The 56,486-nt window shown below is 50.6% G+C and carries 62 protein-coding genes (2 of these 62 running past the window's edge); 21 read left to right on the top strand and 41 right to left on the bottom strand.

The features are described from left to right. From L4174_RS23000 to L4174_RS22980, 5 genes are all read right to left on the bottom strand, one after another. Positions 1–210, bottom strand: the start of a protein-coding gene (locus L4174_RS23000) for a dienelactone hydrolase family protein (RefSeq protein WP_248142927.1). It extends 654 nt beyond the left edge of the window; the window shows 210 of its 864 coding nt (coding positions 1–210); it begins with the start codon at positions 208–210; the stop codon falls past the left edge of the window. Further along, entirely contained in the window at positions 207–1,421 is a 1,215-nt protein-coding gene (locus tag L4174_RS22995) for a PLP-dependent aspartate aminotransferase family protein (protein ID WP_248142928.1), read from the bottom strand. The genes L4174_RS23000 and L4174_RS22995 overlap by 4 nt, the downstream gene beginning before the upstream one ends. A gap of 32 nt (positions 1,422–1,453) precedes the next feature. After that, positions 1,454–2,698 carry an MFS transporter gene (locus L4174_RS22990; RefSeq protein ID WP_248142929.1) on the bottom strand — a complete coding sequence of 415 codons (1,245 nt, stop codon included), beginning with the start codon at positions 2,696–2,698 and terminating at the stop codon, positions 1,454–1,456. Next, positions 2,698–4,035: an iron-containing redox enzyme family protein gene (locus tag L4174_RS22985; RefSeq protein ID WP_248142930.1), complete on the bottom strand. Its 1,338-nt coding sequence runs from the start codon at positions 4,033–4,035 to the stop codon at positions 2,698–2,700. Before L4174_RS22985 ends, L4174_RS22990 begins: the two co-directional genes overlap by 1 nt. A gap of 227 nt (positions 4,036–4,262) precedes the next feature. Further along, a complete protein-coding gene (locus L4174_RS22980) occupies positions 4,263–4,712 on the bottom strand; it encodes an HPP family protein (protein ID WP_248142931.1) in 450 nt (149 codons plus the stop codon). A 107-nt stretch (positions 4,713–4,819) separates the two neighbouring features. Between L4174_RS22980 and L4174_RS22975 the strand changes: the two genes are divergently transcribed. Beyond that, positions 4,820–5,455, top strand: a complete 636-nt coding sequence (locus L4174_RS22975) for a TetR/AcrR family transcriptional regulator (RefSeq protein ID WP_248142932.1) — start codon at positions 4,820–4,822, stop codon at positions 5,453–5,455. Positions 5,456–5,546: 91 nt separating this feature from the next. On the opposite strand, the gene L4174_RS22970 is transcribed toward L4174_RS22975, so the two are convergent. Together L4174_RS22970 and L4174_RS22965 are read right to left on the bottom strand one after the other, a co-directional pair. Next, positions 5,547–5,951 (bottom strand): tautomerase family protein, encoded by a 405-nt coding sequence (locus L4174_RS22970; protein ID WP_248142933.1) that lies wholly within the window; start codon positions 5,949–5,951, stop codon positions 5,547–5,549. Beyond that, a complete protein-coding gene (locus L4174_RS22965) occupies positions 5,951–6,259 on the bottom strand; it encodes a carboxymuconolactone decarboxylase family protein (RefSeq protein WP_248142934.1) in 309 nt (102 codons plus the stop codon). The genes L4174_RS22970 and L4174_RS22965 overlap by 1 nt, the downstream gene beginning before the upstream one ends. 125 nt (positions 6,260–6,384) lie before the next feature. Between L4174_RS22965 and L4174_RS22960 the strand changes: the two genes are divergently transcribed. The 6 genes from L4174_RS22960 (at position 6,385) to L4174_RS22935 (ending at position 12,707) form a co-directional block, all read left to right on the top strand. Continuing rightward, a complete protein-coding gene (locus L4174_RS22960) occupies positions 6,385–7,278 on the top strand; it encodes a LysR family transcriptional regulator (protein WP_248142935.1) in 894 nt (297 codons plus the stop codon). A 567-nt stretch (positions 7,279–7,845) separates the two neighbouring features. Continuing rightward, the gene (locus tag L4174_RS22955) at positions 7,846–8,181 is read left to right on the top strand and encodes a hypothetical protein (RefSeq protein ID WP_248142936.1); all 336 of its coding nucleotides are present in this window, start codon (positions 7,846–7,848) and stop codon (positions 8,179–8,181) included. 596 nt (positions 8,182–8,777) lie between these two features. Beyond that, positions 8,778–9,221 (top strand): hypothetical protein, encoded by a 444-nt coding sequence (locus L4174_RS22950; protein ID WP_248142937.1) that lies wholly within the window; start codon positions 8,778–8,780, stop codon positions 9,219–9,221. 1,348 nt (positions 9,222–10,569) lie between these two features. Next, on the top strand, positions 10,570–11,433 hold the full coding sequence (locus L4174_RS22945) for a PhzF family phenazine biosynthesis protein (RefSeq protein WP_248142938.1): 864 nt from the start codon (positions 10,570–10,572) through the stop codon (positions 11,431–11,433). Positions 11,434–11,547: 114 nt separating this feature from the next. Continuing rightward, positions 11,548–12,105, top strand: coding sequence for a GNAT family N-acetyltransferase (locus L4174_RS22940; protein WP_248142939.1), 558 nt, complete (start codon positions 11,548–11,550; stop codon positions 12,103–12,105). 206 nt (positions 12,106–12,311) lie between these two features. Then, positions 12,312–12,707: a lipocalin-like domain-containing protein gene (locus tag L4174_RS22935; RefSeq protein ID WP_248142940.1), complete on the top strand. Its 396-nt coding sequence runs from the start codon at positions 12,312–12,314 to the stop codon at positions 12,705–12,707. Positions 12,708–12,832: 125 nt separating this feature from the next. Here the strand turns inward: L4174_RS22935 and L4174_RS22930 are convergent, their stop codons facing one another. The 4 genes from L4174_RS22930 to L4174_RS22915 all read right to left on the bottom strand — a co-directional run bounded on the left by L4174_RS22930 (position 12,833) and on the right by L4174_RS22915 (position 15,624). Next, complete coding sequence (locus L4174_RS22930; RefSeq protein WP_248142941.1) at positions 12,833–13,219, bottom strand: hypothetical protein; 387 nt, start codon at positions 13,217–13,219, stop codon at positions 12,833–12,835. Between the two features lie 108 nt (positions 13,220–13,327). Continuing rightward, positions 13,328–14,065, bottom strand: a complete 738-nt coding sequence (locus L4174_RS22925; RefSeq protein ID WP_248142942.1) for an SDR family NAD(P)-dependent oxidoreductase — start codon at positions 14,063–14,065, stop codon at positions 13,328–13,330. 39 nt (positions 14,066–14,104) lie between these two features. After that, positions 14,105–14,827, bottom strand: coding sequence for an SIMPL domain-containing protein (locus tag L4174_RS22920; RefSeq protein WP_248142943.1), 723 nt, complete (start codon positions 14,825–14,827; stop codon positions 14,105–14,107). A 155-nt stretch (positions 14,828–14,982) separates the two neighbouring features. Next, positions 14,983–15,624 (bottom strand): NAD(P)-dependent oxidoreductase, encoded by a 642-nt coding sequence (locus L4174_RS22915; RefSeq protein ID WP_248142944.1) that lies wholly within the window; start codon positions 15,622–15,624, stop codon positions 14,983–14,985. A gap of 131 nt (positions 15,625–15,755) precedes the next feature. Between L4174_RS22915 and L4174_RS22910 the strand changes: the two genes are divergently transcribed. Further along, positions 15,756–16,667, top strand: coding sequence for a LysR family transcriptional regulator (locus tag L4174_RS22910; RefSeq protein ID WP_248142945.1), 912 nt, complete (start codon positions 15,756–15,758; stop codon positions 16,665–16,667). A 74-nt stretch (positions 16,668–16,741) separates the two neighbouring features. Here L4174_RS22910 and L4174_RS22905 read toward each other — a convergent pair whose 3' ends face one another. Genes L4174_RS22905 through L4174_RS22895 form a run of 3 tightly spaced genes read right to left on the bottom strand, consistent with a single transcriptional unit; the run spans position 16,742 to position 19,655 of the window. Beyond that, complete coding sequence (locus L4174_RS22905; RefSeq protein ID WP_248142946.1) at positions 16,742–17,317, bottom strand: NAD(P)H-dependent oxidoreductase; 576 nt, start codon at positions 17,315–17,317, stop codon at positions 16,742–16,744. A 60-nt stretch (positions 17,318–17,377) separates the two neighbouring features. Further along, complete coding sequence (locus L4174_RS22900; protein WP_248142947.1) at positions 17,378–17,743, bottom strand: MerR family transcriptional regulator; 366 nt, start codon at positions 17,741–17,743, stop codon at positions 17,378–17,380. A 49-nt stretch (positions 17,744–17,792) separates the two neighbouring features. After that, complete coding sequence (locus L4174_RS22895) at positions 17,793–19,655, bottom strand: sigma-54-dependent Fis family transcriptional regulator (protein ID WP_248142948.1); 1,863 nt, start codon at positions 19,653–19,655, stop codon at positions 17,793–17,795. Positions 19,656–19,889: 234 nt separating this feature from the next. On the opposite strand from L4174_RS22895, the gene L4174_RS22890 reads away from it, so the two are divergent. The 6 genes from L4174_RS22890 to L4174_RS22865 are packed head-to-tail and all read left to right on the top strand — an operon-like array spanning position 19,890 to position 25,862. Next, positions 19,890–20,981, top strand: a complete 1,092-nt coding sequence (locus L4174_RS22890) for an ABC transporter ATP-binding protein (protein WP_248142949.1) — start codon at positions 19,890–19,892, stop codon at positions 20,979–20,981. Then, positions 20,981–22,117 carry an ABC transporter ATP-binding protein gene (locus L4174_RS22885; protein WP_248142950.1) on the top strand — a complete coding sequence of 379 codons (1,137 nt, stop codon included), beginning with the start codon at positions 20,981–20,983 and terminating at the stop codon, positions 22,115–22,117. The genes L4174_RS22890 and L4174_RS22885 overlap by 1 nt, the downstream gene beginning before the upstream one ends. Further along, positions 22,107–22,976: a carbohydrate ABC transporter permease gene (locus L4174_RS22880; protein WP_248142951.1), complete on the top strand. Its 870-nt coding sequence runs from the start codon at positions 22,107–22,109 to the stop codon at positions 22,974–22,976. The genes L4174_RS22885 and L4174_RS22880 overlap by 11 nt, the downstream gene beginning before the upstream one ends. 39 nt (positions 22,977–23,015) lie before the next feature. After that, a complete protein-coding gene (locus tag L4174_RS22875) occupies positions 23,016–23,816 on the top strand; it encodes a carbohydrate ABC transporter permease (protein ID WP_248142952.1) in 801 nt (266 codons plus the stop codon). A 23-nt stretch (positions 23,817–23,839) separates the two neighbouring features. Continuing rightward, entirely contained in the window at positions 23,840–24,112 is a 273-nt protein-coding gene (locus tag L4174_RS22870; protein WP_248142953.1) for a DUF2160 domain-containing protein, read from the top strand. A 22-nt stretch (positions 24,113–24,134) separates the two neighbouring features. Beyond that, positions 24,135–25,862, top strand: coding sequence for an ABC transporter substrate-binding protein (locus L4174_RS22865; protein WP_248142954.1), 1,728 nt, complete (start codon positions 24,135–24,137; stop codon positions 25,860–25,862). Between the two features lie 77 nt (positions 25,863–25,939). Here L4174_RS22865 and L4174_RS22860 read toward each other — a convergent pair whose 3' ends face one another. The 5 genes from L4174_RS22860 to rimJ all read right to left on the bottom strand — a co-directional run bounded on the left by L4174_RS22860 (position 25,940) and on the right by rimJ (position 29,397). Beyond that, the gene (locus L4174_RS22860; RefSeq protein ID WP_248142955.1) at positions 25,940–26,710 is read right to left on the bottom strand and encodes a hypothetical protein; all 771 of its coding nucleotides are present in this window, start codon (positions 26,708–26,710) and stop codon (positions 25,940–25,942) included. Positions 26,711–26,848: 138 nt separating this feature from the next. Next, positions 26,849–27,481: a hypothetical protein gene (locus L4174_RS22855; RefSeq protein ID WP_248142956.1), complete on the bottom strand. Its 633-nt coding sequence runs from the start codon at positions 27,479–27,481 to the stop codon at positions 26,849–26,851. Positions 27,482–27,844: 363 nt separating this feature from the next. Beyond that, positions 27,845–28,300, bottom strand: coding sequence for a GNAT family N-acetyltransferase (locus tag L4174_RS22850; protein ID WP_248142957.1), 456 nt, complete (start codon positions 28,298–28,300; stop codon positions 27,845–27,847). A gap of 57 nt (positions 28,301–28,357) precedes the next feature. Further along, positions 28,358–28,801, bottom strand: coding sequence for a GNAT family N-acetyltransferase (locus L4174_RS22845; protein WP_248142958.1), 444 nt, complete (start codon positions 28,799–28,801; stop codon positions 28,358–28,360). Positions 28,802–28,857: 56 nt separating this feature from the next. Next, positions 28,858–29,397, bottom strand: a complete 540-nt coding sequence (rimJ, locus tag L4174_RS22840) for a ribosomal protein S5-alanine N-acetyltransferase (protein WP_248142959.1) — start codon at positions 29,395–29,397, stop codon at positions 28,858–28,860. 192 nt (positions 29,398–29,589) lie between these two features. Between rimJ and L4174_RS22835 the strand changes: the two genes are divergently transcribed. Then, a complete protein-coding gene (locus tag L4174_RS22835) occupies positions 29,590–30,063 on the top strand; it encodes a peroxiredoxin (protein WP_248142960.1) in 474 nt (157 codons plus the stop codon). Positions 30,064–30,142: 79 nt separating this feature from the next. On the opposite strand, the gene L4174_RS22830 is transcribed toward L4174_RS22835, so the two are convergent. The 8 genes from L4174_RS22830 to L4174_RS22795 all read right to left on the bottom strand — a co-directional run bounded on the left by L4174_RS22830 (position 30,143) and on the right by L4174_RS22795 (position 34,541). Further along, a complete protein-coding gene (locus L4174_RS22830) occupies positions 30,143–30,589 on the bottom strand; it encodes a GNAT family N-acetyltransferase (RefSeq protein ID WP_248142961.1) in 447 nt (148 codons plus the stop codon). A gap of 10 nt (positions 30,590–30,599) precedes the next feature. Next, positions 30,600–31,109, bottom strand: a complete 510-nt coding sequence (locus L4174_RS22825) for a DUF2867 domain-containing protein (protein WP_248142962.1) — start codon at positions 31,107–31,109, stop codon at positions 30,600–30,602. Between the two features lie 63 nt (positions 31,110–31,172). Then, positions 31,173–31,628 (bottom strand): GNAT family N-acetyltransferase, encoded by a 456-nt coding sequence (locus L4174_RS22820; RefSeq protein ID WP_248142963.1) that lies wholly within the window; start codon positions 31,626–31,628, stop codon positions 31,173–31,175. Positions 31,629–31,649: 21 nt separating this feature from the next. Then, positions 31,650–32,567, bottom strand: coding sequence for a S9 family peptidase (locus L4174_RS22815; protein WP_248142964.1), 918 nt, complete (start codon positions 32,565–32,567; stop codon positions 31,650–31,652). A gap of 11 nt (positions 32,568–32,578) precedes the next feature. Beyond that, the gene (locus L4174_RS22810) at positions 32,579–32,953 is read right to left on the bottom strand and encodes a nuclear transport factor 2 family protein (protein ID WP_248142965.1); all 375 of its coding nucleotides are present in this window, start codon (positions 32,951–32,953) and stop codon (positions 32,579–32,581) included. 54 nt (positions 32,954–33,007) lie between these two features. Beyond that, on the bottom strand, positions 33,008–33,463 hold the full coding sequence (locus L4174_RS22805) for a GNAT family N-acetyltransferase (protein ID WP_248142966.1): 456 nt from the start codon (positions 33,461–33,463) through the stop codon (positions 33,008–33,010). A 9-nt stretch (positions 33,464–33,472) separates the two neighbouring features. Beyond that, positions 33,473–34,087, bottom strand: coding sequence for an HD domain-containing protein (locus tag L4174_RS22800; protein WP_371929451.1), 615 nt, complete (start codon positions 34,085–34,087; stop codon positions 33,473–33,475). Between the two features lie 67 nt (positions 34,088–34,154). Beyond that, positions 34,155–34,541 (bottom strand): GFA family protein, encoded by a 387-nt coding sequence (locus L4174_RS22795; protein WP_248143356.1) that lies wholly within the window; start codon positions 34,539–34,541, stop codon positions 34,155–34,157. Between the two features lie 461 nt (positions 34,542–35,002). Between L4174_RS22795 and L4174_RS22790 the strand changes: the two genes are divergently transcribed. After that, the gene (locus tag L4174_RS22790) at positions 35,003–35,908 is read left to right on the top strand and encodes a LysR substrate-binding domain-containing protein (protein ID WP_248142968.1); all 906 of its coding nucleotides are present in this window, start codon (positions 35,003–35,005) and stop codon (positions 35,906–35,908) included. Positions 35,909–36,040: 132 nt separating this feature from the next. On the opposite strand, the gene aspA is transcribed toward L4174_RS22790, so the two are convergent. From aspA to L4174_RS22765, 5 genes are all read right to left on the bottom strand, one after another. Beyond that, positions 36,041–37,471: an aspartate ammonia-lyase gene (gene aspA / locus L4174_RS22785; RefSeq protein WP_248142969.1), complete on the bottom strand. Its 1,431-nt coding sequence runs from the start codon at positions 37,469–37,471 to the stop codon at positions 36,041–36,043. Between the two features lie 440 nt (positions 37,472–37,911). Beyond that, positions 37,912–39,201, bottom strand: a complete 1,290-nt coding sequence (locus L4174_RS22780) for a dicarboxylate/amino acid:cation symporter (protein WP_248142970.1) — start codon at positions 39,199–39,201, stop codon at positions 37,912–37,914. Between the two features lie 316 nt (positions 39,202–39,517). Continuing rightward, on the bottom strand, positions 39,518–40,936 hold the full coding sequence (locus L4174_RS22775; protein ID WP_248142971.1) for a sigma-54 dependent transcriptional regulator: 1,419 nt from the start codon (positions 40,934–40,936) through the stop codon (positions 39,518–39,520). Then, the gene (locus L4174_RS22770) at positions 40,933–42,645 is read right to left on the bottom strand and encodes a transporter substrate-binding domain-containing protein (RefSeq protein ID WP_248142972.1); all 1,713 of its coding nucleotides are present in this window, start codon (positions 42,643–42,645) and stop codon (positions 40,933–40,935) included. The genes L4174_RS22775 and L4174_RS22770 overlap by 4 nt, the downstream gene beginning before the upstream one ends. A gap of 206 nt (positions 42,646–42,851) precedes the next feature. Further along, positions 42,852–43,289 (bottom strand): DUF2000 domain-containing protein, encoded by a 438-nt coding sequence (locus L4174_RS22765; protein WP_248142973.1) that lies wholly within the window; start codon positions 43,287–43,289, stop codon positions 42,852–42,854. A 287-nt stretch (positions 43,290–43,576) separates the two neighbouring features. Here L4174_RS22765 and L4174_RS22760 point away from each other — a divergent pair, with 287 nt between their 5' ends. Both L4174_RS22760 and L4174_RS22755 read left to right on the top strand, forming a co-directional pair. Beyond that, entirely contained in the window at positions 43,577–44,851 is a 1,275-nt protein-coding gene (locus L4174_RS22760; RefSeq protein WP_248142974.1) for a sulfite oxidase, read from the top strand. 124 nt (positions 44,852–44,975) lie between these two features. Beyond that, complete coding sequence (locus L4174_RS22755) at positions 44,976–45,650, top strand: cytochrome c (RefSeq protein ID WP_248142975.1); 675 nt, start codon at positions 44,976–44,978, stop codon at positions 45,648–45,650. 49 nt (positions 45,651–45,699) lie between these two features. Here the strand turns inward: L4174_RS22755 and L4174_RS22750 are convergent, their stop codons facing one another. From L4174_RS22750 to L4174_RS22740, 3 genes are all read right to left on the bottom strand, one after another. After that, positions 45,700–46,164 carry an N-acetyltransferase gene (locus L4174_RS22750; RefSeq protein ID WP_248142976.1) on the bottom strand — a complete coding sequence of 155 codons (465 nt, stop codon included), beginning with the start codon at positions 46,162–46,164 and terminating at the stop codon, positions 45,700–45,702. After that, entirely contained in the window at positions 46,161–46,631 is a 471-nt protein-coding gene (locus L4174_RS22745; RefSeq protein ID WP_248142977.1) for a GNAT family N-acetyltransferase, read from the bottom strand. Before L4174_RS22745 ends, L4174_RS22750 begins: the two co-directional genes overlap by 4 nt. A gap of 127 nt (positions 46,632–46,758) precedes the next feature. After that, complete coding sequence (locus L4174_RS22740) at positions 46,759–46,944, bottom strand: hypothetical protein (RefSeq protein WP_248142978.1); 186 nt, start codon at positions 46,942–46,944, stop codon at positions 46,759–46,761. 96 nt (positions 46,945–47,040) lie between these two features. Between L4174_RS22740 and L4174_RS22735 the strand changes: the two genes are divergently transcribed. The 3 genes from L4174_RS22735 to L4174_RS22725 all read left to right on the top strand — a co-directional run bounded on the left by L4174_RS22735 (position 47,041) and on the right by L4174_RS22725 (position 49,694). Then, entirely contained in the window at positions 47,041–47,961 is a 921-nt protein-coding gene (locus L4174_RS22735; protein WP_248142979.1) for a LysR substrate-binding domain-containing protein, read from the top strand. 269 nt (positions 47,962–48,230) lie between these two features. Continuing rightward, positions 48,231–48,866, top strand: a complete 636-nt coding sequence (locus L4174_RS22730; protein ID WP_248142980.1) for a recombinase family protein — start codon at positions 48,231–48,233, stop codon at positions 48,864–48,866. Positions 48,867–48,893: 27 nt separating this feature from the next. Further along, the gene (locus L4174_RS22725) at positions 48,894–49,694 is read left to right on the top strand and encodes a siderophore-interacting protein (RefSeq protein ID WP_248142981.1); all 801 of its coding nucleotides are present in this window, start codon (positions 48,894–48,896) and stop codon (positions 49,692–49,694) included. Positions 49,695–49,818: 124 nt separating this feature from the next. Here the strand turns inward: L4174_RS22725 and L4174_RS22720 are convergent, their stop codons facing one another. The 6 genes from L4174_RS22720 to L4174_RS22695 form a co-directional block, all read right to left on the bottom strand. Next, the gene (locus L4174_RS22720; RefSeq protein WP_248142982.1) at positions 49,819–50,538 is read right to left on the bottom strand and encodes a GMP synthase; all 720 of its coding nucleotides are present in this window, start codon (positions 50,536–50,538) and stop codon (positions 49,819–49,821) included. A 21-nt stretch (positions 50,539–50,559) separates the two neighbouring features. Continuing rightward, positions 50,560–51,723 (bottom strand): iron-containing alcohol dehydrogenase, encoded by a 1,164-nt coding sequence (locus L4174_RS22715; RefSeq protein WP_248142983.1) that lies wholly within the window; start codon positions 51,721–51,723, stop codon positions 50,560–50,562. Between the two features lie 65 nt (positions 51,724–51,788). Beyond that, the gene (locus tag L4174_RS22710) at positions 51,789–53,180 is read right to left on the bottom strand and encodes an aldehyde dehydrogenase family protein (protein ID WP_248142984.1); all 1,392 of its coding nucleotides are present in this window, start codon (positions 53,178–53,180) and stop codon (positions 51,789–51,791) included. Between the two features lie 26 nt (positions 53,181–53,206). Further along, positions 53,207–54,574 (bottom strand): glutamine synthetase family protein, encoded by a 1,368-nt coding sequence (locus tag L4174_RS22705; RefSeq protein ID WP_248142985.1) that lies wholly within the window; start codon positions 54,572–54,574, stop codon positions 53,207–53,209. Positions 54,575–54,682: 108 nt separating this feature from the next. Continuing rightward, positions 54,683–56,116 (bottom strand): ethanolamine permease, encoded by a 1,434-nt coding sequence (gene eat / locus L4174_RS22700; protein WP_248142986.1) that lies wholly within the window; start codon positions 56,114–56,116, stop codon positions 54,683–54,685. 283 nt (positions 56,117–56,399) lie between these two features. After that, a protein-coding gene (locus tag L4174_RS22695; protein ID WP_248142988.1) for a LysR family transcriptional regulator crosses the window boundary here: on the bottom strand, positions 56,400–56,486 show its end. 933 nt of this gene lie beyond the right edge of the window; only the last 87 of its 1,020 coding nucleotides appear in the window; its start codon lies beyond the right edge, outside the window; its stop codon occupies positions 56,400–56,402.

The raw sequence follows: 56,486 nt of genomic DNA, 5'->3' as shown, positions 1-56,486 counted from the left end.
AATCACCGCCGGCACCGGCGCCTGAATCCCTGCCGGTCTGGTAAACCGGGCGGCGATGGTCAGCGGTGCCGTGGTCCCGGAGACTGACGGGAACGCGACATAGTTCTGTTTTAGTACAGTTTGCGGATCCAGTTTCGGTCCGGCATTGGCAAGATTCGCAACCAGCAGACCGGCGATCCAAAACGAGGTGTATAAAATACGGTTCATCATGACTGCAATACCACTTCCTTGGGTGACGGGTCTTTTGAGGATTGCTGATTCTGAGAGGCGGCCAGTGCCTGTTGCAGATCGGCGATGATATCTTCACTGGCTTCCAGCCCGACACATATCCTGACGAGGCCGCCACAGATCCCGTATTGTGCTTTCTCTTCAGACGAATAGCGGCAGTGCGTTGTCGATGCAGGATGCGTGACCATCGACTTGGTATCGCCGATGTTGGTACAGCGCGACACCAGCTGCAAAGCATCGATACATCGCCAGGCCGCTTCCTGTCCGCCATCGACCACAAAACTCAGGACCGGACTGTGTCCGCTTTGCTGTCTGGCGATCACCGCGGCCTGCGGATGATCGTCACTGAATGTGGCGAAAACCTGCCGCACACAAGACTGCTCGCGCAACCATGCCGCCACCGTTCTGGCATTTTGCTCATGCAGCGTCATTCTGGCTTTCAGAGTATCCAGCCCATGACTGAGGACCCAGGCGGTAAATGCATTCATGCAGGTGCCTGAGCTGCGCAGATAGCCTTTCAGCGGCTGAATCATCGCTTTGCGGCCCGCAATGACTCCGCCGACGGTCCGGCCCTGCCCGTCAATGAATTTCCCGGTTGAATGCAGTACCAGATCCGCGCCATGGGCCAGTGGACGCTGGTTCACCGGAGACAGCAACGTATTGTCCACCACCAACAGGGCATCATGATGCTTCGCCAGGGTGGACAGCCAGGATAAATCCGCCACCTTCAGCAAGGGATTGGTGGGCGATTCCACCAAAATCATCCGGGTATTCAGCTGCATCGCATCCTGCCAGGCATGCGGGTCATCCAAATCCACACAGGTAGCCGTAATACCGAACTGTCCGAAATACTGTCGGAACAGATGCGTCGTGGTGCCGAAAATACCGCTCGCCAGCAGGACATGATCGCCCTGTTTGAGAAACGTGATTGCCAGTGCCAGATAGGCAGCCATACCCGAGGCAAAGGCAACCGCAGCTTCTGCATTTTCCAGGGATGCTAGCTTCTGTTCAAAATATTCCACGGATGGATTCGTAAACCGGCTGTAAATGTTGCCTTCTGTGACCCCATTGAACCGGTCACTGGCTTCCTGCGCGGAGTTAAAATCATATGCCGACGTCATGGCAATGGCAGCGGCATGCGAATCTTCCAGCGACGGAAACCCCATGTGAATTGCTCGGGTGGTTTGTTCCATGCGTAATAGTCCTTTCATCCTTGAAAAGGTGATTAAGATGGCGAAGCCATCTGAGATTGCGGCTTCTCTTTCAACACATCAGAGAAGTAGAAAACCAGCCCGGTTGCCACAGACACAAAACACAGCCCGGTTACCGCCAGCGTGATCAATGAATAACTTTGTGTCGCATCAAAAGACAACCCGCCCAGCCAGACCGTGCCGAACACAAAGACCTGGTGGACTGTGAACAGGCAACCGAAAATCTTACCTTTCACTTTCTCTCCGTAAGCTTTGAGACACATCAGCGAGGTGACAATCACGGTGCCCATGTACGTCAGCCCGAACAGAACAGCGAAGATCATGCACATGATGAAGTTATCGGCGGCCAGCACAATCAGGAGTGATGCACCGCGTACCGCATACAGCAGGGCAAGCATCAGCGCGGGCGCGGAAAACCGCAGCAAATAGCCCACCACAAAAGCACCAATCAGTTCCGCAGCACCCAGCACACTCAGCGATGATGCAACCAGAGCGGCTCCGCCCTCACCCTCGGTAAATCGCTCTTGCAGCATGGGCACCAGATGCACATCAATGTAAGCCATGGATGCGCCACAGCCGCCAAATGACAAAGCGAGTAACAGAAAAAGCGGTTTTCTCAGGTGCTGGTGCCACTTCAGATCATCGTCAGCTACGTCCGCCGCCTCAGTCACGAATTCCCGCCGCGGAAAAACACTGCACAGCCAGATACAGGCAGGCAGAATGACCAGTGTAAAGACCCCGAAAATAATCAGACTGACGTCCTGCCAGATCAAAAACGTATTCAGCCAGACCCAGAATGGCGACAGCACCATAAACCCAATCGCCGTGCCGTTCGTGATGGCCGCATAAGCCATCCCTTTCTGCTGGTGATCAAAAATCCGGTCAACCAGCAAGGCCAGCGGTACAAAGGTCATTGCGGTTAAAGCGTATGCAGCCAGCACACCGAACAACACCAGAAACAGCCAGAAATTGAACGACAGCATCATCAGCATATATACAAAGGTTGCCACGACGGCGCCGGATAAAATCGTCAGCGCCGGGCCAATCCGGTCACAGATCCAGCCCACCACAGGTGAAAGCAACCCGATCGACAGGCCAAACAGCGCGCTGGTGAGCGAGAACACACCTCGCCCTAGTCCACACATGCTGGCTAAATCCAGAAAATAAACCTGATAGCTGCCTTTAATTGATGACGCCCAGAATGTCACCAGCACGCCAACCGAGATGGCGATGATCTGCTTATTCCGTGAGATTTCCATCAGACCTCCCCAATCAGCTCCGCCTTCGCAGCCTGATCTTGCTTATCGTATCCAAAGTATTCATATACACCCTGATACATCTGATAGAAAAGCTCACAGGTGGTCTCAATCGCTTCAATGGCTTCCTGTTGCCGCTTCGGCGTATCACATAGATCCGCCAGCAAGGCCAGCCCCTGCTGAACATGACCGACATCCTCTTCCTGATGCACGGAGAAGAACAGCAGATCTGCCTCTTTCAGATCATAAACTTTGCCCAGAATATTGTGCCGGGCTTCGTCCCCGACACTTTCCAGATTCTGCCCTTCGCTGGCCACCATGACCGCCGCCGCTCCAATGTGGTACAGGTCGGGGTTTTTGCAGGCAATCATCCGGTAATCAATCAACGCCTGCGTCTGTGGCAAAGCGGTCGCAGCATCGCGCTCTGCATCGGAAATCCCCAATGCACGCACAAAATCCTGCATCAGTTCCACATGATTTTTGGTGTTGGATAAGCGGCCGGTTTCTTCTTCATACATATTGTGCAGCAGTGCACGTTTATGTTTTGGCAGCGGACAGTGAAAAAATAAATGCTCGATATAAGTCAGAAAGTTCTTCGTAAGCTGATAACCCTGAAGCGTGGTGAATTTTAATAAATCAGAATTCGGATGCTTTTCATCCAGCAGATATTTAAATAAGGGATGACCTAAAGTCAGATGTTTTTCTAATGTTTCTCGCATCTGTGTGCGAAATTCTTTTTTAGGGATAAGTTCAGTGCCAACTGACATTTTTTCACTTCCTTGTGTGTAGAATATTTTGAATCGATTCCAGAGATCCTGGGTTCGTTGTTTCATGAAATAGCCGTCAAAGGACTTGCCCTGAAAACGGCTGTAGTCATTCAGGATGCCGTATGTTTCAAATCCGCATTTTTCCCAGATCCGGTGAGCTTTTGTGCCGCCCCGAACATCCAGCGTCAGCAGCTCTACGCCTTGTGCCATGCACTCACAGGCGATGGCTGCCAGGGTTTGCTCAAGCAACCCCTGACTGCGAAAATGCGGGTGAATCATACCTTTTTGAAGATCACAGAGATGTCTGGTTGTCTGCTGATGACTTCTCTTGAAGAAACAACAGACAACCAAAGTTTCCTGATGCTGACCGACCAGGATTTGAAGGCTCTGACTGGCAATCTCTTTTTCCAGTGAAACTAAGTACTGAATTGCTTTTTGATCATCAAACGTTGTATCAAAACCTAATATCGCATCATCAGTAGAACTTAATTTCAGCAACTCAATCAGTTGCTGCTGATATTCATAAAACAGATCAACGCGATGAATCAGTACATAAGATAAAGGTTCAGCCACAATAAGTCCCTGTAAGCATGGGAATAAACCCGAAGAAGAAAACGGATTCAATCTTATTAAGCACTGAATCAATTTCATAGGTTAAAAAGTGACATTTTTTCACCAGAAAAGTGACATATCAGTAAAGTACAGACGGCACCATGATTACTGCTTGGCACGATAATGGGTTAAAAAGCTCACAGATTGAAATGCTTACAGGGTGAAGAGACCGTTGGCGACAACTGAACTTACTGACTCACCGCCCTGCGCTGCAACTTGAGCAGCTGACCGATCAGTACCATCACGACAGCCCCCAGAAGCACCGGCGTGAAGAGAAATGACCAGCTTTGTCCGGTCAGCATGATCAGTAACGGGTTTGCTCCGGCAGGCGGATGGGTTGTTTTCGTCACCAGCATCGCAGACACCGCAAGGCCGGAAGCTACAGCCATCGTCAATGGCGTTACCCCGACAAAACTCACGAAAAACACACCGATAAATGCAGTCAGCAAATGTCCGAAAATGACATTCTTCGGCTGGGCCAGCGGGCTGTCCGGTACACCAAATACCAGTACTGCCGTCGCACCGAAAGGCGCCATCAGCCACAACCCTGACGTCGTCATGCTGTCTGCCAGTGACAGTAATCCAATCGCGACCGCAGCGCCCAAACCCGATATCAGTGCAAAACTATATTGATTCATTTGTTTCTCCTTGAACAGACAAAGTAGACCGATTTGTCTACCCCGCAAACAGAGTAGACAAATCGGTCTACCTGTGTCAACATCTTTTCAACGGAAGAGGAATCGTGATGAGCCAGACATCTGAGAAACAACCATCGGTGAAACAAACACCGGTTCAGCAAACGCCAGCAAAGACAGACAAAAAACAGCTGCTCATTGAAACGGCGCTGACCCTGTTTTACCGCCAGGGCATTCATGCGGTCGGAATCAATGAAGTTCTGAAAGTTTCAGGGGTGGCGAAGAAAACGCTCTACAGCCATTTCGCCAGCAAAGACGAGCTGGTCCTTGCCGCACTGGCAGCACGTGATGACATTTTCATGAGCTGGCTGGAAACATTGCTGTCGCCGGCGCAGGATGACATCGAACTCATCACTCGTCTGTTCAATGGCCTCAGTGACTGGTTCCACAACCGCGTGCCAGCTCTCAGTCCGTTCCGCGGCTGCTTTTTCATCAACACCTCGGCAGAATTCAGCGAAGAAAACGCTGCCATCACAGCCTATTGCAGCGACCACAAACACAAAGTCAGAGCCTTAATCGAACAGCATCTGCACAGTCGAAACGAAAGGTTGCTGGACACCATCTGTCTGATGAAAGAAGGCGCCATTGTGTCGGCATTTGTCGGAAAAGATCTGGATGCTGCTGAGAAATGTATCGGTGTACTGGTGGATTTAGTCCACAGGAGCAGTGAAATTCATCAACCCTGAGCGATCTGCTCCTTGATAGCAGTGTTGACTTTGTGCTAGGAAAATCTGCCAACCAGCCAGCGCACAGGCTGGCTGGTTCAAAGCTGTGGTTTCAGTTCCCTTTGTCTAAGGCTTCCTGAATGGTATAAAGGTTGCCGCCACTAAAGCTCCAGTCGTCCGGGTTTGTAAACTGAATCACAACCATGACATCGTCCTGAGAGATCCCTGTCTTTTCGGAGATTCTTTGCGAAAGCACTTGATAAAAACGCGCTTTCGTTCCCTTATCTCTGGGCTTTCCCGCGATAATCAAAAATAAAATATAGTTCGATGTTCTTTTGCCGGACAAATAGGTCTCATCATATATCAATCGGCCTTCTGGATATTCATCAATGACCTGAAAACGATCCTCTGGTGGGACATTGAATTCATCGACAAGTGTTTGGTGCAGTGTATCTGAGATGATTTTCAATTCTTCTTCAGATCGGCCGGTCTGAACCATAATTCTGGAAAAAGGCATTATTCATCTCCATCATTCAATGTTTGCAAAGCAGTCACCGCACTGGGCCAACCGACATAAAAAGCAAGATGTGTAAACACTTCAATGATATCGTCTTCAGTCAGTCCATTTTCCCGGGCAAAATTGATATGCCAACGTAACTGTTCGTATTTATTCATCGCAACCAAAGCACTCATCGTAATCAGGCTGCGTTCTCTGAATGTCAGTTCTTCTCTCTGCCAAAGATCGCCAAATAATGTATTCGTTGTTAGCTCTGCCAGTTTCGGTGCGACTTTACCTAATGAGTCTTTATCAAGCGTTTTGCCCATGTGTTTCTCCTTCGGTTCAATTCAATCATTGCATGTTTTCAGAACATGACAGCGATTGTTACCGAACCAAAAGCCTTATAAAATCAAAACATTCTGAAGCAATCTTCCCGAAAAACAGGAATATTATGAAGCGTCCTGAATCCATTGATTTAGATGCATTGAGAACGTTCGTCGTCGGTATCGACTTAGGCAACTTTACCCTTGCAGCCAATCAACTCTGCCGATCGACTTCAGCAGTCAGCGCACAATTGAAAAAATTGGAGCAGCAATGTGGGGTCAAACTTCTGTCTAAAAGTGGCAGAAATTTGCGGTTAACCGAATCAGGTGAGTTATTGTTGAGCTACGGAAAGAAAATGTTATCAATCAATGATGAAGCTCTTCAGGCGATTCAGCAGCAAACCATTCATGGCGCTGTCAGTATTGGATTACAAGAAGACTTTAGTGAGCGACTACTGCCTAATTTATTAGGTCGGATCGCCAGAAGTTTCCCAAACATTCAGATTTATGCGCAATGTGGCCGAAACAACACGCTCAAAGAAGAGAGCCTTCACAATAAAATTGACTTTGCTTTATGTTGGGAAAATCCGCTTGAAATGAATCAGGAACGACTCATCACGGAAGTCCCTCAGCATTGGATTGCCAGTCCATCATTTGACCTGTCATCCTATTTGAGTTCAGGGAAACCTCTCCCGCTGATTTTATTAGAAGCGCCATGTATTATTCGTGATGCCGCAATAAAGACATTAGACCAAGAAAATATTCCCTGGAAAATTGCCGTCTCCGGAGGCAGCCTCTCCGGAATCTGGGGAGCAGTCAATGCCGGTCTTGGTATCACCGTCCGTGCAGACTTAGGCATCCCAAACTCATTAGCCGTGATTCATCATGAGCTACCCAAATTACCGACAATCGGATTATCTTTACTGGAATCATCACTGAAAAAAGAAAAATCTCAGATACTCATCAAAGAACTCCTTCTTGATGAATTGCAACGCTATATTTTTCAATTTTCGATACGATGAAAAGACGAAGGGCTCCAGAGAGCCAATACAGCCCTAATCCCATCCCATTAAAACTATGTTGCTGATTTTAATGGTTTCCAGTGCTTGCTTCATCAATCGGTTGAAGCATCCTTCCAAGGTCTGCCCGCGCTCATTTCCCTTCTTATCATGCAACCTTGCGCTTACCCACAGATATACAACCCCAAACGCATCACTTAGTGAAACGTGATTCTTATCTGCCTATCATGTACGGCAATTTACAGCACGTGACTTGATTGTCAGGGGCGGTAGCGTGCTTGTGTGGACATCACTGGATATCAGCACGCAACGGCTAAAGGCACTTGTGTGAATGTTGTTCAATCGGTGGTGGTATATCGGTCATCATTTCACAAAAACAGTTGAACAGAACCGGGACTATCGTATGTCGCATTTTCGATTTCGAATCACATGCCGCTGATTTTCGATGCAGTGAGTAGAAATCGTGAAAATCTTGATAGAACAGTTACATAGAGCCGTGTGCAGAGTTAAGATATACGACATTATGTCGTCGAATAAAATGTTATACATCATTCAAAATGTGGAGGTTAAATGAGAAGGTTACTTTTATTGGCATCTTTGGTGTTATCAACAAATGCGTTTGCAGCGTTTAATTGTGAAGTTGAAGTCGAGCGAGTCTTGGTTTACGGAGATGGTGGTGTAAACGTTTTACACTCTGGTCGAAATGATTTCACTTACATATGTAACACAAAGGGAACATGGAAGGGGATTGATACCGTTACATGTTCTTTGTGGGTAGGAATGCTTCAAAGTACACAAAACAATAACAAGAAAGCAATATTTTACTATGATGGACAGGGATCGTGCGCTAGTTTAGGAACTTATGGCAATGCTCCAGCTCCTGTATATATTGGTTCAATAAAATAGGTAAGAAACGCATAGCAAAAACTCTAAACCGACAGCCAACGTGTGGCACTTTTGGTTTGCCTGCTGCAAGTAAGCATTCATAGGTTGCCTTAATATAGGATTACTTTGGATAGCAAACATCATGGTCATGTAAAGCACGCTCCTTACCTTTGAATGCCACCTTGAATGATTCTTTTACCTTTGAATCGGCCACTTTCTATGGTGATAAGAGCGACACCAGTGAAAGATGCGGCTTGTTTATGCTGATATAACCAAGCTCTGGAACATGACAAATCAGAGAAACTACGACGATTTTCCACACACCAGGTATGCCCTGCAATAAATCATTTAACTTGGTATTCAGGGCAAGTATCTATTCAACAGGCAATCTTGGATTCGACTCTATGAATCTGGTTTTTGAGAGGCGTCAGGATTGGTTTAATCGATGGTACGAGAGCTTTGGGTAAGACTTGTAGTCTGTTCTTTTACATTTAAGAGTGATTTCGGTGGATTTTCTTGGGTGTCGTGATAGTTAACTGCACCTTTGAAAAACTTTATGTTACTATCTGCCGTCATAATTTATGAATTTATTTATGTAATAGAAGATGGAAACTAAAGTGGAAAAAGTAACCAATCAAAAAGGCAGACCGATTAAATCGATAACCCTAGCACTTTTGATTGATCTCATTGGCACAAGTATTGTGTTTATAGCAGGCGGTTTTGCGTATGTATATTATCTAAAGAACAGTGGGTTAAAAAACAGTGAAGTAATTGAAGCAATTAATCACATATACCCGATGTCACCTTTTCTTTTAATTAGCATTTTTCTTGCGAGCTTCATCTCTTGCTATGCTGGGTATTTTTGTGCAAAGACCTCTAGAACAAATGAATATAGAAATGTAGCTGTATTGGCATTGATTAATGCCGGGCTATGCTTTTCTTTATCAGGTAGCTATAGCTTAGCTCATATTACAATATTATCAGTTGGCAATGCCTTGGTGTTTTTTCTGGGAGCTTATTTATGGAAAAGAAAAGCCTCGAAAGAATGTCACAATCTGTAGGTCGGACTTGGCATAATATATAAAATAATTTAATAGTGATTCCCAACGCAAGGCATTTTTGTCTCAAAGTTGGGTTTCTTGTTTACGGTGCAATGTTTAAGGTGAGGTGTAAGATTTGCTCCTCCCTTACCTCGACGTAATCGTTCATGAGGAACTTATGATTGGAATCCGATGTCACATAAAGTTGATATTCATTGTCCATCTTGTGGTAAACATTGAATTTTGAATTTGCAGAGGTCGTTCGGATTAAAATCAGAAATGATATTCAATTTTTTAAACATAGTGACTTGTTCGAGTACAGGATATTCCAAAATTCTTGCAGCCATAAGTGGTATGGAGCACTCTATTTTTCCAATCTTCATGGCGGTACAGTAAATACGCTAAGAGATTTACCAAAAGGTAATGACCCAGAGATCTGTTATCATTCTAAATATTTATCATGTCGTCATGGAACGGATGTCAGTGCATAGTGTTGTGAACACTGTTTTTCACGTAAAGTGTACGTTTTAAATTGGCCTGAAGATGCTTTTTATTCAATCTGTTATAAAGGTGAAATGCTTTGGGGATTAAACCGTGAATCACACGGTAGAACTTAGAGATTTTATTGCTTCGAATAACAGACAAATAAAAAATCATGCATGGTCAATTTTCAGCTGCATGTGCCAACAATTTTCAAAAAGCATAATGCGCGCAGAGCTGTAGTGAGGGCTCTAAACAGCAAGCTGAATCTATAACGAAGACTTTATTAGTAACGCCTAACGCTTGGCATTTTCAGTTCAAACTTGGGTTTGGCACTTAAAATACAATGCCTTAGACTTTGTGGTAACTTTGCTCACACCTGAATGTGCGCTCTATTTTGGGGAGAGATTTTGGGTAAATGGGACTCGGCAATGTTTCGGAGCATCGCAATTGTCGGTGCTTTGGCATTTTTATGCATCACCCTTCTGGCGGTCATTGATGGTTATCAACGCCACGAATTCATGATGCTGATCACACTATACGGGACAAGCTATCTCGTTATATCCTTGCTTGGTTGGTTTTTACTCGGACTTCCCATCCATTACATATTGTCACGGTACTCTGAAAGAAGCTATATGCGTTATTTTCTATCTGGATTTCTCATATCTGTTTTATTAGGTTTAGCATTAAACTTACGTATCAGGCTATTCTTTGGCACATTCATTCTAGCTCAAGCTTTATTATTCAGACACTTTGTGTATAAAAAATAGAACATGCCGCTGTAGTCAGTCACTATACACTCTCTGGGACATAACCATAGGGCAATTTCGCAATTATTGCCCTATGTTTTTGCTCCAAAGCGAAGTATTTTACGGAGAAATTAATATTGATGAACATTGAAGCTTATTTGGTGAATTCCTTTACTGCCAATGGAACTGGAGGAAACCCTGCAGGTGTTGTGTTGCACGCAGATAAATTGTCTTACGGTGAAAAATTAGAAATAGCGCAAGCTGTTGGCTATTCAGAAACTGCGTTTGTGTCTCAAGATGAGGAAGCTGACTTTGAGTTGTCTTTTTTCACCGTAACAGATGAAGTTGATTTCTGTGGTCACGCAACGTTAGCTGCATTTTCAACAATGTATCAGAAAGGAATTGTAACCGAAGGGCGGTATGTGCAAAGGACGAAAGCAGGTTTACTTGCCGTAGCGATAGAGTCTAATGGCCATATAATTATGGAGCAGAAGTTACCTGAATACCTTGGAAGGTTCGATTATGAGGTGATATCAGAGTTAATTGGAATTGAATCAACCGTTCTAGAATCCACGCAATTACCTATCGAGATTATTTCAACGGGCTTGCCTGATCTTCTTGTTCCAGTGCCACATGGATATCTGGATAAAATCCAAGTGAATGAACATTTACTCAGTGACTTTTGTAAAAAACATGATCTCGTGAGTCTTCATGCTTTTGAATTGTACGAGAAAGACAGTGGAATGACCGCGAGTTGTCGGAATTTTGCTCCTTTGTTTGGCATCCCTGAGGAGTCAGCTACGGGGAGTGCGAGTGGCGCATTAGCATGTTATCTAACCAAACACCTTTCTGGTAAATATTCGAATTGTTTTACTTTCGAGCAAGGAAGAGCAATGGACTGTGTTTCAACCATTACAGCGTCAGTTGAGTTGAAGGAGCAGGCCATTGTCAAGGTGATGGTTGGTGGTTTTGCTCATGAAGCTGGGCTGCAGAAAATCAGGTGAACAACATTCACCACGCTTGGCATTTCCGGTTCGAATTTTTATAGCACAATCATTTCAAATAGGCGGTGGGCATTCCTCCGCCCTGAATACACATAATATTTCGAAGGTGAAAAGTTGAAATTTCCAGAATATGAAACAAAGAGGCTAACACTCAGGAAATTAACTGAAGATGATGCAGAGGGTATTTTTCAACTATTTTCTGACAGTTTAGTAATTACTTACTACGATATGGAAGCACTTTCTGATATATCTCAAGCGAAGCAGATAATTCATCTCATGCAAGAACGATTTGAGTCAAATACAGGTATAAGATGGGGAATTAGAATTGCAGAAACAGACGAATTGGTTGGAACTTGTGGCTTCAATTCGTGGAATAAAGATATGAAATCAGCTGTAATCGGTTACGATTTACGGTCTCATTTTTGGGGGCGAGGTATAATCACTGAAGCTATTCATCAAATCGTAAAGCAAGCATTTGGAGGGGGTCTGCCTTGTGGCGAGTTGAATCGTATTCAAGCTGATACTGTCCCGGGTAATATCGGGTCAGAGCTAGTGCTAAAGAAAGTAGGCTTCAAAGAGGAAGGACTACGTCGGCAATGTGGCTACTGGAAGAACCAATTTCATGACCTTAAATGCTTTGGTTTGCTTCGTAGTGAATACAAAGAAATATAACGAATCGTTCAAGAGGGATTCTTGACTAGCCATTCTCAGTTCAAAGCTGGATATTGTGGTTACGGAGCAATGGCTTTGGTTTGGTGTTTAAATTTCCACGCACCTCAATTCGGCGTTAACAACACAAGGAAATTTTCGCGGCACCTTCGATTATCAGAGATAAATTTATTTCTCAAGTTACGATCGGATACAATTAGGAAACGTTAATGGAAATATCTAAAGAAGTGCTAGTTGGTGTGTGGTCCCTGGATGAATTTATCGTTCACCGAGAGTCAGGAGAGTTATTTCATTGGCCAGGAAAGCAAAATGGTACGCTAATTTATACTGACAATGGTTTCGTTAGTGTTGCGCAGAACAGAGAACCACTTCCTAACCCGACAGAGGAAGATAGAAAGAGGGAGTCAAACTTCTATACCGCTACTTATGAGTTAGATTTAGCCAATAATCGAGTCTTTCATACAGGACTTCAGTCAAGCGTTCAATCTGTAATCGGGGAACGCATGGAACGTGAGATAAAGCTGTTAGAGGATGGTCGGTTATGGTTATCTGGCAAAGGATTAAAAGAGCGTGTCACCCTGGTTTGGTCGAAAGTAAATAAATAAATAAAAATAATAATATTCCCCCCAGCATCGCCTCCTTTCGATTCACTTGCCTCAATCTCAGATTTTGTATCGATCCCGCTCAGAATTGGACAGAATATCTGTCCAATTCTGAAACACGGAAACAACTAATTTCCTGTGATTTGCAGGTAAATCATCTTGTCGTCATCACCGCCAATCACCACCGACTCATCGTTTTGTAACAGCACAGTCGAATTGATTTCCCGTTGAGAAGTACCTTGTTCATTGCTGCTTTCATAGCGAATATGAACCAGGCTCTGCCCCTCAGACGCTTGCAGCCGACCTGAAATACTTCGTGTCAGGTGGTTTTCGGTTTGCGTCTCAAAAAATTCACCGTTCTGATTGATGGCAGCGGTCATTGAAAAATCATCCGAACTGACCACAACACCGGTTCGTTCTTTTTTTTGTTCTTGTCCGATCTTCTGTTCAGCAGCGCATCCTTGAATCAGTGCAGATCCGGCAAGCAAAAAACTCAGACATATTGCTTTTTTCATTTTCTTTCTCATTCAAAAATACACAACAACATGATGCTTTCGGAGCTGAAAGCATCATGTTTAGAGTTCGGTTCAATGATAATGAATATTACCGCATGAGCACAGTCGTTAATTCAAACTCAACCCGCCATCCACCACCAGTGTATGGCCGACGATATAGCTGGCTTGCTCTGACAACAGAAAAGTAATGGCATCCACAATTTCACTGGATTTTGCATAGCGTTTGGCCGGAACCACCGCCGACACTTCTTCCCGAGTACCGGGAGCTTCGGCTTCACGGGCTTCCCAGCGTGGTGTCCAGGTGACGCCGGGCGCGACGGCGTTGATGCGAATGCCCTGCCCAATCACTTCCAGCGCAACGGAACGCGTCAACCCTTCGATGGCATGCTTCGCAGCGCTGTACATTGCAGCATTAGGCGTCGGACGAAATCCGTTGACCGAGCTGAGATTGACAATCGCACCACCTTCACCCATCAACCGAAGTTCGTGCTGCAGACAATATGCCTGCGCCCAGAAATCCTGCTGGAGTGTATCCCGCAGTGCTGACGGCTCCACCTCTGCAAACTGTCCGCCGGATGCCAAAGCTGGGGACGCATTATTCACGGCAACATCGAGATTACCGTATCGCTCTCTGATCACACAAAACAAGCGATTCAGTTGTATTTCATCACTGATATCCACCTGATGATAATCCACGACAGCCAGCTCGGGATAGCGTTCAACCTGCTGCTGCCAGATATTTTCCCGTCTGGAACAGGTAATCACCTGATAATCGTCAGCAACCAAACGCCGGACTGTTTCCAGTCCAATCCCCTGACTGCCTCCGGTAACGAATGCAATTTTCACATAACCTCCATGTTTAACTTCCATTTTTCAAATATTTCATTAGTCAGACAGATAATATTCAACGGTTGAAACCACTCTGACTTTCTTAATATGCGGATTATTTTTATCCCGGGCGGAAATGGAGAACTGCCCCTGAGACGCTTTGCGGATTTTCCCCAATGTACTGTCAGAATCAGAAGCAAACTTCTGTGCCACTTCTCGGGCATTGCGGGTCGCCTCTTCAATCATGTCCGGTTTGATATCATTCAACCGGGTAAACAGATATTCCGTCTGGGTCTGGTACGCATCTCCGGTAAAGACGATGCCCTGCTTGCCCAGTTCAGATAATGAGCTCATGACTGCGCGCACAGTCTCAATATCGCTGGAATACACCGTCACCGTCTGAAGAGCGGTATATCGGTAAGCAACCTGAGCGTCATTGCCATACTGCTGGGCTGATTTATCGGTAATCGCCGGAGTGGACACCGAAATTTCGCTGGCACCAATCCCGTTGCTGCGCAGGTAAGCGCGAATTTGCGATGCCTGGCCATCCAGCATCTGGTACAGCTCACCCAAATCGTTACTGGCGACATTGAACTGAATCGGCCAGATGACAATATCTGCCGGATATTCCCGCTCCGAAAGCCCTTTGACGGTCACACTGCGCTCAAGCTGCTTGTAATTCATCGCAGCCTGACCGAGCAAAATACCCAGAAAAACCAGTCCCAGTAATATGCCGCCCGCCAGCAAAGCGAACCCGATTCTGTCCTGTTGTTGCGCCATACCCCCTCCATGACTGAATGAATCATTGGTTGAATTCAATGGCTTTTCACCAAACGTAAATGAAATATAGGCAGAAATGATTGATCACGAAGGAGAAATGACAAAAAACGCAGCCGAAGCTGCGTTTTTAAACTCAAAGGCAGTGAGTTTCAGAATCAGGCGTAAGCCAGAGTAAAGCGGCGGTTCAGATGCGCCGGAGATTCCAGCTCATCAATCATCGCTTTCGCGTAATCTTCAACAGAGATCTGGCTGTTGCCGCTGGCATCCGTCAGCAACTGATCGGTACCCAGCTGGTACTGACCGCTCCGCTCGCCCAGGGCAATCATGGCTGCCGGAGATAGCATCGTCCAGTTGACGTTCTGCTGAGCACGCAGCTGGTTCAGTGCATATCGTGCCCCTTCCGCAGTCGCTTTATATTCATCCGGAAACGCAGGCGTATCAATCAGCAGCACGCCCGGTGCGACTTCCAGAGAACCTGCACCGCCGACGACCATCAGACGCTTCACATCCGCTGAAGCCGCTGCTGCCAGAATGCTGTCGAAACCTTTTGCAAAGTAACCGCCCACATCGGCCTGCGCATGGCCTGAGAATGCACTCAGCACGGCATCAAACCCTTTCAGTTGTGCTGTCAGTGCATCAGTATCCTGCACGTCGGCTTTCATGACGGTCAGACCAGGCTGCGTTGCCAGTCGCTCCGGACGACTCACCAGAGCCGTCACCTGATGACCTCGGCTCAGCGCTTCTTCACGCAGTGCTGAACCAATAAAACCGCTGGCACCAATAATCGCAATATTCATCGTGTTGTCCTCATTTATTTCTTATTCATAGATACTGTGTCTAGCTGATGAACACATTGTGCGATCAATTATTGATTTGAAAAATAGTCCATTCGATAATTCACTGTTATTAAATCCATAACAGTGAAGCCATGAACAACGAACTCGATCTGAATACTCTGCCACTCTTCATTGCCACCGTGGAAGCTGGTTCCTTCACAGCAGCAGCCGATAAGCTGGGGTGCACTAAAACCAAAATCAGTCTGAATATCAAAGCGCTGGAAAATCATCTGGGTGCAGTGCTATTCAACCGCACGACCCGGCAAGTCACCCTGACCGATGCCGGTCATCAGCTTTATCTGGCCTGTCAGCCACTGCTGGCAAAGCTGGGCGAGACACTCAGTGAAGCGGGTACCAGCGCACAGGCCTTATCCGGCACACTGCGGATTACTGCGCCGGTTGATCACATGGCGCTGATGCTCGCCCCTGCGGCTGCTGCATTCGGCAAACGCCATCCGGGACTCACGGTTGAGCTTCGAAGCGGCGATAAAGTATCGGATATGGTGCGGGAAGGAATTGATCTGGCGATCCGGATGGGCTGGCTGAAAGACTCCAGCCTGCGTGCCCAGAAACTGGGGGAGTTCGAACAGCGTGTCATGGCCTCGGCTGGTTATTTACATGAAATGGGCACTCCGAAGCATCCCAGCGAGCTGAAACATCACCAGTGGATTGAGTTTTCTCCGCTGCCGAGCGCACTGACCTGGACCTTTGAAAAAGCCGGTGAACGAGTTCAGGTTCAGATGCAGAGCAGTTTCCGGGTCGACAACACCAGTGCCATGCGAAGCCTGATCAAAAGCAACGCCGGATTATCCGTCATCGCCATGCATTTAGGCGAAGATGAGCCAGATCTGGTGCCGCTGTTTTCTGACTGGCAATTGCCCCGTGGCGGCATCTACGCGGTGTTTCCGCCCGGCGCTTTTATTCCGGCCAAAGTCAGAGCTTTTGTTGATTTTTACCGGCAATGGCTCACTGAACGGACGACTGAGGCAGACAGCAAGTCATAAACAGGCTGGCAGATGACTGCCAGCCTGACGACTAAAATGAACCGTGAATAGATGAACCGTAATTAGATAAACCTTTAAATTCCCCCGGCACCCAGAGTTTTCACTGTGCTGACCCAACCTGCGCGCTCGGCTTCAGTGGAGAAAATCACCGAGCCGAACAGCGTGGTTTCGGCAGGAGTCACGCCGCAAAACTGCAGCGTAAAGCGATCGAGCTGTGTAAGGACCGGCTGGGCCTGCTCCCGGAGCATCTCCGGCGGTGCATCCATCGTCAGAATGATCCGTGCCGTTTTCCCCCGTAGCAACTGAACCGGCGCCGGGTGATCGGCCTCAAACCGAAATGCAGATCCCGGCAGAATGGTCCGGTCGATCAGTCCTTTGAATTTTGCGGGCAGTCCGCCCCACCAGATCGGTGAGATAATCACGATATGATCAGCCCGTTTCAGTTGCTCCTGGAAGTCTTGCAGGCAGGGTTCAAGCGGCTGAATGGCATCGTAGCCGCTTTCCAGGCTGGGCTGGAAATCCATCTCCGGCAAATCAAAACGCCGGACGTCAAAGTGTTCCCGGGCTTCAATCTGATATTGGTCGGCAAGCAAACGGGACAGACTCTCCGCTTTTGGATTGGCGTTCAGTAACAGGATGTTTTTCGACATGATTTCCTCTCATTCTTCAAGATTCAATCATGAGTCTACCGTCTGCCCTATAGGGCAGAGTCAAGCGTTCTGCGGAGACGTTCGAGGACAGGTATCAATCGATTGGATGCATTGCTCCACCTGCTGAATCTTCCGGGCCAGTAACGCCTGTTCCGCAAGTAAGCGCTCCCTGACATCCTGTAAAAAACAGTGAATTCGTCCCCAGTCGATTTCGCCCTGATGATAGTGAATCACGCCTTTCAGGCGATTCAGCGTCACGCCCAGTTGCTTTGCTTCTGAGATCAGCTGCAATACCTCGACATCAGCTTGTGTATACACCCGGTAGCGACCCAGTCTTGGCGGGGTCCGAATCAATCCCATGTCTTCATAGAGCCGAATCGCTTTGACCGACAACCCGGTCTGTTTTGATACTTCGCCGATGTACACTGTGCTTCACCCGTTCTGGTTCATCATCGGCCTGATTGTCACACATTCCTCACCCGTCATGCCACAACCCCAGCTGTTTCAGGCGCTTGTACACGGTATTACGGCTCACACCCATGGCCTCCGCGGTTTTGCTGACATTTCGTCCCAGTGCCCGGTAAACTTTCGGCAAAGCCGTCTGCCAGTCTTCTTCCAGCAATTCGGGTTCAATGTCGTCCTGTTCGCGGACAATGCCTTTCAGATCCCAGAAGAAGTCATCAGGTAAGTGCGACGTTTCGATCGTTTTGTCACCGGCGAGCGCGATGGCCACACGCAGCACATTATGAAGCTGGCGGATATTGCCCGGCCACAGGTGGGACGCGAACAGCTGCATCACCTCATCACTGACAGAAACCGGCGCACCGCCGGAGGTCAGCTCAGCCAGCACACTTTGCACGACGGACGCCATATCCTGACGCTCCCGCAGTGCCGGCAGCGTCACCGTCAGGCCATTAATACGGTAATAAAGATCGTCCCTGAATTCCCTCAGTTTGATGGCATCGCGCAGCGACTGATGCGTGGCACAGACCAGCCGGAAATCGACCGGATAACTTTCACTACTTCCCAGCGGGGTCACGCGCTTTTCCTGAAGCACCCGCAACAGCCTTGCCTGAGTCGACAGCGGCATATCGCCAATCTCGTCCAGAAAAAGGGTCCCGCGATCGGCACGGCGGATCAGGCCGGGGTTGCCTTTCTGATTTGCGCCGGTAAATGCGCCTTTCACATAACCAAACAGTTCTGACTCCACCAGCTCGGATGGAATCGCCGCACAGTTCACGGCCACCATGTCGGCAGCCGCTCGCGAAGACGATGCATGCAGGGCGCGGACAAACACCTCTTTCCCCACCCCGGTTTCTCCCAGAATCAGTAAAGGAATATCGCTGTCGGCGACTTTCTGCGCCAGGCTCACGGCTTTCGCCATTTGCTTGTCCCCGGTATCCAGTTCGGTCAGTATGCGCTCACCTGGCTGCTGTCCCGTCTTACCTTTTAATACTGCATCGGGATCGGCAGCAGATTCGGCGCAAGGCTGTGCAGGTGATTTGATCCGGGCAAATAAAGGAATCGACACCAGGCCGTTCAGGGGCAGCACGCGGGTCGGATCAGTCGTTTTCATCTCAGATAACGGCAGGCCCGCCAGCATGTCCATGGTGATCCCGGCCATTGGCTGCCCCAGCAGCAAATCTGCACGGCGGTTGGCAGCCACAATTTGCCCCTGATGATCAAACACCAGCAGTCCGGCCCACTGGCTGTCGAGGTTATCCGGGCTGGTATTCAGAACGCACTGCCAGAAATGCTGCCCATACGCAGCCCCCATCAGATGATTTTCAATCGCCTGTGACATCACTTTGACCATGCCGTGGATCTGCGTGGTCGGCAGGTAGGCATCGCTGGCGATACTGAGTATGCCCACCAGTTGGCGGTGCGGGTCGAATACGGGCGCAGCTGAACCGCTCATCAGACGATTCTGCACCAGAAAATGTTCATCGCGGCGGATATCCATAATCTCCCGGGTGTGCAGCGCAAGCCCAATAGCTGTAGTACCGATTGCACGCTCCTGCCACCAGCTCCCCGGTTCAAGCAGCGCACCCGGCATGTGCTGTATAAAAGACGGATGCCCCCAACGCGCCAGCAGGAAACCGTCCTGATCGGTCAGCAAGACCAGACTGTTCGCGTTCGCCAGCATGCTGTGATAGCCCGGCAGAACTTTATCCCGCGTGACTGACAACATGACATCGGCCTGCGCCAGTTTCTGCTGCCACTGCGATTCATCCGGCAGGACAACCGCAGGCTGATCCTGACTGGTGAGCCCGTAACCCCGGCAGCGTTGCCAGGATTCGGCCACCAGATGTTCATTGCGCTGCTTTTCTTTCGTCATGTCGCAACCCGTCACTGGCTTTCATCCCTGTCTCCTGCTGACTGAACGCTCAACACTGTTCACAGACCGTTCACAATCAACACCGCTAAACCGGGTCTGTCTGGCCCGCATCAATCAGGGAAGAAATGAAGTTCATGAAAAATCAGGCAGATAACGCCCGGATCAATTGTTAAATAATTGTGGCACATTTTTCGCTTGTTGCTGTGCAGGATGAATCACGGAGCCCGCAGCAAGATGTCGCTGAAACTGGAGAACATTTCCCGGAAAGTCGATGGCGAGTACTGGATCAAAAATGCCAGCCTGGAGCTGGAACCGGGTTCTTTCAATGTGCTGCTGGGCAGAACGCTGGCGGGCAAAACCAGCCTGATGCGTCTGATGGCCGGGCTGGACCGACCCAGTCAGGGGAGAATTTACTTCAACGGTCAGGATGTGACTGGTATTCCCGTGCGGGAACGCAATATCTCGATGGTATATCAGCAATTCATCAACTACCCCAATATGACGGTCTACGACAACATCGCCTCCCCCCTGAAACTGGAAAAATTACCCAAGGCACAAATCGATGAACGGGTCATGCAGACGGCCCGGATGCTGCACATTGAAGAATATCTGAAACGTTACCCGCTTGAGCTTTCCGGCGGACAGCAGCAGCGCACCGCCATGGCCCGGGCACTGGTCAAAAATGCAGATATCATTCTGTTCGACGAACCTTTAGTGAACCTTGATTACAAGCTGCGGGAAGAATTACGGCAGGAAATGCGCGCACTGTTTTCGGCCCGCAACACCATTGCCGTCTACGCCACCACAGAACCGAATGAAGCGCTGGCGCTGGGAGGCAATGTGGTGCTGATGCATAAAGGGGAGATTATCCAGTCCGGTCAGACCCCGGTGGTCTATCACAACCCGGCCACCGTGGCCTGCGCTGAGCTGTTTGGCGAGCCGCCGATTAACCTGATAGCAGGCAAAGTCAGCCAGCACACGGTGTCATTCTCGGATCATATCCATTTTGCGCTGAATAACGATCTGGGCGATCTGCCCCCGGGAGACTATGTATTCGGCATTCGCCCCAACCACCTGACGCTAGTGCCGAACCGCGATGATGATCTGGAACTGGCCGTGGATGTTGAGCTGGCAGAAATCAGTGGCAGCGAAACCTTTCTGCACGTTTCCAACCGTGAACTGACCCTGGTGCTGCACTTACCGGGCGTTCATGAATACACCGTGGATACCCGGATCAATGTCTATGTCCCCACCCACAAACTCTATGTTTTTTCACAGGACAAGCAGCTGATTCAGGCTGCCCGCTCCGGCTGGGAGATCCGCTGATGGCTGAAATCCGTCTTGAGTCGCTGGCACACAGCTATACCCCCCATCCCACCCGCGACAGTGACTACGCGATCCGGCGGATGGATCATGTCTGGGAAGACGGGGGCGCGTATGCGCTGCTCGGCCCGTCCGGTTGCGGCAAAAGTACCATGCTGAACATTATTTCCGGCCTGCTGACCCCTTCTGAAGGTTCAGTGAAATTCAATGGCGAAGTCGTCAACGAACTGGCCCCGCAGGAGCGTAACATCGCCCAGGTATTCCAGTTTCCGGTGATCTACGACACCATGACGGTATTCGACAACCTCGCCTTTCCGCTGCGCAACATGAAAACGCCGGAAGCCAAAATCCGCAGCAAAGTGAAAGAAATTGCCGAGATTCTTGAGCTGACACCTGTGCTGAATAAGAAGGCACGCAACCTCAATGCCGATGAGAAACAAAAGGTGTCCATGGGCCGCGGGCTGGTCCGGGATGATGTCTCCGCCATTTTGTTTGATGAACCCCTGACGGTCATCGACCCGCAGCTGAAATGGAAGCTGCGCCGAAAGCTCAAACAAATTCATGAGCAGTTCAATCTCACCATGGTTTACGTCACCCATGATCAGCTGGAAGCCGCCACCTTTGCAGACAAAATCGCCGTAATGTACGACGGCAATATTGTCCAGTTCGGCACACCGCGAGAGCTGTTCGAGCGTCCGAACCATACCTTTGTCGGCTATTTCATTGGCAGTCCCGGCATGAACCTGCTGGCGGTTGAGCGGGACCCGTCTCGCGAACATCTCAATTTCAAAGGGCTGAAGATCCCCGTTTCGGCCAGTCAGCAGGCGGCGCTGAATCAGACGCAGTCGACTCAGCTTCAGTTGGGGATTCGTCCTGAGTTTGTGCAGCTTTGGGCCACACAACGCGAAGACAGTTTTCCCGTGACCGTGACCCATACCGAAGATCTCGGCACCTATAAAATCGTCACTGTACTGCTGGCAGAGACCCCGCTCAAAATCCGTCTGGCGGAAGGAACGCCGGTGCCGGACCGCGAGGCCTGGGTCAGTTTTCCCGGCCAGTGGCTGAAACTCTACGCTGATGAATATCTGGTGGGAGAGAGTCGTGGCAATAACAATGCCGGAGGCGACGATGCAGCATAAAACTGAAAACAACAAAGCGTGGTGGCTGGTTGTCCCGGTCTTTCTGCTGGTGGCCTTTTCCGCCATCGTGCCCCTGATGACGGTGGTGAACTACTCCATTCAGGATATTTTCGATCAGAACACCGCTTATTTCGTCGGCACCGAATGGTACAAAGAAATCCTCAATGATTCCCGGCTGCATGATTCCCTGCTGCGCCAGTTCATCTATTCTGCCTGTGTCCTGCTGATTGAAATTCCGCTGGGGATTCTGGTGGCCCTGACCATGCCCAGCCGCGGCATGAGAGCCTCGCTGGTACTCATCGTGCTCGCGATACCATTACTGATTCCCTGGAATGTGGTGGGAACAATCTGGCAAATTTTTGGCCGTGCAGATATCGGGCTGCTGGGCTGGCTCCTCAATACGCTGGGCGTGGATTACAACTACGCCTCGAATCCGGTCGATGCCTGGGTCACGGTGCTGGTGATGGATGTCTGGCACTGGACCTCTCTGGTTGCCCTGCTCTGTTATTCCGGCTTACGCGCCATTCCCGACGTTTATTATCAGGCCGCCAAAATTGACCGGGCCTCCAACTGGGCCGTTTTTCGCTATATCCAGTTACCAAAGCTGAAAAACGTCCTGCTGATCGGCGTGCTGCTGCGCTTTATGGACAGCTTCATGATCTATACCGAGCCCTTTGTGCTGACCGGGGGCGGCCCCGGTAACGCAACCACGTTCCTCTCTCAGGCGCTGACCAAAATGGCGGTCGGTCAGTTCGATATTGGTCCGGCCGCAGCGTTCTCCATCATTTATTTCCTGATCATCCTGCTGGTGTGCTGGCTGTTCTACACCTCCATGACCCTGATAGATAAGGATAAATAAGATGGATCAGGAGAACTAAGTTGAATAGGGAGAAATAAGATGCAAACCCGGAAAACTGTCGGATTGCTGCTCTATATCCTTTTTCTGTTGCTGCCGATTTACTGGCTGCTCATGATGTCGTTCAAGACCAATGAGGAGATCCTCGGCGGGCTGTCATTCTGGCCGCAGGATTTTACCTTTGCGAATTATGCCGTGATCTTCACCGATCCGTCCTGGTACAGCGGCTATCTTAACTCGCTGACTTACGTCTCAATGAATACGGTGATTTCCTTGCTGGTCGCGCTGCCAGCCGCTTATGCTTTTTCGCGCTACCGCTTTATTGGCGACAAACACATGTTTTTCTGGCTGCTCACCAACCGGATGTCTCCGCCGGCAGTATTCCTGCTGCCTTTTTTCCAGCTCTATTCTTCTGTCGGCCTGTTTGACACCCATATCGCCGTCGCACTCGCACACTGCCTGTTCAACGTTCCGCTGGCGGTATGGATTCTGGAAGGCTTCATGTCTGGCGTGCCCAAAGAAATTGATGAAACCGCCTACATCGACGGCTACAGCTTTCCGCGCTTTTTTGTCCGGATCTTTCTGCCGATGATCCGTTCCGGCATTGGCGTGACTGCCTTTTTCTGTTTCATGTTCAGCTGGGTCGAGCTGTTGCTGGCCCGGACCCTGACCTCAGTGAACGCCAAGCCCATTGTCGCCACCATGACCCGGACCGTCAGTGCATCCGGCATAGACTGGGGCGTGCTGGCGGCGGCCGGAGTACTGACCATTCTTCCCGGACTGCTGGTGATCTGGTTTGTGCGAAATCATGTCGCCAAAGGCTTTGCATTGGGTCGGGTATAACAGACGTCAAGAAGGAGAGAACCATGAAGTGGATGGCCTGGACACTGCCCAGTGCACTGTTTTTTATTTCCATCGCCGGCATTTTGCTGACGATGACCCTCTTCGAGATCCTCCGGCCCTGTACCGAACGGAAAGGCTTTCTGCCGATCAGCACCACCCGGGGCGATCGCCTGTTCATCGGCCTGCTCAGCAGTGCCTATATCCACCTGCTCTTCATTGGCATAACCGACCTGTCTATCTGGATACCGTTTACGCTATCCGTGCTGTGGCTCGCGATTGTGCTTCGTTGGGGTTAAGACAAAACAAAGGAGTTCAATCATGAACCGGAAACACCCTGTACCGAAACCCACCACGCTTGGACTGATCGTGACCCTGCTGCTGTCCCCGGCAGCCTGGGCAGACCAGTACAGCGATGCAGCAAAGAAATGGGTCAACGATGAATTTGCGCAATCGTCGCTCAGTCAGGACGAGCAAATGAAAGAGCTGGCCTGGTTTACCGAAGCGGCCAAACCGTTTCGGGGCATGGCAATCAAAGTCGTCTCGGAAACCATCACCACCCACGAATATGAGTCGAAAGTGCTGACCAAAGCCTTCGAGGAAATCACCGGCATCAAAGTCACCCATGACCTGATCCAGGAAGGGGATGTGGTGGAAAAACTGCAAACCGAGATGCAGTCCAACCGCAGTATTTATGATGCCTACATCAACGATTCCGATCTGATCGGGACCCACTTCCGCTACGGTAAGGTCATCCCCATCAGCGATTACATCACCGGTGAAGGGAAAGACGTCACCCTGCCGACCCTGGATCTGAAAGACTTCATCGGCCTGAGTTTCACCACAGGCCCGGACGGCAAAGTTTACCAGCTGCCCGACCAGCAATTTGCCAACCTGTACTGGTTCCGGGCCGACTGGTTTGAACGCAAAGATTTGCAGAAACAGTTTCAAGACCTTTACGGTTATGAGCTGGGTGTACCGGTCAACTGGTCCGCCTACGAAGACATCGCGGAATTCTTTACGGATCATGTGAAAACAATCGACGGCCAGCGCGTATACGGCCATATGGATTACGGTAAGAAAGATCCGTCATTAGGCTGGCGATTTACCGATGCCTGGTTCTCAATGGCTGGTGCCGGTGATAAAGGACTGCCAAACGGCAAACCTGTCGATGAATGGGGCATTCGCGTCGATGGCTGTCGTCCGGTCGGTTCCAGCGTTGAACGGGGCGGAGCCACCAACGGTCCGGCAGCCGTTTACGCGACCACCAAATACGTCGATTGGCTGCGTAAGTACGCGCCACCGGAGGCACAGGGCATGACCTTCTCTGAAGCAGGTCCGGTCCCGGCGCAGGGGAATATCGCTCAGCAAATTTTCTGGTATACCGCTTTCACTGCCGATATGACCAAACCGGGGCTGCCCGTGGTAAACCCGGACGGTACGCCAAAATGGCGGATGGCACCGTCTCCCAAAGGCCCGTACTGGGAAGAAGGCATGAAACTGGGCTATCAGGATGCCGGTTCCTGGACACTGATGAAATCCACCGATCCCATGCGCCGCAAAGCCGCCTGGCTGTATGCGCAGTTCACGGTGTCGAAAACTGTGTCGCTGAAGAAAACCCTGGTCGGCCTGACGCCGATTCGTGAATCGGATATCAACACCGACATCATGACGCAGGCAGCACCGAAGCTGGGGGGGCTGGTCGAATTCTACCGCAGCCCGGCCCGGGTTCAGTGGACCCCCACCGGCACCAACGTCCCGGATTATCCGAAACTGGCGCAACTCTGGTGGCAGTATATTGCAGAAGCCGCCAACGGAGAGAAAACGCCTCAGCAGGCACTGGACGGTCTGGCAAAAGCGCAGGATCGCGTCCTGCAACGGCTGGAGCGGGCCAATGTCCAGGGTGAGTGCGGTCCGAAACTCAACAAGCCAAGAGATGCGGAGTACTGGCTCTCACAACCCGGCGCACCCAAAGCTAAACTGGCAAACGAGAAGCCCAAAGGCGTCACCATACAATATGCAGAACTGCTGAAATCCTGGCAGCAGTAAAAAAGGGATGTAAAAGACAAGGGAGGCGATTGCCTCCCTTGATGTTGAAGTCATGACTGTGGAATCAATCCCAGCCTTTATTCTGTGTAAATCAGAAACAAGTAATCACGGCTCTCAATGATATCTTGCAGCTCTTGTCTGATATCGGGATCTTCCGTGTATTCAATTGCATCATCTTCCATGCTTGTGATGGTGAAGAAATGATCAATGAAATGATTTACTTCGGTGTGACTCAACAGCTTAGTTTTTTGATAACAGAGCAACGATGCGCCAATCCCGTAAAACTCGAAGCCATAGGTCTTACGCAAATACTCAGACATTTCATAAATGTCATTCGGCTCCATATCACAGCCAAAATACCCGTTTGGCAAAGCTGTTAAAGCCAAAGGACTGTGATCAACCGGCACAACAATAAAGTAAATATCTTTATCTAAAACCTCAATTGGATTGAGATTCGCTTGCTTGAATAACTCATATTGTTCATATTCCAACCTGTACGATTCAAATTCAACGTGTTCTGGAACAAACGCTTTCTTGAAGTTAAATTCCCGAATTTTAAATTTCAAATCAATGGACAGATTTTCATAATCTTCATCGGACTGGACACCAAACGGCTCCGCCAGCGCTTCATAATCATCTAAATCAGATAAAATTGTCCGATGCATAGATGTGTAGCGCGCTTGATGGTAGTCATCCAGGGTAATCAAGATGGTGTGATCTTTATATGTTTCCTGAAGTTGCTGTCGATACGTGAGGATATCATCAAACGAGGTGACATTTTCAGCCACATAAGTAAGACAGACTTCCACGGCATCGCGATGATCATTGGGAATCTTTTTTAATGTCATGGTGATTTTCCTCAGTCAAGTGACTTAAAGTGATACATTCACTCGAACTTAAATTCACCCTGTCATGCTCACGTATGGCTGGGTGAGTAGAAATAATGTAAAACGCACTTCGCGATTGATACCCAGAAAAATAAGGTCTTAAAGCACACTAAAGTTACTTCCAGTCGCAATTAAGACAAGGAACAAAGAAGTCAGTGAGACGAAATAGACGCCATCTAAAACAATCGCAGCAGGAGTCACAACCATCTTACCGACTTTTTCTAAATTGGTGTCAAATGTCTTGATTTTTATATTCAGCGGATTTTCCAACACTTGAAATGGCAATTGCCCTTCCACTTCATATCGTTTTGCTGTAAACAAAAAATCTTTACTGTCCTTCAGTAAATTGCCCTTATGCTTCCAAAGCAGGTCCATATCCATGTATTTTTTTTCCAAAACAGGATCTATGGGTCGGGAGAGATCGATATCAGGTGCAAAAATGACCCGACCTTGAACCCTACCTTCCGGATTGAGCGTTAAATCCCAAAATGAGGTCTTCATTTCCAACTGACGGCTCGCTTGCGCATAATCACAAAGTAAGCTTTCGCATTGAATGATATAGCTGTATTTTTCCCCTGAAATCAGCAGAACACCTTCTTTCGGATTCAGATAAAACCCTGAAATAGTTTCATCGTAATAAGGTTCTTTCCAAAGCGCCGTTCTGAGTGGGCCACTGCATCCTGTCAGGGAGACAATTAAAAGCATTACAACACTGCGTCGAAACCAATCCATCCGCTGTTTCTCCTGAAATTAAACGCTGGCATTCCTCTCAAGCATTGAAGGAATGATTCAAAGGAAAATGGGATTTTCCAACGAACAAATAAAGCGACCTTTTGAATTACAACAATAAAAAATATGCATCCCATTCAATATTACGAATAGATACCAGGATGCATGTGAGGTGTGCAGTTGAGGAAAGGATAAAAAATCAGGCTGCAACCAGGCCACCTGATTTTTCTGTAGAACGAAGGCGCTGACTTCGAACCCTACCTTCATGGGAATAGCAGGTGGGAACGGGGATGGCAGCACCCTACACATCCCATCATATACCCACAACCTTGTAGCCATAGGGGCGCTATATACACGGTATTTTGTTTAAACCTGAAAATCAGCAAGCCTCAATGCCAAAGAGAAGAAATGCTCATCGCGTGCTTCGACCTGATAACCTAATGATTGGTAAAAACGGATTGCATTTGTATTACAGGCAAAACTGGATAATGTCACACGGCTTCGGTTTTCACGATAAGCCCGATGATGAAGATCATGCATTATCACTGTACCAATTTGCTGATTTTGAAATTCGGGCAGCACAATCAGCAAGTGGATATGGTAGGCACATTTGTACGGCTTAAAACAGAATAAGCCAACGCGTTCAGAAGCAAGTTCAATCCAGTAAAACCAATCTGGCTTATAGTCCGTTTTCAAGCGATGGCGCTGAAAATCATCATCCCAGCCAAACACTGAATCAACATAAACATACAGACTTTGTTTTACGACAGAAAAGAGTGAGTCAAATTCATCTTCTGACACCGCTCTCAAGTGAATATCCATATTTTCCTCATCCCAAATCGCTAATGTGTACGGCTCAGCACATACCGCCACCATGCATCACACGGATTCAGGCACCGCAGCCTGATACACATCTGGCTGCCAGATTTCCATAAAACTTTCCGGATGCTGAATTGGCCGGAATCCGTACTGCGCATAAAGACCGTGCGCGTCGCGAGTTGCTAACACCATCCGTCTGAGCCCCTGTAAATCCGGATGACGAACGATGTCATCCATGAGCTTTTTGCTCAGCCCCTTGCCCCGGTGTGCATCACTGATAAACACATCCGCTAAGTAAGCAAAAGTTGCTTTATCCGTGATCATCCGGGCAAAACCGACCTGTTCCCCAGTGGCCTGATAAATCCCGAAACAGAGGGAATGTTCGATGGCTTTTTTCATCACGGTTTCCGGAATATTTTTTGCCCAATAGCTGTTGGCCAGAAAACCGTGTATAACCCTAAAGTCCAGTCGGGATTGGTCGGTACTGATTTCATAATCCTGCATGTTCTCCTCCTTGAAAGAACCACTCATTCTGTCTGTTTTCAGATGAAAGCAAGTATTTACTGATATGCTCTGACTCTGGCTGTCAAGACATGATCTTCCCATTGCCCGGCAATTTTCAGATATCGTCTGGCGTAACCTTCTTTTTCAAATCCCAGTTTTTCTAAAACATGTGCACTGCGTTCATTGGCAGGCATGTAATTAGCCATAATCCGGTTCAGCTCCACGTCATTGATCATATATCGCATGGCAGCTTCCAGAATTTCCTGCATGAATCCCTGCCCTTCATACTTTTTCGCAATCGAATAACCCAGATAGCACGCCTGAAACGGCCCTCTTGCCACCCCGGTAAAATTGCAAACACCCACGACTTCGGTTCGCGCTGGATTTAGCGCAACAAAACGGTATTCGCTGCCCGCGTCAAAGGCCGCTTGCGCATTCGATAACTGCGTCTGCCAGTTCGGTAAGGTCAGGTAATTTTCGTCCCGAATCGGTTCCCATGGCGCTAAATGGGCCTGATTCTCCCGGTAATAAGCCAGCAACAATCCTGCGTCATCAGCCGGTAAGATTTCTAATCGGGTTCTTGGGGTGGCTAACATATTCTTTCCATGAATTGTCGAAGTGTCCCGCAAGGGATATGGGAAGGCATCAGTATAATAGAGCGCCAGTGCATATCAAGCGGGTTTCATCAGGTTAAAAATGGATAACCCTATCTTTTTTCTGTGTTTCTTACGGTGAAATCAGACTAGACTGAATTGAATCTCATTGATGATGAAGAAAGGAAATCAAACATGATCCAGCAAGGCCAGAAACTCCCGAATGCTACACTCAGTGAACTGACCAAAGACGGCATGGTCAATCATGACGTCACCGAGCTGTTCGCCGGCAAAAAAGTCATTTTATTTGCCGTACCGGGCGCATTTACACCGACTTGTTCTGAGTCTCACCTGCCAGGTTATGTGGTCCATGCCGACCAGTTGAAAGCCAAAGGCGTTGATCTGATTGCCTGTGTTTCTGTGAACGATGCTTTTGTGATGCAAGCCTGGGGCGAAGCACAAAATGCATCTGAAATCATGATGCTGGCCGACGGTGACGGCAGTTTCACCAAAGCGCTGGGCCTGGAAATGGACACCGAGAAATTTGGTGGCATTCGTTCACAACGTTACGCCATGCTGCTCGACGATGGTGTGGTGACCCGACTGAATATTGAAGCGCCGAAAGAATTTGAAGTCAGCAAGGCAGAAAAACTGCTCGAGCTCCTGTAATTCAAACCGGCTGCATTCAAAAACGGAAGAGCAATCTTCCGTTTTTTTGCAGTGAGCTTTTTCCCCCTGACCTGTACTATCATTCACCCTCAAGATCGGTGATCGAAAAATGATGGCTGGCAATGTTGAAGCCTTGACGCAGATAAAACCGGTGCGCGGCAAATCGCTGAACGCCAGAGTCGAGATGCAATTGTCCGCATCCCTGCATCTGACCATAATCTTTCAGCCATTGAATAAGGCAGTCGCCTACCCCCTGACTGCGGTGATGCTGATCCGTGACCAAATCATCCACATAAATCGCCTTGCCCCAGGCCAGTTTTTCAGTGACAACAAAGCCCGCCACACCCAGTACCTGAACGCCGGATTTCACGTAAACGATCTGATAGCCCTGTGCCAGCTGTGTTTGAATTTGACCCAGCAGCGATGTCCGGTCGTATTGAGGCCGGAGTTGCAGCAACACATCCAAGACGGCCGGTAAATCAGGGGACTTCTCGAATTCAGACGTTTCTAATAAATGTACGTTCATGCAGTTCTCTTTACAGCTGATTTTCTGCGCGTTGCAGTTTTTTAAGGGACGTCGGCACAATCACTTGATGGACTGGCGCAACAAAAAACATGTACAGTTTACCAAGCCAGTTTTTCACCTGAACGACAGTACTGGCATGAACAGTTGCTGTTTCACCAGCAGGCTCAACAAAAAAAGAGACTCTGACATCCAGGTGCTTATCCCGGTCTTCTAAAATAATCTCCTGGTCGGAAACCGAATAAATTGAAAAAATGCCTACTTTGTCTCCGGCCCGGTACTCTGCATTCGGTTTAGCGGCATCGATATCTGCCATGTGACCCAGATTTTTCAATCCCAGAAAGCCAACAATATAATTGCGTAACGCCATTAATCGATTCACCCAGGAAGGTGTCTCTTTGACGAGCACAAAATAAACATCAAGCGCAGACTGGTTACGATAAGGGATTGTGGTCGAATGACTGTCAAAGAAATAAGCGTCTTTTAGCAGTGTATGCATGCCGGATTGTGCAGGAAGCGTCATGATGAATCTCCTTTTCGTGAAATGAATTTCAAATATCAGTTCAATCGTTCTCCGTGGCCGGACTCAAGCGTGAACCGAAGATAAATCCAGCACCATCGTGACCTGATCCACGCCTTCTCCGAAACCATTGTGAACCACGTTTGTCACTACGAATCCGTATCGGGCATAAAAACCCTGTGTATGCTGTGAAGTTTCAATTTTGACGCTGTCGGATAAATTTTCAGACCGGATCCAGTCTAACCGGTATTCGGTCAGTAAGGCGCCCAGACCGCAATGATGGTGTGCACGGTGCACCAGCCCCCAGCATAAATAGCTGATGCCCTGATAAACACTGACACCGCCGCAGCCAATCACCTGCCCTTCCTTCATCAACACAAAATAAGGTGAATTCAGTGCCTGGGTATCCAGAAACGCCATAAATTCATCCAGTTCCGATGCGGCAAAAAACTGGTCCAGGTTACTCTTGAATGCCAGAACACAATCATCTTTATGCTCGGCTGAATACTTCACGATTTCCATGTCTAAACCATCAACATTGTTTTATTGACGCAAGGTCGCCAGCCAGAGTCTGATGTCCTGAACCACCTGCCCGGTATGACTGTGCCCTTGCTGATCCTGAAACCGGTGATCCAGACTGGCATAATTCCGCGGCTGAAGGTTTGGCCGGGTATCTTTCAAGGCCTTTACCATGGCCGTAAAAGAGGCAGGATCAACATTGGTATCCTGCCCGGCCTGAATCAGCAGCAAAGGCACAGTCACTTTCGCCAGAACAGATTGCTGATCGATGGTCAGCATCTGTTTCCACCACGGAAAACCATGGCCGCTCACGGTGATATCCATAGCTTCATTCTGCACCACAGACTGGGCAAACTGCCGAAATCCGGCTTCCGCTTCCTGATAAGCTTCCGGCGGCATCTGAGAGCGCATGTTATAGAGAACATCATCAATGAAATAACGCCCCCCGCCATTGAGTGACACCACCGCATCAACCTGCTCATTGTCAATCCCCAGCAGGTGGGCTACCAGCGCGCCTTCACTGCCGCCAAGTACAATCACTTGCCGGTACAGCTTGCTTTGGGTCAACTGCTTGATCACCTGACGATAATCACTTACGCGCTGCTGCGGGGAATCATGTTTCAGATAAAGTTCGGGACAATCATCCCGCTCAGCGTCCGTGCGCCAGACCAGCCGCTGATCAATGCCGTACTTTTCTACCGTAAGAATATCTGCATCATCAATGACCTGACTGAACTGACGATTGATCCTGTCGTTGTGATACACGCTGTTGCAGTCTGAGCCCTGAACAAGCACCAGCAGCTTGTCCCCCTCAGTCTGTTTCAGATAATAAGTAATGGGCGAACCGTCAGCTCTCTGCAACGTTTCACCGGCAGCCGGGCCGGAAAAGGCAGAAGACAAAGTGAGCATGCCCAACAAGGTGAAACTCAAGAACTGACGCATTTGAACTCCCGTTAAACAATCAAACTGGAATGGGCTGCTTTGACCTGTAACTTGCCGTTTTTCTTCAGCCAGATCCGGGTGAACCTGAAGCGTCCATTCGCCGCTTCACCATCATAGGTGCCGGTAATATCGGTTCTGACATTCACAATCGTAAAAGTACCGACCTGATAAAACATCTCGTCAGACACTTCAATTGACTGAATATTCAGCTGGCCCGATGCATGCACGGACAGATCATCATCCCGGGTTAAACGCTGTCCCAAATGGTTGGTAAAAATCAGATCTTCCGCGAGTAAGTCAGTCAAGACATCGGTGTCTGAGGTAAGCATGGCTTGCTTTAATTTTTCTTCTGCGCTTCTGACTTCATTGAGCAATATGTTATTCATGTGTCTCCCTTTGGCTCCGTTCAGGTATTTTCCTGATTCATCCGGACGGGGAATTTACAGTTTCATCTTCATTCCCTGATGACTGGCCGTAAACCCCAGTTTTTCATAAAACCGGATTGCATCCGGCCGTAATTTATCGCTGGTGAGCTGTATCATGGCGCATCCTTTGCGCTTCGCGCTTTCAATCGCGTATTCAAACAGTTTTTCGCCACATCCCAATCCGCGATAAGCCGAGTGGATGCGCACGCCCTCAACCAGACAACGCCAGCTGCCCGTCAAGGTCAGCGAAGGAATATAGGTCAGCTGTAACATACCCATCACCTGCCCTTCATTTTCGGCAAGAACCAGACTGTTATTCGCATCCGACTCAATCGCCTGAAACGCAGAGAGATACGCCGGGTTCAGTGGTACAGAGGTGTCTTCGCGCTGGCTGCCCAGTATGTCATCCGCCAGCATCCCGATCAGATGTTCTAAATCTTCAGATCTGGCTTCTCTAAACCTTAATTCCATCAACTGTCCTCACTTGTGTTCGCCAGACGGCACAACGAATTCGCTATCAATTTCGCCCTGTAGCTGCTGCAAAAAATCCCGCATATATTGTGTTCGCCGTGTGGCTTCTTCCCGGCCTGAAGGCGTATTCATCTGCGCAGACAACCTGAAAAGCTTGCGGTAGAAATGGTCGATGGTATAAGTGCCATCATCAGGTTCCCGCGCACCGCAAAACGGGTCTGCCGCCTCATACAGTGCACGACCTAAGCTGGAACTGACCTGAACACAGCGTGCAATCCCAATTGCACCGAGCGCATCCAAACGATCGGCATCCTGCACAATCTGAGCTTCCAGTGTTTGCGCCAGAACATTGGCGCTGAAACTGTGTGCAACAATGGCGTGGTGAATGGCGTTAAGGTACTGAACCGGATAGCCGATTTCTTCCAGAAAATGAACCGCTTTCCCCGCTGCAATGCTGGAACTTTCTCGGCGTTTCGGGTGTTCTTTCCCGTAGGAAAAACAGTCATGCAGATAAGCAGCAGGCACAACAACTTCTGCGATTGCCTGTTCTTTCCGGCACAGGCTTTTTGCGGTACGCACAACTCTGCTGACATGATTCATGTCATGGGCAAGATCCTGCTTCATTTCGCGTTGAATGAAAGCCAGAAACTGACGTTCAAAATCATGAAGTTGTGCTGCTGATAGGGTCACGTCAGTTCCCATACTCTTGGTCCGATGGGTGGTGAATCCCGTCGTAAATTTTGACAGGCTCCAGTTCATATGGATTCACGCCTTCCAGGCAAGCCACATTGATCGCGAACTGGTGGGGATTGGAGCGACGCTGATGATGGGTATAAATTCCGCAGGTTTTACAAAAGTAATGTTTCGCCGTCATCGTATTGAACTGATAGAGCGAGAGGTTCTCTTCCCCTTTGACAATTGTCAGATTTTCCAGCAGTACCGAAGCGGCAATCGCGCCTCTTTTCCGGCACATTGAGCAGGAACAACGACGCGGATCTTCCAGACCATTCGGCATCTTCAGTTCAAGTACGACAGCACCACAATGACAACTCGCTTTGTGAACTGGCTTAATTTCCACAGGCATGCCCCTCTCCCCGTAAATTGAAACGAAAACCCAGCGGAGCAGAACCTGCAGTCCCGGGACTCTTTTAGTTTTTATCTGTTTTTGTCAGTCTTTGTCCGACCAACCCACAAACATGTGAGTCAAACGCTTAGCATGACATGCATCTTACGTTTTTATGCATTTTGTTTCATCTCAAAAAATCATGGGAAATTTGATTCTGTGCGATTACGCAATAAGCTGCGCAACAATCTGAAATCAGCAGGACAGAGACCAAAAGCATCCAGCTTCAGACCGACGAGTGAATCTGCCTTCCCATTCCAGGCAAACAAAAATGGTGTGGCTGGCTGATTCAAAGCATTTATTTTACAAAGTGGCATGGGATTAAAAGGGCGGGATTTGGTAATCTTATCCGGAAATCGCTCGCTCTGAGCCAGGTCTGCTGACCTTTACTCTTCGATAAAACAGCCTTTGATTAAATGAAAAATATCGAAACCAAATGGTTGCAAGATTTCCTGACCCTTGCGGAACTCAGGAATTTTTCACATGCAGCTGCCATACGAAACGTCACTCAGCCTGCTTTTAGCCGCCGGATCAAATCACTGGAAGCTGAGCTGGGTCTGAATCTGATTGATCGCGGTAAAACACCGATTGAACTCACCCTGCATGGCAAACAGTTCAAAACGACGGCTCAGTCGATCCTTCAGCAACTGGATGATGAAGTGAACCGGCTGTCCGGCAGCTCATTTCTGGGCCGCCATACCGTGCGGATCAGCTCATCCCATTCGATGGCCATCAGTGTGTTACCGAAATTACATACCTGCCTGTTTAATCCGGTGCTGAATACCCAGCTTTCTGTGGTGGCCAATGAAGTCGATGAAGCGGTGAAACTGCTGATTGACGGAAAATGTGACTTCCTGTTTTCGTTTTATGAAGACCGGCTCCAAGTGGCGCCTTACCGGTCGATTCACCTCGGCCGCAGTTATCTGTACTGCGTTTCTGCCGTCGATGAACATGGCAAAGCCCTGTTTGATCCGGCTGAAAATGATGCCGTTCCCTGTCTGGATTACACCCCAGAAAGCTACATGGGACGCGCCTTACAACGCTCCAACCGGGTCCTGACGCAGAATACGGTGTGTACGTCTTCCATGACCGACTTTATCAAAGCGTTAGTGATGCAGGGGAAAGGGATCAGCTGGCTGCCGGACTATGCGATCAAAGACGAGCTGGCTGCAGGGCGTCTGCAAATTCTGTCGGCACGGGAACCGGTGCCGCTCGATTTATATGTCTACCGTTACCACTCCCGCTTGCATGCAACCTGTGAAGCCATCTGGAGTGCAATGAGTAAAATGAGCCCGATTGACGGACTGCTGGGCAGAGATTAAAACCAGATACTGAAGGCATAAAAAAACCCTCCCTGAAACAGGGAGGGTGTAGGGTGAAGGTGAATCCTCTTCCCCGGCACATTCAGGACACGGGGATACCGAGGTACAGACCTTTCGTTATTATTCTTGAACTTAGTTATACATTTTTGCTTTATAAGACGGGCGCATCAGGTTTTGTGCGGAGAAGATATCGTTCAGTTCCTCTTCGCTCAGCAGACCCCGCTCCATTGCAACTTCCTTCACGCTGCGACCCGTCTCGGCACAAATCTTACCGACGATATCCCCTTCATGGTGACCAATATAAGGGTTCAGGTAAGTTACGATACCGATTGAGTTAAAGACGAAGTCTTCGCAGACCTGACGGTTCACCGTAATTCCGGAAACACATTTCTCCGCCAGGTTAATACAGGCATTGCTCAGCAGGCTGATAGATTCAAACAGCGCCTGGCCAATCACAGGTTCCATCACGTTCAGCTGCAGCTGACCGGATTCAGCGGCCATCGTGACGGTTGTATCGTTACCGATCACTTTGAAGCAGACCTGATTCACAACTTCCGGAATGACCGGATTCACCTTGGCAGGCATGATTGAAGAACCCGCCTGCATTTCCGGCAGATTAATTTCGTTCAGACCGGCGCGCGGACCCGAAGACAGCAGACGCAGGTCGTTACAGACTTTCGACATTTTCACGGCCAGACGTTTCAGGGCCGCGTGAACCGTCACGTAAGCACCACAGTCAGAAGTTGCTTCAATCAGGTCTTCAGACGGCACGCAGTTCAGGCCCGTCACATCCGCAAGATATTTCACGGCCAGAGCCTGGTAACCTGCCGGAGCATTCAGACCGGTACCGATAGCCGTCGCACCCAGATTCACTTCCAGCAGCAGGGTCGCCGCGTAGTGCAGGTTCTTAATTTCTTCTTTCAGCAGAATACTGAACGCATGGAATTCCTGACCGACTGTCATCGGAACCGCGTCCTGAAGCTGGGTACGGCCCATTTTCAGAACGTCTTTAAATTCTTCACTCTTGGCATCAAATGCAGCCTGCAGCTGTTCAATTGAGCCCATCAGCTTGATGATGCTGTTGTAAACCGCAACCCGGAAGCCGGTTGGATAAGCACAGTTGGTCGACTGACTCTTGTTCACATGATCATTCGGGTTGATGATGTGATATTCACCTTTGTCATGGCCTTTCAGTTCCAGTGCAACGTTGGCAATCACTTCGTTCGCATTCATGTTGACCGAAGTACCGGCACCGCCCTGATACACATCAGAAATAAACTGATCCATGCACTTTCCGGTTTCCAGAATCAGATCACAGGCTTCAATAATGTAGTGACCGACATCCGCTGGAATCGCGCCAAGTTCCATGTTGGCTTTTGCCGCTGCTTTTTTGGTGAACACCATGCCACGAACAAATTCAGGGATATCTGAAATGCGCATCGTTGAAATGTTAAAGTTCTCGTAGGCACGCAGGGTATGGATGCCATAGTAAGCAGAAGCAGGAACTTCACGTTTGCCGAGCAGGTCTTCTTCAATACGTACCTTTTGGGCATTGTCTAGCATAGTGGTCACCTTTGACTCATGACAGAAATAAGATTTACCAAAGCCACCTCAGGTGCTTGGGTGTCAGTACAATGTTCTTTTTCCTGTTCGAAAGGAAATGCTGAAAAGTAAGCCACAATGCAATTAATGCATAGCTGAAGAGATTGCATTCACCCGACATTTGTTGTTAAGAATATCGGAATGACAGCATATATTCTTCTTTTGGATATTTAGTCACAACCTGCTGTTTCAACAGCATGAATATATCCGCCTCAGACAGGCGTCCGGACAATCATGCAAAAAAGGCACCGCAGGAAAGTATATTTTTTACATCGTAAATTAAATCATTTGTTCCAAAAGGAGATTTATCTCACTTTTCTCAAAACCGCGAGACCAGAGATAAAAACAAGAAGGCCAGCACAAATGGCTGGCCTTCTGTTCACATTCAGATCTGAGTAGATTTATGCGGCTTCTTCGCTCGCCATCAGATTCGGTTTATCGGTGCTGTGATAGATGTTGCTGTCCAGCTCACCTTCACTGCGGCCGACCAGGACGGCCACCATCAGGTCACCACAAACGTTCACTGTAGTACGGGCCATATCCAGAATCCGGTCAATCCCGGCAATGATAGCCAGACCTTCCATTGGCAGACCAACTGTGGTCAGAACCAGAGACAGCATAATCAGGCCGGCACCCGGAACACCAGCTGTGCCGATCGAAGCCAGCGTTGCCGTCATCACAATGGTCAGGTAATCCGCAAATTCCAGATCCACACCAAAGGCCTGTGCAACGAAAATCGCCGCAACGCCCTGATACAGCGCCGTACCATCCATATTGATGGTCGCCCCCAGCGGCAGCACAAAGCTGGAAACGCCTTTCGACACACCCAGCTCTTCGCGGGCACATTTAATGCTCGCCGGCAGCGTGCCTGAACTGCTGGTGGTGGTAAATGCCACCGCTGCCGGGGTCAGAATCCCTTTGATATACGGCACCGGATTCAGACGACCAACCACTTTGATCACGGCAGGATAGAACAGCAGAACGTGCAGCAGACTGCCCAGATAAGCCACGCCAATCACTTTGAACAGCGGCAGCAGAATCTCCAGACCGTACTTACCCGCAACCCAGGCCATCAGACCAAAGATGCCGTAAGGAGCCAGTTTCATCACCAGTTCAGTCAGCTTGTACATCGCCTCGGCCAGGCTTTCGAAGACCTGCACGGCTGGTTTACTCTTTTCACCACACAGATTCAGTGCAACACCCAGACCCAGAGCGAAAACGATAATTTGCAGAATGTTACCCGCGGCCAGTGCACTGATAGGGTTGTTCGGAATTAAACTGAGCAGAGTCTGCACCAGGGTCGGTGCTTCTTTGGCTTCCGCAGCTGTCGCAGCCGCCGTCATTTCCAACCCGGCTCCCGGTGCCAGCAGGCTTGCCAGTCCCAGACCGATACTAATCGCAACGGCAGTGGTGGAAAGGTAAATCACAATCGCTTTCGCACCGATGCGGCCCATCTTGCGGGTATCCTGCATTGAGGTCACACCCACGACCAGCGAACAGAAAACCAGCGGGACAATCAGCATTTTGATTGCATTAATAAATAAGGTGCCGATTGGCTTCAGAATTTCAGCATCCGGGCCCAGAATACTGCCGGCGACCACCCCCAGAATCATCCCGATCAGTATCTTTTTCCATAAGGCGAGTCTGCCCCAGACGCCTTTTAGCGACGACTTCATGCTTGCTTGCTCCATGTTTTTTCCTCTTCCATTGACAGAAATCAGGATCTCCCTGTTTCTGTTTCGCTGTTGTTTTCAGGGTTTGTGGACCCTAAGACCAGAACGGGCCATCCCATTCCTTAAGAGGATAAACACTGCAAGCATGATGCCACTCTGCACGAGCATCTATCTGCATGATTTATTTAATAAAAAATGAAAACTTCTGAGCTTTGGGCATCAAAAGGGGTATAACCAGAAGAATAACCCAACAACAAAGACCAAACTTTCCCATAATAAACAAACAGTTACCATTTATTCATAAAGTTATAACTGTTCCCCTGGTTATAGGGGTTTATTCCGGCTCCGACTGTGCTTTCTTCAGCCGTTTACTCAGTGCGGGCTGTGAAATCCCCAAAAGCTTCGCAGCCAGAGACTGGTTGCCTTCCGCCCGCCGCATCGCCTCCTGAGTCAGTAAGTCGCCAATCTCCTGCAGAGAAGGCAAAGGGAAGTCCGGATCAAATAACGACACAGCAGGCTGCGAGGGCAAATCTGCAGACACCGCATGCTTGTCCAGCACCCGGCGGAAGACATCCATCGACAGCATCCGGGAACGATGCTGGCTCATCGCATCATAGGCCAGCGCACGTAATTCCCGGACATTGCCGGGAAACGCATAATTCGCCAGCAGAACCGGCAGTTCTTTGGGAATCGTCGGTTTGGTTTTCCCCAGTTCATCCGCCGCTTCCTGCAGAAAATGCGACAGCAGCAACGGAATATCCTGACGCCGTTTGCGCAGCGGAGGAATATCGACCTGATGGGTTTTCAGGCGATAGTACAAGTCTTTACGGAACTCGCCGCTCAACTGCTTTTGCACCAGATCCTGATGCGTCGCGACCACAATTCTGGCCTTCAGCCGTTTGGGCCGGTCACTCCCAAGCGGGTAATATTCGCCTTCCTGAATCAGCCTCAGCAATTTAACCTGAGATGCCTGACTCAGATCGCCAATCTCATCCAGAAACAGCGTGCCTCCGGCCGCCTGCTCAATCAGCCCGGCCCGGGCAGCGTCTGCCCCGGTAAACGCGCCCCGGTGATGCCCGAACAGGGTGTCGGCAAACACATGATCATCCAGCCCGGCCACATTCACACTGATCAACGGGCCGTTTCGCTGACTCAGGGTATGCAGTGCGCGTGCAATCAGCTCTTTGCCGACGCCGCTTTCACCGCAGATCATCACCGGCTGGCTGCTGGGCGCCACCGATTCCAGATACTGAAAGACTGACCGCATCGCTTTATCCCGGGTGATAATCCGGGAAAAAACCTCCGGCCGCTCCAGAGTATCCGTCAGAAACCGCCGCCGCAGGGCATGATTTTCAGCCTGCATTTCCTGCATCAGAATGACCCGTTTGACTCCTTCCACCAGCCGGTTCTCTTCCGTGGTTTTCACGAAATAGTCATGGGCGCCGAGCCGGATGCAGTTCACCGCGGTTTCCGCCTGATTCAGGCCACTGATAATAATGACCGCGACTTCCGGATATTCCGCTTTGATCTGGGCCAGCAAAGTTTCACCGGACACATGTGGCATGGTCAGATCCAGCAACACTAAGCCGATATTTTCCTGCTTGATGATTGCCATGGCCTCCCGGCTGTCCTGGCACTGAAAGAGATGATTAATGCCACCCCGCCGCTCCAGCACAATGCTCAGGCTGCGCAGAAAAGCCGGTTCATCATCGACCAGCAGGACACCGAAAGCCGGATATGGATTGGTATTCATGAAGCAGTTGTCCCTTTCAAGGCGGGCAGCGAGAGCGTCACGCAGGTCCCTTGTTGCAAATTAGAGTCGTAAGTTAAATTGCCACCATGTTCATTCACGATGCTGAACGAGATGGACAATCCCAGTCCGGTGCCGCCCTGCTCGCGTTTGGTGGTAAAGAAAGGATCGCTCAGCCGGGGCAGATGTTCTGGTGCGATGCCCTGCCCCTGATCGCAAATCTCCAGCCGGAGCTGCTGTTCCGCGCTGTGGAAATACGTCCGGACCCGAATCGCCTGATCGGACGATGACAGTGCCTGGCAGGCATTAATCATCAGATTGATAATCACCTGCTCAATCCGCTGACCATTGCCTTCAAATGCGGGCAGTGACTCGCCGTAATCCACGGAAAAATGCTGGGTCGACTGATGAATGGTCCGGTCAACCAGCCGGATTGCTGCCGCAGTAACAACATTCAGATCGACGACATCGCTCAAGTCTGTCGGCTCCTGACGGGCAAAATCCCGTAAGTCTTCCACGATCCGGCGAATACGCTGCGTCCCGGCCAGCATATCATCCAGCATCGGAGGGATTTCATCCCGCATCCGGCTGTAAGACAAACCGCCCATCATAAAATCACCATGCTGCTGATAATAAGCGTCGAGGATCTCCTCTGCGTCCTGATAGGATTCTTTGAGGATCGGCAGGTTCAGCAACAGTAAACTGCTGGGGTTATTGATTTCATGTGCCATCCCCGACACCAGAATCCCCAGCGAGGTCATTTTGTCCGCCTGAATCAGCTGCTGTTGCTGCAGCTGCTGCGCTTCCGTGCGTTTTGCCACTTCACGGCTCAGGGCGCGGTTCCAGATCATAATCCCGCCCAGCACCAGCAAGAGAATCCCGGATACCATTGCCGCAGCCATACCGAGCTGCTTCCAGCTGAAGCCCTGATTTTCCAGCGGACCAAGCCATTTGTCATAAATGGCCTGCTGCCGGCCGGTATTTTTGAGAATCGCCAGCCCTTCGCTGAACTGCGCCAGCAGATCTTCATTGCCTTTCAGCACCGCGTAACCGTAATGCTGAGCACCCAGTGGCTTTCCGACCGGAATGAGATTCGACAGCTCCAGCGCTTTACCGGTGTACAGCCCCGGCAGATTCGCCACCAGCGCATAGTCGTATTGACCGGATGCCAGCAACCGCAGGGCATCTGCGTGAGAGTCTACCAGCACTAAATCCGCCCCCGGCTGCTGGTGACGCAGATAATCATGCATCGCGCCGCTGCTCTGAACGATCACCGACTTGCCGTTCAGCTCGTCCAGCCCGGAGACCACCGGTTCGCCTTTTCGGGCAAAGACAGACTGATGCACAATGGCATGGGGCGGAGAAAACGCATAATACTGCTGCCGGGCTTTCGACTGCACAATCCCCTGAACAATATCGATGTGCCCCTGATCGAACTGATGGCGAATGTCATCCCAGGCCCCCAGACGGATCTCCACATCAATCCCCATGACCTCGGCAATTGCCAGCGTCAGCTCCGTGTTGTAACCGTCAGGTTCACCGTCTGCATTGATGAATTCATAAGGCGGGTAGTGATGGTCACCGCCGACGATAATGACCCGTTCTGCATCAGCAGCAAACACCTTTAGCGAAGAGAGGAAAACGATGCCGATCCCGAACCTGCGGATCCATGCACCGCATGCAGCACGACAGTTATCAGCATTCAGGATCATGCAGTCTTCCTTCATCAGCCCGGTGTTCACGGCATCAAAGACCGGGAACTGCGTCTCGTGAGTGACGGGAGAAAAGTGATTTTCCTCCCAATGAATGAAGGGGTTATTTTATAGATTTATCACCAATATCCAAGGGAAGAAAAAGCAAAGGAAAGGCAGGCGCATTCCATGAAACTGCGCAACTGCGCATAGACCTCTTACAAGAATTAACGATATAAACTGAACTTTCTGGTCATCTCTTTCAGCATCTCTGCATCACCAAACAGTCCGATGCCCATGTACTCTAAATCAGCCTCCGCAGTTTCTGCGGTGACCGCTTGCTGATGCAGCGAGCCGCCGTCAGTCATCGTATGGGTGAAATCAGTAAACGTGACGCCCTTCGCCAGCGCCGCTTCTCTGACATTCCGGATTTTATTGCTGTTATCGGCCTTCAGCACGATAAAAGGATAGTGAGATAAAGAAGGGTGAACCTGACCATCTTTATCCGTGTAATCCACATAATGCGCCATGCCTTGTTCTAATTGTGCAGACAGGCCCACACTGATGTGTCCCAGCACATTTAACGTCCTGCCCAGTTCCAGTTTCTTATTCAGGACAACGACAAAACGCTTTTGATTTTCATCCGGTAAACTGCTGCTCATCATGTCTCCCTCGCCAGCATCGTGTGTGACAGTTTCGTTTCAAAACCAGTAAATTAACAGTGTTCCTCTCTGAAATAAACCAAGCAGCGAAGGTATCAGGGCCCTCTGTCGTCAGCCCCCCTCTGCCACAAGATCCGAAAACACCAGCACTGCGACATCGCTGCCTGTTCAACGGGATACTCACCAACGCCATCGGCTCAGATAAAGTTGTCTATACTCCATTAGCCGGACACGCAACTAAAAACTGCTTCGCACTCCTGCGAAAACAATACAAAAATTGGGAGGTTCCCATGCCCAAAGATCTGAGTCATATTTCCATCACACGTCGCCGGTTTAGCGCCCTCACCGGTTTGCTCGGGCTGGTATTCGGTTTTGCGCCGGGCATGCTCAGCCGCGCGATCGCTCAGGTCAAAGAGACAGCCGACAAGATCATCCACGGAAAATCCTCTGAGATGATCATCCACAATGCCAAGCTCGGTGTAACTGAAACACCGCTTGAGCTGCTGCGGAAATACAAACACACACCAAAGGAAATTCTGTTCTCCCGCTATCACTTCCCGCACGAAGGTGAAGCCGCATGGTACGGAACCACTGAGGCGCCACCGGCCAAGCTGGTCGAGAACTGGACAATCCGCATCGACGGTCTGGTCAAGCGCCCGCGCACGGTAACCATCGCTGAACTGCAGGCGATGCCGCAGGAGCAACGCATTTCGGTCCTGCAATGTGCCGGGAACGGCCGCTCATTCTACGCAGCCAAGCAGAAAGTCAGCGGCGGTCAGTGGCAGAACGGCGGAATGGGCAACGTGGTCTGGGAAGGTGTGCCACTCAAACCATTCCTTGAGAGCCTGGAGATGGAACCGTCTCTGAGCGCCCGCTGGCTGACGGCAGAAGGCTGGGACCAGCCCGCAACCCGCGCCGGCACTGATTTCGCCAAAAGCTACCTCATTGACGACGAAGCGCTCGACCATGCAATTCTGGCGCTGAAAATGAACGGTGAACCGATCCCTGCCATTCACGGTGGTCCGGTACGCCTGATCATTCCGGGATTCTACGGCAATATGAACGTCAAGCTGCTGACGGTACTGCTGTTCGCTGCCGAACAATCGCCAAGCACCTACCAATCGGTCGGCTACCGGATGCCGCTGGCCCCGGTCGAACCGGACACTTTCGGTGCCAACGACTATACGCTGGAAAACAGCCGGCCGACCTACGGCCACGCGATCAAGAGTGTGATTTTCTCACCGCTGCCCAGCGACAGTCCGAAGTCCGGAATGACCGAAATTACCGGCGTTGCCTTTAATGACGGCATGGCGCCGATCACTTCTGTCGAAGTTTCAACTGACAGCGGCAAGTCATGGCATACGGCGACGCTTGAGAAGCCGGAAAGTCCCTGGGCATGGCATTACTGGTCAGTGAAACTTCAGGTCGGAGCCGGTGAGCAAACCCTGATGTCACGGGCCACCGATGCGCTTGGCCGCACCCAGCCCATCGACGGTCTGGCGCGCTGGAACCCTCGCGGCTACGAATGGAACGGTGTCGAGCGGAGCGCTGTGAAGTTTTCCTGAACCGATAGTTCGGGGATCTGCACCATCCGCAAGATCCCCGTGCTCTCGCAATGCTGCCGATGGAAATCTGATGATGCATCACCGCAGAACCCCTTCCCGGAGATGTTGGCATGCAGCCGGAGCAATGTTGATTGCCTCGCTGGCAGGTGCTGCATCGGCTGAAATCGAACTGCCGCCCGGCCCCGACCGGGACCTTGTTTATGGTACCTGCCGGACCTGCCATGATCTGCAATACCTGCAAGACTCCGCCGGAATTCCAGAGAGTGCCTGGAGCGATCTGCTGGATAGCATGAAGCAATACGGCCTGCGCATTCCCCCGGACCGGCGCGCCAGAATTCTCAGTTATCTCGGCGCATACCTCGGTCCCAACCCTCCACCGGCATCGTCCGTTGCCGCCGTAGCCTCTGCAGCAGCACCGGCTGACGGTAAAACGCTGTTCAACGAACAATGTTCCAGCTGTCATCAGGTCAATGGTGCCGGGCAGCCCGGAACGTTTCCACCGCTGGCTGGCAACCCGGATCTGATGCTCGACCCGCACTTTCCGGTCTTCGTCGTGCTCAACGGTCTGCAAGGTAAAATCACGGTTGAAGGCAAAACTTACAACGCTCAGATGCCTTCGTTCGCACACCTTTCGGATACGGAGGTCGCTGCGGTAATCAATTACATCCGTGAAGCCTGGGGTAACGATGCATTGCGCCCGGCAGACATGTCACCACTCGACGATGCCGCCGTCGCCACAGTCCGGGCAACTGAAAAAACGCCCGATGAAGTCCACGCCTACCGGGCCAGTCTGAAGTAATAACGAATGAGTGGAGATCACTTGTGCATCCGGCCGTCCGGTCAGGCTTTTAACCCTGATTTTCGGTCAAATCCAGACGAAGTCTGAGCATATCCCGGTGCTGCAGCCCCTGCTCGAAGATGGGCTCATCGTAATGATCAAGAAAGAAATCTTTCATCACAGCGTCGACCCGGAATCCCAGTTTCTGATAGAAGGTTAACTGATAACCAAACGTGCCGGTGCCCAGTACCAGTGCTGTCGCACCCTGCTTTCGCAGTCTCGGAAACAAAGCCGTCAGCAGTTGTGTGCCAATTCCCTGTTGCTGGTATGCCGGATAGACCGCCAGATTAAAAAGTTCATAAGTCGCTTCCGCGATAGATTGCGCTACACAAACACCAATGATCTCATCATTCTGAACCGCAGCCAGACAGAATGCACCGCTCAGGTACCGCTGAATACAGGCTTCAGACGGATCAGCTTCCAGCAGCAGCGCCATCGGGATCAGTCCAGGATCAACATGATGAATCCGGATCATGAGAGCACCAGCGTCATGATCAGCTCATCTTCAGTCTGATCAGTCACCTGAAAACCGGCTTTTTCGTAACTGTGCTTTGCCGCCAGATTTTGCGGATAGACATCCAGCTGAAGCACACGAGCCCGATGGGTTGCGGCTGCCGTTTGTTTCGCAGCTTCGATTAACGCCTGACCCACACCCAGCCCATGATACGCCCCCTGAACATACATCTGGGTGATCAAAGCGGTCTGGTTTCCGATGTCAGAAAGGCCGCACAGTCCTATCAGCACTTCTCCGTCATATGCGCCCAACATGGTGTGCTGCGGGCTTTGCACCTCAATATTACGTTCAAAAAACATTTGGGACATGCGCCGCTGCGCTTCATAATCGGCGCCAAAGCAGTCCGGATGCAGACGCAGGCTTTCCAGACGAATCTCTCGATAAGCCGGGATATCAGCCGGGATTAAGGCACGAACAAAAACTTCCATCTCTCAGACTCTTTTTATTCCATTTTTCAGCATCTTAACCTTGCATCAGATCGGATGTACAGACAGAACTCAGTGAAAAATTATCCTGACTCTGTCTGAAAACAAATGACCCCGGCCCCTTCATTCCCTATAAGTACTGATGATAGTCTGCAGAAGTGACGCACGGTTCATCGAGCCCGAGATCATGTTTCAGATGCGGCGTCAGTCCGTCTTGCTGTACAGCTGCCTTTCTGGCCGAGTTCATCGCCAGAATGCGCTTCTTCGCGCTCAGACGCTGACTTTTCATTTCCCAGTGCAACATCAATTTGATCATTTTTCTTCTCTCCGGTCACTGTGTCTGCGGAAATTATGCGTATAATCTTTCCTATCAACGAACGATGATTTATGACACCACCTATAAGCTGAGATTATGGACAATCGCTTACGTCATTTATCCGGGCTGCGTTATTTTGAAGCCGCAGCCCGGCAACAGAGCTACAGCAAAGCCGCTGAAGAGCTTTATGTCAGTCAGGCCGCCGTCAGCCAGAAGATCCGCCAGCTGGAAGAATCACTCGGCTGCAAACTTTTTACCCGACAGGGACGCAATATGATGCTGACCAGCCAGGGCACCAGCCTGTTTTCAGCCGTCTCCAGAGGATTCGAACATATTCTGTCTGGTCTGAATACCATTCAGGCCGAGCCGCTGGAAGGCATGCTGACCGTCAATACCACCCCGTCGTTTGCGGCACGCTGGCTGATGCCCAGACTCTGGAAGTTCACCATGAGTCATCCGAATATTCCGATCCGTGTGTACGCCACCGCCGAATCACCGGAGATGAAATACGGCAATATCGATATTGCCATTCGTCAGGGTTATGACACCGATTTAGGCAATAACCTGACCAAAACCCTGCTGTATGAAGAGGCCGTCTACCCGATCTGCTCGCCTGAACTGGCAGAATCCGTTCAACTGACCCGACCGGAACAGTTATTAGATTGCTGGCTCATCCATGGTGTGGACACCCATAGCTTCACCTGGGAGAAATGGTTCCAGATCGCCGGGGTCACCATGCCCAAAAACAACGTCCAGTGGATGGAAGTCAGCACATTCGATATGGGGCTGAATGCGGTGATCGCCGGCCATGGTGCCTGTTTGGGCACGCTCAGTCTGGCGGGAGATTTTATTGAACGCGGCCTGCTGGTGAAGCCTTTCGACATTGGCATGACCCCCGGCGTCCGCTTCACCCTGTTTTACAGCCAGACTTCACCCCGGATCGCCCGGGCCCAGGCTTTCATCGACTGGCTGCACAATGAAGTCAGACACTTTCAAGCGCAGTCCGCGCTCGTCTGAATTTCCCGCTTTTCCTGTCATCCCCGCCTGCTCTGCCAATTTGAACCGGTCATTCCCGCGCAAGCGGGTTTCCGGTTCGCACCGTACACCTTCTAACTTTTTCGGATATCGCTCTCTTGTTTTCAGAATGGCTCATTTAGTGTTGATCAATTTAATTTGAGCCACTATGATATCCATCAAATGAGCCACACCAAATGAACCATTTATTCATTTGAACCATTCTTTCGTGGTCCTGCAAAAACCACACCGACACAACACAGGAACAACGTATGCCGACGACTTACGGCTACATTCGGCTGTCACCGAAAATGACGGATCCGGATGCTTTCATCCGACAGATGACCGATGCCAGTCCGGACCTCCATCTGTTTCAGGAAACAGGAATGCGCGGGAATGTCCCCGCTGAAGATCGTCCGCAGTACCGTGCCTTGTTTGACCGTCTCAAACCGGGCGATGAACTGGTCGTCCGCTGGGTAACTGATCTGGGTTTTCATTTCGATGCCTGTCATCTGACTATCAGCAATTTGCTGGCCAAAGGCGTGATCATCCATACCCTGAATCAGCCCCTGACATTTCAGCTGGATTGCCCGATCACCGACGCCTTGCTGCGGATGCTGAAAGGCTATGCCAGCTCGCAAACCCAACAACGATTGTGGGCCGCTGAAGCGAGTCGCGGCATCCTCCGGCAAGACCCGTCGGCCTGGAAAGAAAAATTTCGGGGCCGTCGGGCCAATCAGGCACAACACCAGCAGATCGCTAAACTGCTGCAAGCCGGGAAAACGCTGCAAAGTGTGGCGGATGAAGTAGGCGTGAGCATTTCCACGGTCAAACGCGTCAAAGCCAAAATGCAGCAACCGGACCAAGCGGGCCTTGATCGCCACGACCCCTCCTCCTGTAATCCATAAATAAAGAACAATAAAAGGGCACAACACATGCAAAAACGTCTTCAACCCAAAACATTCACCGTCTCAGAAACATTCGATATCAGCCCGAACATGCGCCGTATCGTGCTGACCGGTGAGGATATCCGGCACCTTCCGGCAGACAGTGCCGGGCAATACGTCAAATTGCTGTTCACGCCGGAAGGCAGCACGGACCTGAATACCCTGACCGAAGGTCAGCGTCCGGTGATGCGCACCTACACCATCAGCGAATTTGATACCGTGCAGGGCCGGTTTTCAATCGACTTTGTCAAACATCATCATGGGGACACGGTCGATCAGATGCAGGGCGGATACGCCAGCCACTGGGCCATCCAAGCCCAGGCAGGCGATCAGATTTCCATTGGCGGACCGAACTCGATTCAGGGTCTGACAGAAGACTATGACTGGGTGTTCATCATCGGCGATATGACCGCCTTGCCATCGGTTCAGCTCAAAGCCGCCAGTCTGCCCGCAGATGCCAGAGGCTATGTAGTGCTGGATCTGCACAGTGATGCCGATCTGCCTGCCCTGAAGCTGCCCGCAGGTGTTGAACTGATCCTCAGAACCGGAGATCTCCAGACTGCCCCTTCGCTGGCAGAACGCGTGGCTTCACTGCCGTGGCTGACAGGAAAACCGGCCATCTGGTGTGCCTGTGAATTCAGCAATATGAGAGCCATTCGCCAGCATCTCAGCCAGCAGCCGGAATTCGACCGCAAATCCTGCTATATCAGCAGTTACTGGAAGGCGGGCGTCACCGAGGATGGTCATAAGGTTATCAAACGTGATGACCAGGAGAATTATGACGGCTAATTCACAAGGAATAAGTCACAAGAAAAAAGTTACAACCGATCAGCGACGACGGCAGTGATACCGGCAAAAAACAGCCTGCCCGGCAGAATGCAGGACAGGCTGTGACGTCAGGCTTGGATTACTTTCAGGATGCCTGAAGAAAATCCAGCATCCAGCGGGTGACCCGTTCACTGTCGACCGTTTTCTCCAGCGACGTCAGCCCGTCATCCAGGACTTCAGCAGGCAGGATGTCTTTTCTTGCCAGCATCAGATCCCGGGAATAAGGCTTACTGAACTCCGGGTGCCCCTGAATCCCGAGGAAATGATCGCCGACCTGCATCATGGCATACGGGCAAAAATCGCTTCCGGCCAGCACCACACTGTTTTGCGGCAGTGTAACCACCTGATCCTGATGGCTGACCACCAGCGACAGACTTTCAGGCACCGTCGCAGCACCGTTCACGCCCCGGGGTAACGCCAGCAGCGAATGCGTGGCTACGCCAACCCCCCAGCCCTGCGGTGCCTGAATCACATCGCCCCCCAGCGCTTTGGCAATCAGCTGATGTCCGAAACATATCCCCACCAGCTTTTTGTGGCGTGTATACAGGGACCAGATAAAATCCAGCAACGGCGGGATCCACGGCAAATCATCATTCACGCTGAAGCGACTGCCCGTGGTCATGTAGGCATCACATTCATCCGTATCCGAAGGCAATTCACCGTCCAGTGCCCGGTAAAACACCAGTTCCAGCTTGCTGTCGGCATGATGCAGTAACTGCTCAAACATCGCCGGATAATTCCCGTGTGCCGGCTGCAAATCCTGCCGGACGTCATCGCACTGCAAAATGCCTATTTTCATCTGCATGGTGTCTCCTTGATGTCAGGCTTACGGAAGCCGGCCCGTGACGGCATCGACAAAAATCTGGCTGTATTCTTCCGCCGAGAAGGCAACGGGATTACCCCCGGCCGATGGATCCTGCACGGCCATTTCCCCGACCCGCTGTGCTTCTTCAATGGTGATGTCGATTTCTGCCAGCGTCTGCGGAATCTTCAGCTCGGCACGGAAGTCCAGCACCCAGTGAAGGAAAGCATCAAAACCGGGCTCAGGCAGATCCAGATAACGGGCCAGATCCGTGATCCGGTCTTCAATCGCATGGCGGTTGGCCGCCAGCACATAAGGCATCAGGATCGCATTCAGCAGACCGTGGTGCTTGTCATACAAGGCGCCCAGTGTATGCGCGATGGCGTGCATGCCGCCCAGCCCACGCTGAAAAGCCGTTGCTCCCATGCTAGACGCCACCAGCATCTGGGTCCGGGCTTCAATATCTTCACCATTCGCCACGGCCTGCGGCAGATAGGTTTTGATCAGCCGGATCCCTTCCAGTGCAATTCCTTCTGCCATCGGGTGATAGCCAGGGGCACAGAAGGCTTCCAGATTATGGGACAGTGCATCCATCCCGGTTGCGGCCGTAATATGCGGCGGCAGACCAACGGTCACTTTCGGGTCAAGCAACACACGAACCGGCAGCATCTTCGGATGGAAAATGATCTTTTTGACATGATTGGCCGTATCGGTGATCACCGAGGCGCGTCCTACTTCAGAACCGGTTCCGGCGGTGGTCGGAATTGCGATCACTGGTGCAATGGCAGCGGCATTGGCCTGAAGCCAGTTATCACCCACATCCTCAAACGCCCACAGCGGCAGGGACTGTCCCGCCATCAGCGCAATGGCCTTGGCCGCATCCAGACTGGAACCACCGCCAAATGCAATCACCCCGTCAAAACCACCCTGACGATACACCGACAGACCATCTTCGACGTTTTCTCCGGTCGGATTGCCCTGAATCCGGCTGAACACCTCACAGGCAATCCCGGCTTCCCGGCACAACGCAACCGTTTCAGACACCATGGGCAACTCCGCCAGACCGGGGTCCGTCACCAGCAGGGCTTTGCGGATCCCTGCGCCATGACACGCCTGTGCAATCTGATAGAGACAGCCTTCGCCGACCGTCATCGGTGTCGGGTAATTCCAGTTTCCTTGTAATGCCATCTTGCTCTCCTTGTGGCCACTCCGTCACCAAGCACAGAGCGGCACATTTTCTGAAATACGATGAATTAGCCCAGCGTCTTGATATGGAACGACTTCGGACGGGTCAGCGCCTCAAAACCGAGCACGGACAGCGTGCAGCCGCGGCCGGATTGTTTCACCCCGGTCCAGGCCAGCGCCGGATCCAGATAGTCACACCGGTTGATAAAGAACGTCCCGGTCTCCAGCTGTTCGCCCAGCGTGATCCCAGTGTTGATGTCCTGTGTGAAAATACTGGCAGTCAGGCCGAAATCGCTGTCGTTCATCAGGGTGATGGCTTCTTCGTCACTGCTGACCTTCATGATGCCCACCACAGGGCCAAAGGATTCTTCGTGCATCACCCGCATCGAATGATCCACCTGCGTCAGAATCTGCGGTGCCAGATAAGGCGTCCCGGCCAGACTGAGCGGAAAGTTTTTCTCGTCGATATGGGCCACGGCCCCCTGAGCAACCGCGTCTTCAATCTGTCCCCGGACAAAATCGGCTGCACTGGCACGGACCAGCGGCCCGAGAGTGGTGTCCGGATCATCAGATCGGCCCAGCGTGTACTGGTTGACGATCGCGACCGCTTTCTCAACAAAGGCATCATAAACCGATGCATGCACATAAATCCGCTCAATACCGCAGCAGGACTGACCGCTGTTAAAGAAGGCGCCGTCAATGGCCGTTTCGGCGGCATAATCCAGATCGGCATCGGCGCGGATATATGCCGGGTCCTTGCCGCCCAGCTCCAGTCCGACCCCGATAAAGCGTCCGGCAACCGCCTGTTCGACATGCGCACCGGCAGGCACCGACCCGGTGAACGCGACATGACTGATCTGCGCTGATTGAATCAGCGCTGTGGTGTCGTCATGACTGAGATGCAGATACTGGAACACCCCTTCCGGCAGTCCGGCGGCATCAAATGCGGCCTTCAGACGCTCCGCACACAGCGGCGTCTGGGCCGAGTGCTTCAGGATGACACTGTTACCCGCCAGCAGGGCCGGTACGATGCTGTTCACTGCCGTCAGATACGGATAGTTCCAGGGTGCAATCACCGCAACCACACCCACAGGTTCACGTCGGATATACCGGGTAAATCCGGGCTTGTCCGGCAAGGTAACCGGGGCCAGCGCTGTCTCACTGGCTTCAATCATATATCGGGCACGCTCGGCCAGACCGGCGACTTCCCCTTTGGCATAACGGACCGGACGTCCCATCTGCCAGCTGATTTCCAGACCGATATCCGCCTGATGGGCTTCAAACCATTCGACGGCTTTCGCGCAGATGGCCTGACGCTCTGCCAGGTCTGTACCGGCCCAGTTTTTCTGTGCGCGTTGTGCCAGCTTCAGCGCCTGCTGAATCTCCGTCTGTGAGGCGAGCGGCCGGGTCACATACACACTGCCGTCAACCGGCGAAATTGTTTGCTGCATGGTTGTCATTGCAAGTCTTCCTCAGGTTTGTTGACCTAGATAATTTCGAAGTAGCGGTCCATTTCCCAGTCCGTCACATGTTTTCTGAATTCACGCTCTTCCCACTCACGGGTGGCCGCAAAATGATCGACAAACTCATCTCCAAACATAGTACGGGCCGCTTCCGACTGCCTGAATCGCTGCGCGGCTTCCCACAAAGTACGGGGCAGCTGCAGCTCCGGCGCATGAGGCTGTTCATAGGCATTGCCTTTTACCTGTTCAAAGGGTTCCCATTCCTGAAGGATGCCGTACAGACCGGAAGCAACCGCAGCCGCCAGTGCCAGATAAGGGTTGGCATCTGCCGCGCCGAGGCGGTGCTCAATGCGTTGCGACTTCTCACTGCCGGGGATCACCCGCAGCGCCGTGGTGCGGTTTTCCACGCCCCAGGTCGCATCGGTCGGGGCCCAGAAGCCCGGGATCATGCGGGTATAACTATTAATGGTCGGCGCAATCAGACACAGAAACTCCGGCATCAGGCGTTGCTGTCCCGCCAGAAAATGACGTTGGACCTTGCTCATGTTGTGGGTTTGCGATGGGTCGAAGAAAGCCGAAGAACCGTCTTTGTTTTTCAGCGAAATGTGGATATGCCCGCTTTGTCCGGGATAGTCGCCTGACCATTTCGCCATGAATGTCGCCATCAGCTCACGTTTCTGTGCCAGCACCTTCATGAAGGTTTTGAACAACGCGGCTTTATCTGCGGCCGCTTCAGCACCGTCGACGCCAATGGCGGCTTCCAGCACGCCCGGTCCGGTTTCGGAGTGAATGCCCTCGATCGGGAAGTCCATCTGCTCCCCCATTTCCAGAATTGCGTGATACAAATCTGAATGGACTGAATTGCGGATCATTGAATAGCCAAACCAGTCCGGCGTAATGGGTTCGAGATTGCGAAAGCCTTTTTCACGGGCCGAATGCGGTGTTTCGTTAAACACAAAGAACTCGTACTCCAACGCAGAAAACACATCGAAACCCATAGCATCGGCTTTTTGCAGCACCCGGCGCAGGGTACCGCGCGGGCAGACTTTTTCGGCCTCTTCCGTAAACTCTGCAATAAACAGCAGCATGCCGTCTTCCCCATACACATCACGGCAGGTATGGGGCAGAATCCGCACCGGCGCATCCGGGTAGCCGGTATGCCAGCCGGTGTAACTCGCGTTATCGTACAGCTGGTCTTTGGAATCCCAGCCCAGAACCACATCACAGAAAGCAAACCCTTTTTCCAGTGAGGAAAAGAATTTCGATTTCGCCATATATTTACCGCGCATGATGCCGTCATTATCGAACAGCCCGACTTTGACATGTGTCAGACCCCGTTCCTCAACAATGGCCATTGCGTCCGCAATCGTCTTCACTTCTCTGGCTTCCATGTGTACCTCTCTTGATCTCTCTTGATAAAGATGGCTCGTACCTGAGCCGTGTGCTCAATGATTCAGTCCGGACACGTTCGCTCGTCACGCGTCCGGATATCCGGTGAATTAGCTGAGTTCAGACTCAGCACTGGAAATCAGGTCAAACTCTTCTTCCGGCGCATTCGCCACAATCCGGTGGCGGCTGTACAGGGCGAAGTAAGTCAGCATCACGGCATAGAAGAGTGCCGACCACAACGCCGCCTGCAGGCTCACCACAAAGGTGGATGCCAGTGCCACTAACGACAGCACCAGTGCAATACCGGACGTCAGCGTGCCCCCCGGTGTTTTGTAAGGACGCGCCAGTTCCGGCTCTTTACGGCGCAGCAAGATATGAGACAGACTCATCAGGGCATAAGACACGGTCGCACCGAATACCGCCATGGTGATCATCAGATCGCCCTCGCCGGACAGGGACAGCAGAAAACCAATCACACCGGGGACAATCAGCGCCCAGACCGGCACTTTTCGCTCACCGGACAGGGACAGGAAACGGGGCAGATAACCGGCCCGGGACAGGGCAAACACCTGACGGGAATACGCATAAATAATCGAGAAAAAGCTGGCAATAAGACCGAACAGACCGACAACGTTCACAAATTTGGCAGCGAGAGAATCTGTGCCGTAAACTGCCTGCAAAGCCCCAACAAGTGGCGCGCTGTGAGATTTCATCGCCTCAGCACCGGCTCCGCCCGGGACCAGAATCAGCACCACAGCAGCAAAGACAATCAGCAGCAGCATGGAAGCGATAATCCCGCGCGGCATGTCTTTTGCCGGGTTGGTCGCTTCTTCTGCAGCCAGCGGGACGCCTTCAACCGCCAGAAACAGCCACATCGCAAACGGCAGTGCCGCCCAGATTCCGAGATAACCTTCCGGTAAAAATACGCTGGCACCCGCGACATCAGCTTGAACAGGGATATCAAAAAGGTTGTTGATGTCGAAGTGCGGCAGCATGCCCAGCGCAAACACGATAATCGCAATCACGGCCAGAATCGTGATACCCATCATGATCCGCAGTGCTTCACCGGCGCCCCAGAGATGAATTCCAACGAAGACGCAGTAGAAGACGGCATACACCACCGGGCCATCGATGCCAATCAGTTCGTTGACGTAGCCGCCAATGAAGATTGCAATCGCCGCCGGTGCAATGGCATATTCCAGCAAAATCGCGGTTCCGGTCAGAAAACCGCCCCAGGGCCCCATCGCCCGCCGGGCAAAACTGTAGCCGCCGCCGGCAGTTGGAATGGAAGATGACATTTCGGCCAGACTGAGAATCAGGCACAGATACATCAGCCCCATCACAATGGTTGCCAGCAACATGCCACCGAAACCAGCACGTTCCAGGCCAAAGTTCCAGCCGGCAAAATCGCCGGAAATCACATAAGACACCCCAAGACTGGCCAGAAGCACCCACCCGGCAACGCCTTTTTTGAGCTGTCGTTTACTTAAGTAATCGTCAGAGACGGTGTTATTTTCGACTGCTTGATAATTGCTGTCAGACATCACTGTTCCTCTTCAACGGTAATAAAGTCAAATCGCATCTCTTGTTACAACTTTGTTAACTTAAATGCGATTGAACAACCCCGACAACAAGAATCAGTTCTGCTAACAGTGCGGCATAAATTTTTTTAATAGTGATGATCGGCCAACTCAAAAAACCAATAAATTCATTGAGTAACAGACAAAAACATAACAAGCATCAAAGACATCGGGCTCTGTATCTGATTCCCGCCTGCGCAAAATGCGCAGACGCTTTGCGCCTCAATCGTTCCAGTCGGAAACCATATCACCCGGCATAAAACTCGTGTTCCAGCCAGGGCAGTTCATCCCGGATCCTGGGTAAAAAGTTTTCATTGATAATCTGGCGGCTGTC

The sequence above is a fragment of the Photobacterium sp. CCB-ST2H9 genome, assembly GCF_023151555.2.
In the GTDB taxonomy this organism is placed as follows: domain Bacteria; phylum Pseudomonadota; class Gammaproteobacteria; order Enterobacterales; family Vibrionaceae; genus Photobacterium.
This window is presented reverse-complemented; position numbering and strand designations above follow the sequence as displayed.

Coding starts and splice junctions, on each gene's coding strand:
- L4174_RS22765 (WP_248142973.1), bottom strand. CDS start 43,289: ATGATGAGCAGCAGTTTACCGGATGAAAATCAAAAGCGTTTTGTCGTT.
- L4174_RS22725 (WP_248142981.1), top strand. CDS start 48,894: ATGCAAAAACGTCTTCAACCCAAAACATTCACCGTCTCAGAAACATTC.
- L4174_RS22975 (WP_248142932.1), top strand. CDS start 4,820: ATGAGCCAGACATCTGAGAAACAACCATCGGTGAAACAAACACCGGTT.
- L4174_RS22920 (WP_248142943.1), bottom strand. CDS start 14,827: ATGGCGCAACAACAGGACAGAATCGGGTTCGCTTTGCTGGCGGGCGGC.
- L4174_RS22880 (WP_248142951.1), top strand. CDS start 22,107: ATGCAGCATAAAACTGAAAACAACAAAGCGTGGTGGCTGGTTGTCCCG.
- L4174_RS22790 (WP_248142968.1), top strand. CDS start 35,003: ATGAAAAATATCGAAACCAAATGGTTGCAAGATTTCCTGACCCTTGCG.
- L4174_RS22825 (WP_248142962.1), bottom strand. CDS start 31,109: ATGACGCTTCCTGCACAATCCGGCATGCATACACTGCTAAAAGACGCT.
- L4174_RS22720 (WP_248142982.1), bottom strand. CDS start 50,538: ATGCAGATGAAAATAGGCATTTTGCAGTGCGATGACGTCCGGCAGGAT.
- L4174_RS22995 (WP_248142928.1), bottom strand. CDS start 1,421: ATGGAACAAACCACCCGAGCAATTCACATGGGGTTTCCGTCGCTGGAA.
- L4174_RS22955 (WP_248142936.1), top strand. CDS start 7,846: ATGAGAAGGTTACTTTTATTGGCATCTTTGGTGTTATCAACAAATGCG.
- L4174_RS22715 (WP_248142983.1), bottom strand. CDS start 51,723: ATGGCATTACAAGGAAACTGGAATTACCCGACACCGATGACGGTCGGC.
- L4174_RS22815 (WP_248142964.1), bottom strand. CDS start 32,567: ATGCGTCAGTTCTTGAGTTTCACCTTGTTGGGCATGCTCACTTTGTCT.
- L4174_RS22735 (WP_248142979.1), top strand. CDS start 47,041: ATGGACAATCGCTTACGTCATTTATCCGGGCTGCGTTATTTTGAAGCC.
- L4174_RS22875 (WP_248142952.1), top strand. CDS start 23,016: ATGCAAACCCGGAAAACTGTCGGATTGCTGCTCTATATCCTTTTTCTG.
- L4174_RS22745 (WP_248142977.1), bottom strand. CDS start 46,631: ATGGAAGTTTTTGTTCGTGCCTTAATCCCGGCTGATATCCCGGCTTAT.
- L4174_RS22905 (WP_248142946.1), bottom strand. CDS start 17,317: ATGTCGAAAAACATCCTGTTACTGAACGCCAATCCAAAAGCGGAGAGT.
- L4174_RS22865 (WP_248142954.1), top strand. CDS start 24,135: ATGAACCGGAAACACCCTGTACCGAAACCCACCACGCTTGGACTGATC.
- L4174_RS22835 (WP_248142960.1), top strand. CDS start 29,590: ATGATCCAGCAAGGCCAGAAACTCCCGAATGCTACACTCAGTGAACTG.
- L4174_RS22845 (WP_248142958.1), bottom strand. CDS start 28,801: ATGCAGGATTATGAAATCAGTACCGACCAATCCCGACTGGACTTTAGG.
- L4174_RS22970 (WP_248142933.1), bottom strand. CDS start 5,951: ATGCCTTTTTCCAGAATTATGGTTCAGACCGGCCGATCTGAAGAAGAA.
- L4174_RS22980 (WP_248142931.1), bottom strand. CDS start 4,712: ATGAATCAATATAGTTTTGCACTGATATCGGGTTTGGGCGCTGCGGTC.
- L4174_RS22730 (WP_248142980.1), top strand. CDS start 48,231: ATGCCGACGACTTACGGCTACATTCGGCTGTCACCGAAAATGACGGAT.
- L4174_RS22990 (WP_248142929.1), bottom strand. CDS start 2,698: ATGGAAATCTCACGGAATAAGCAGATCATCGCCATCTCGGTTGGCGTG.
- L4174_RS22870 (WP_248142953.1), top strand. CDS start 23,840: ATGAAGTGGATGGCCTGGACACTGCCCAGTGCACTGTTTTTTATTTCC.
- L4174_RS22775 (WP_248142971.1), bottom strand. CDS start 40,936: ATGAATACCAATCCATATCCGGCTTTCGGTGTCCTGCTGGTCGATGAT.
- L4174_RS22740 (WP_248142978.1), bottom strand. CDS start 46,944: ATGATCAAATTGATGTTGCACTGGGAAATGAAAAGTCAGCGTCTGAGC.
- L4174_RS22935 (WP_248142940.1), top strand. CDS start 12,312: ATGGAAATATCTAAAGAAGTGCTAGTTGGTGTGTGGTCCCTGGATGAA.
- L4174_RS22820 (WP_248142963.1), bottom strand. CDS start 31,628: ATGGAAATCGTGAAGTATTCAGCCGAGCATAAAGATGATTGTGTTCTG.
- L4174_RS22855 (WP_248142956.1), bottom strand. CDS start 27,481: ATGGATTGGTTTCGACGCAGTGTTGTAATGCTTTTAATTGTCTCCCTG.
- L4174_RS22705 (WP_248142985.1), bottom strand. CDS start 54,574: ATGGAAGCCAGAGAAGTGAAGACGATTGCGGACGCAATGGCCATTGTT.
- aspA (WP_248142969.1), bottom strand. CDS start 37,471: ATGCTAGACAATGCCCAAAAGGTACGTATTGAAGAAGACCTGCTCGGC.
- eat (WP_248142986.1), bottom strand. CDS start 56,116: ATGTCTGACAGCAATTATCAAGCAGTCGAAAATAACACCGTCTCTGAC.
- L4174_RS22780 (WP_248142970.1), bottom strand. CDS start 39,201: ATGGAGCAAGCAAGCATGAAGTCGTCGCTAAAAGGCGTCTGGGGCAGA.
- L4174_RS22965 (WP_248142934.1), bottom strand. CDS start 6,259: ATGGGCAAAACGCTTGATAAAGACTCATTAGGTAAAGTCGCACCGAAA.
- L4174_RS22860 (WP_248142955.1), bottom strand. CDS start 26,710: ATGACATTAAAAAAGATTCCCAATGATCATCGCGATGCCGTGGAAGTC.
- L4174_RS22750 (WP_248142976.1), bottom strand. CDS start 46,164: ATGATCCGGATTCATCATGTTGATCCTGGACTGATCCCGATGGCGCTG.
- L4174_RS22895 (WP_248142948.1), bottom strand. CDS start 19,655: ATGACGAAAGAAAAGCAGCGCAATGAACATCTGGTGGCCGAATCCTGG.
- L4174_RS22915 (WP_248142944.1), bottom strand. CDS start 15,624: ATGAATATTGCGATTATTGGTGCCAGCGGTTTTATTGGTTCAGCACTG.
- L4174_RS22810 (WP_248142965.1), bottom strand. CDS start 32,953: ATGAATAACATATTGCTCAATGAAGTCAGAAGCGCAGAAGAAAAATTA.
- L4174_RS22885 (WP_248142950.1), top strand. CDS start 20,981: ATGGCTGAAATCCGTCTTGAGTCGCTGGCACACAGCTATACCCCCCAT.
- L4174_RS22710 (WP_248142984.1), bottom strand. CDS start 53,180: ATGACAACCATGCAGCAAACAATTTCGCCGGTTGACGGCAGTGTGTAT.
- rimJ (WP_248142959.1), bottom strand. CDS start 29,397: ATGTTAGCCACCCCAAGAACCCGATTAGAAATCTTACCGGCTGATGAC.
- L4174_RS22830 (WP_248142961.1), bottom strand. CDS start 30,589: ATGAACGTACATTTATTAGAAACGTCTGAATTCGAGAAGTCCCCTGAT.
- L4174_RS22850 (WP_248142957.1), bottom strand. CDS start 28,300: ATGGATATTCACTTGAGAGCGGTGTCAGAAGATGAATTTGACTCACTC.
- L4174_RS22910 (WP_248142945.1), top strand. CDS start 15,756: ATGAACAACGAACTCGATCTGAATACTCTGCCACTCTTCATTGCCACC.
- L4174_RS22890 (WP_248142949.1), top strand. CDS start 19,890: ATGTCGCTGAAACTGGAGAACATTTCCCGGAAAGTCGATGGCGAGTAC.
- L4174_RS22755 (WP_248142975.1), top strand. CDS start 44,976: ATGTTGATTGCCTCGCTGGCAGGTGCTGCATCGGCTGAAATCGAACTG.
- L4174_RS22760 (WP_248142974.1), top strand. CDS start 43,577: ATGCCCAAAGATCTGAGTCATATTTCCATCACACGTCGCCGGTTTAGC.
- L4174_RS22930 (WP_248142941.1), bottom strand. CDS start 13,219: ATGAAAAAAGCAATATGTCTGAGTTTTTTGCTTGCCGGATCTGCACTG.
- L4174_RS22770 (WP_248142972.1), bottom strand. CDS start 42,645: ATGATCCTGAATGCTGATAACTGTCGTGCTGCATGCGGTGCATGGATC.
- L4174_RS22945 (WP_248142938.1), top strand. CDS start 10,570: ATGAACATTGAAGCTTATTTGGTGAATTCCTTTACTGCCAATGGAACT.
- L4174_RS22800 (WP_371929451.1), bottom strand. CDS start 34,087: ATGAAGCAGGATCTTGCCCATGACATGAATCATGTCAGCAGAGTTGTG.
- L4174_RS22960 (WP_248142935.1), top strand. CDS start 6,385: ATGAAGCGTCCTGAATCCATTGATTTAGATGCATTGAGAACGTTCGTC.
- L4174_RS22805 (WP_248142966.1), bottom strand. CDS start 33,463: ATGGAATTAAGGTTTAGAGAAGCCAGATCTGAAGATTTAGAACATCTG.